We start from the raw sequence: 57,671 nt of genomic DNA on the forward strand, positions 1-57,671 counted from the left end.
GACTTTGATGTCAGGTGAAAATGCAGCACCAGAGATTGGTAATGCACTTCCTCTTCAGAATATTCCTGTTGGTACTGTAATTCATAATATTGAATTACGTCCGGGACAAGGCGCAGCTTTGGTACGTTCAGCAGGTAATTTCGCTCAGTTGACTTCAAGAGAAGGTAGATACTGTGTTATCAAATTGCCTTCAGGTGAAGTGAGACAGATACTTAGCACATGTAAAGCTACTATCGGTAGTGTAGGTAATTCGGATCACGCATTGGAATGCTCAGGTAAAGCTGGTCGTTCTCGTTGGCAGGGTCGTCGTCCTCGTGTTCGTGGTGTTGTTATGAACCCTGTCGATCACCCGATGGGTGGTGGTGAAGGACGTGCTTCCGGAGGTCATCCTAGATCTCGTAAGGGATTGTACGCTAAGGGACTTAAGACAAGAGCTCCTAAGAAGCAATCGTCTAAGTACATTATTGAGAGAAGAAAAAAGTAATCTGATTAATTGAGTAAACTATGAGTCGTTCATTAAAAAAAGGTCCATATATTAACGTAAAGCTTGAGAAGAAAGTTCTTGCCATGAATGAAGTTGGTAAGAAAGTTGTTGTTAAGACTTGGGCCAGAGCTTCAATGATTTCGCCTGATTTTGTAGGCCATACAGTTGCAGTTCACAATGGAAATAAATTTATTCCTGTTTATGTTACCGAAAATATGGTAGGTCACAAGTTGGGTGAGTTCTCACCTACTCGTACTTTCAGAGGACACGGTGGTAATAAGAAAAGATAACAGGATTTATCTGAAATAATAAAGTAATAAATATAATGGGAGCAAGAAAAAAAATATCGGCTGATCAAAGAAAGGAAGCCCTTAAAACCATGTATTTTGCTAAATTGCAAAATGTTCCTACTTCCCCTCGTAAAATGCGTCTTGTGGCAGACATGATTCGCGGGATGGAAGTGAACAGAGCACTTGGCGTTTTGAAGTTTTCTTCAAAAGAGGCTGCTGCAAGAGTGGAAAAGTTATTGCGCTCTGCAATTGCTAACTGGGAACAGAAGAACGAGCGGAAGGCCGAAAGCGGTGAATTGTTTGTAACTAAGATTTTTGTTGATGGTGGTGCTTCACTCAAGAGAATGAGACCGGCTCCACAGGGAAGAGGTTACAGAATTCGCAAACGTTCAAATCACGTGACGCTGTTCGTTGATTCTAAGAGTAATAACGAAGAACAAAATTAAGGTAGATGGGACAAAAAGTTAATCCAATAAGCAACCGTTTAGGAATTATCAGAGGATGGGATTCTAACTGGTATGGTGGAAATGATTACGGTGACTCTTTGCTGGAAGATAGCAAGATCCGTAAATATCTTAATGCAAGACTTGCAAAGGCAAGTGTATCAAGAATAGTAATTGAACGTACATTGAAACTCGTTACTATTACTGTTTGTACTGCACGTCCGGGTATCATTATCGGTAAAGGTGGCCAAGAAGTTGATAAGTTAAAAGAAGAGTTGAAAAAGGTCACTGACAAAGATATTCAAATCAATATCTTTGAAGTGAAGAGACCGGAACTGGATGCAGTTATTGTTGCAAACAACATCGCTCGCCAGGTAGAAGGGAAAATTGCCTATCGCCGCGCCATTAAAATGGCTATCGCAAATACTATGCGTATGGGTGCTGAAGGTATCAAAATTCAGATTTCAGGACGTTTGAATGGAGCAGAAATGGCTCGTTCTGAAATGTATAAGGAAGGAAGAACTCCGTTACATACTTTTAGAGCAGATATCGACTATTGTCATGCAGAAGCATTGACGAAGGTAGGTCTTCTCGGTATTAAAGTTTGGATTTGTAGAGGTGAAGTGTTTGGTAAGAGAGAATTGGCTCCGAACTTTACTCAAAGCAAAGACAGCGGTCGTGGAAACAACAATGGTGGAAACAACGGCGGCGGAAAGAACTTCAAAAGAAAGAAAAATAATCGCTAAACGAATTTGAATTTTAGGAAACTATGTTACAACCGAAAAAGACAAAATTCAGAAGACAACAAAAGGGCCGCATGAAAGGCAATGCCCAGAGAGGCAATCAGCTTGCTTTTGGTTCTTTTGGTATTAAGGCTCTGCAATACAAGTGGATTACGGGTAGACAGATTGAAGCAGCACGTATTGCTGTTACAAGATATATGCAACGTCAAGGACAAATTTGGATCCGCATTTTCCCTGATAAACCTATCACAAAGAAGCCTGCTGAAGTACGTATGGGTAAGGGTAAAGGTAATCCGGAAGGATTTGTTGCCCCAATTACGCCAGGAAGAATTATCATTGAAGTAGAAGGAGTGTCTTACGAAATCGCTAAAGAGGCTTTGCGTTTAGCTGCGCAAAAACTGCCTATCACAACGAAATTTATCGTTAGACGTGACTACGATGTTCAAAATCAAAATGCGTGATGTTTATGAAAATTGCAGAAATAAAAGAGATGTCTACTAATGATTTAGTAGAGAGAGTAGAGGCAGAAGTGGTTAATTACAACCAAATGGTTATCAACCATTCTATTTCTCCTTTGGAAAATCCTGCGTTAATTAAACAATTACGTAGGACTATTGCGCGTATGAGAACAGAATTGCGCCAAAGAGAACTTAACAATAAATGATTAGCTTGATGGAAGCAAGAAATTTAAGAAAAGAGAGAACAGGGGTTGTGCTGAGCAACAAAATGGATAAGACCATTACCGTTGCTGCAAAGTTCAAGGAAAAACACCCTATATATGGTAAGTTCGTTAGTAAAACGAAGAAGTACCATGCTCATGATGAAAAGAATGAGTGCAATATCGGTGATACTGTACACATCATGGAAACTCGTCCTTTGAGCAAAACCAAAAGATGGAGATTAGTAGAAATAATCGAAAGAGCTAAGTAATTATGATACAAGCAGAATCCAGACTTACAGTATGTGACAACAGTGGAGCAAAAGAAGCTCTGTGCATCCGTGTATTGGGTGGTACAGGTCGTCGTTATGCTTCAGTGGGGGATGTTATTGTCGTTTCTGTAAAGAGCGTCATCCCTTCTAGTGATATTAAAAAAGGTGCAGTGTCAAAAGCTTTGATCGTACGTACTAAGAAAGAAATTCGTCGTCCAGACGGTTCTTATATACGTTTTGATGATAACGCTTGCGTTCTGTTGAACGGTGCAGGCGAGATTAGAGGTAGTCGTATTTTCGGTCCCGTAGCAAGAGAACTTCGTGCTACGAACATGAAAGTTGTGTCACTTGCGCCTGAGGTACTTTAATTTTGTAATAGATTTAAGTAATGAGCAAATTACATATTAAAAAAGGCGATACAGTATACGTAAATGCTGGCGAAGACAAAGGTAAAACTGGTCGCGTATTAAAGGTTCTAGTTAAAGATGGTCGTGCAATAGTTGAAGGTATCAATATGGTATCTAAAAGCACAAAACCTAATGCAAAGAACCCACAAGGTGGTATCGTGAAGCAAGAAGCTTCTATCCACTTGTCAAACTTGAATCCGGTTGATCCAAAAACTGGTAAAGCGACGCGTGTTGGAAGAAAAGAAAGTTCTGAAGGAACTTTAGTGCGTTATTCTAAAAAATCAGGAGAGGAGATTTAAGTAATGAGTAATACTGCAAGCCTTAAGAAAGAATATGCAGAGCGCATCGCTCCTGCATTGATGTCACAGTTCCAGTATTCTTCAAAGATGCAAACACCCGTACTTAAGAAGATTGTTATCAATCAAGGTTTAGGTATGGCTGTAGCCGATAAGAAGATTATTGAAGTGGCAATTAACGAAATGACAGCTATTACTGGTCAAAAAGCCGTAGCTACAATTTCCCGTAAAGATATAGCTAACTTTAAGTTGCGTAAAAAAATGCCTATCGGAGTAATGGTTACTCTACGTCGCGAAAGAATGTACGAATTCTTGGAAAAGCTAGTTCGTGTTGCTTTGCCTCGTATCCGTGACTTCAAAGGTATCGAAAGCAAATTTGATGGTAAAGGTAACTATACCCTTGGTATTCAGGAACAAATTATTTTCCCTGAAATTAATATCGATAGTATTACAAGAATTCTCGGAATGAATATTACCTTTGTAACTTCTGCAGAGACAGATGAAGAAGGTTATGCTTTGTTGAAAGAGTTCGGTTTACCTTTTAAAAACGCTAAAAAAGACTGATATGGCAAAGGAATCAATGAAAGCACGCGAAGTTAAGCGTGCTAAATTAGTAGCCAAATATGCAGATAAGAGAGCTCAACTGAAGAAAGACGGTGATTATGAAGGATTACAGGCATTGCCTAAAAATTCATCTCCAGTACGTCTTCACAATCGTTGTAAATTGACTGGTCGTCCGAAAGGATATATCCGTCAGTTTGGCGTGTCAAGAATTCAGTTCCGCGAAATGGCATCTAACGGCTTGATCCCAGGTGTTAAAAAAGCAAGCTGGTAACTATTTATAAATATTGTCAGGGTAGGCCTGATTAATTTAATTATTTTTTATATGACTGATCCAATAGCAGATTATTTGACTAGGTTAAGGAACGCAATTAGTGCTAAGCACAGAGTAGTAGAAGTTCCTGCCTCAAATTTGAAAAAAGAAATCACTAAGATTCTTTTTGAAAAAGGCTACATTCTTAATTATAAGTTTGTAGAAGATGGTCCTCAAGGCACTATTAAAGTTGCCTTGAAATATGATTCGGTTAACAAAGTTAACGCAATCAAAAAACTTGAAAGAATATCTTCACCCGGTATGCGTCAATATACTGGTTACAAAGATATGCCGCGTGTTATTAATGGTTTGGGTATTGCTATAATATCTACTTCCAAGGGTGTAATGACAAACAAAGAAGCTGCTGAACTGAAGATTGGTGGTGAAGTATTGTGTTATGTATATTAATAGGAGGAAATAAGCAATGTCAAGAATAGGAAAATTACCCATTAGTATACCCGCAGGTGTTACTGTAACTTTCAAAGATAATGTAATTACAGTAAAGGGTGCCAAGGGAGAGTTGAATCAGTATGTTAATCCACTGATTAGCGTGGCGATTGAAGATGGACAATTGGTATTGAGCCGTCAGAGTGATGAGAAACAGGAACGTGCATTTCACGGCCTGTATCGTTCTTTGATTCACAACATGGTTGTGGGCGTGTCAGAAGGATATAAGAAGGAACTGGAATTAGTCGGTGTTGGTTACCGTGCTTCTAATCAAGGAAATATCATTGAATTAGCATTGGGATATACACACAATATCTTTATTCAGTTACCTCCCGAAGTGAAAGTAGAAACAAAGTCTGAAAGAAATAAGAATCCTCTTATTATTTTGGAATCTTGTGACAAGCAATTGATCGGTCAAGTTTGCTCTAAAATACGTTCTTTCCGTAAGCCGGAACCATATAAGGGTAAAGGTATTAAGTTTGTTGGCGAGGTAATTCGCAGAAAGTCTGGTAAATCAGCCGGCGCTAAGTAAATTATATAAAATTTATATCATTATGACAACAAAAATAGAAAGACGAATTAAGATCAAATATAGAGTACGCAATAAACTGTCAGGAACTGCTGAACGTCCGCGTATGAGTGTATTTAGAAGTAATAAGCAAATATACGTCCAGATTATCGACGATCTTTCTGGTAAAACTTTGGCTGCTGCCTCTTCACTTAATCTGACTGAGAAGTTGGCTAAGAAAGAACAAGCTACTAAGGTAGGAGAAATGATCGCTAAGAAAGCTCAGGAAGCAGGTATAACAACTGTTGTATTTGACCGTAATGGTTACTTGTATCATGGGAGAGTAAAAGAAGTAGCTGATGCTGCTCGTAACGGTGGACTTAATTTTTAATCATTATGGCAGGAATTAATAACAGAGTTAAGATTTCTAACGATATAGAACTGAAAGATAGATTAGTTGCTATCAATCGTGTTACTAAGGTAACCAAAGGTGGTAGAACTTTTAGTTTCTCTGCAATCGTTGTTGTAGGTAACGAAGAGGGAATCATTGGTTGGGGACTTGGAAAAGCAGGTGAGGTAACCGCAGCTATTGCTAAAGGTGTTGAATCGGCTAAGAAAAATCTAACAAAGGTGCCTGTGTTAAAAGGTACAGTTCCTCACGAGCAAGTAGCAAGATTTGGTGGTGCTGAAGTATTCATCAAACCTGCATCTCATGGTACTGGTGTAGTAGCCGGTGGTGCTATGCGTGCTGTTTTGGAGAGTGTAGGTATTACTGATGTTTTGGCCAAATCGAAAGGTTCTTCGAATCCGCATAACTTAGTTAAAGCTACTATTTTGGCTTTAAGTGAAATGCGTGATGCAAGAATGGTTGCTCAAAACAGAGGAATTAGTGTTGAAAAAGTATTTAGAGGATAAGGAGGAGATATGTCAACTATAAAGATAAAACAAATTAAAAGTAGAATTGGTGCTCCGGCTGATCAAAAGAGAACTCTTGATGCACTAGGACTTCATAAACTGAACCGTGTGGTTGAGCACGAAAGTAATCCTTCAATTCTTGGGATGGTAGATAAGGTTAAACACTTGGTTACCATTGTTAAGTAATTATTTGTTGAATATAAAACGAATTACAATATGAACTTAAGTAATTTAAAACCCGCAGAAGGATCTACTAAGACTAGAAAAAGAATTGGCCGCGGTGCTGGTTCTGGTTTAGGTGGTACTTCTACTAGAGGTCATAAAGGAGCTAAATCAAGATCTGGATACTCTAAGAAAGTTGGTTTTGAAGGCGGTCAGATGCCACTTCAACGCCGTGTACCCAAATTTGGTTTCAAGAATATTAATCGTGTGGAATATAAAGCCATTAACCTTACTACGATCCAACAACTTGCCGAGGCAAAGAGCTTGGTTAAAGTAGGTATTAATGATTTTGTTGCAGCAGGATTTGTTTCATCAAATCAGTTGGTAAAAGTATTAGGTAACGGAACCTTAACAGTTAAGCTAGAAGTAGAAGCACATGGATTCTCTAAGAGTGCAATTGCTGCTATTGAAGCTGCTGGTGGAAATGCAGTAAAACTCTGATTCAATGAGAAAAGCTATTGAAACATTGAAGAATATATGGAAGATTGAGGATCTAAGACAACGGATCCTCATCACCATATTGTTTGTCGCGATTTATCGTTTTGGGTCGTATGTGGTACTCCCTGGAATCAACCCCGGAATGTTATCACAATTACACCAACAAACAAGTGAAGGCCTTTTGGCCTTGTTAAACATGTTCTCGGGAGGAGCATTCTCTAATGCGTCTATTTTCGCATTGGGGATTATGCCTTATATCTCTGCATCTATCGTTATCCAGTTATTGGGAATTGCAGTGCCATATTTCCAGAAGCTACAACGGGAAGGAGAGAGCGGCAGAAGAAAAATGAACCAGTATACTCGTTATTTGACGATTGCTATTCTGCTAGTTCAAGCACCTTCTTATTTGCTCAATCTTAAAATGCAGGCAGGACCTTCTTTAAATGCTTCATTAGATTGGACTCTGTTCATGGTTACTTCTACCGTTATTCTGGCTGCTGGAAGTATGTTTATCTTGTGGCTTGGTGAAAGAATCACAGATAAAGGTATCGGTAATGGTATTTCATTTATCATCTTGATTGGTATTATCGCTCGTCTTCCTCAGTCACTTTTTCAGGAGTTGATTTCCCGTATGACTGATAAAACCGGCGGTTTGATCATGTTCTTATTTGAAATAGTATTCTTGCTATTAGTAATTGCAGCTGCAATTTTGCTAGTTCAAGGTACGCGGAAGATTCCGGTACAATATGCTAAGAAAATTGTAGGGAATAAACAATATGGTGGTGCGAGACAGTATATTCCGCTTAAAGTGAATGCTGCCGGAGTTATGCCTATTATTTTTGCGCAAGCAATTATGTTTATTCCAATTACTTTCATTGGTTTTTCAAACACAAACAATGTGAGTAGTTTTGTTCATGCATTTACTGATCATACAAGTTTCTGGTATAATTTTGTTTTTGCAGTAATGATCATACTTTTTACGTATTTCTATACTGCAATCACAATCAACCCCACTCAGATGGCTGAGGATATGAAGAGAAATAATGGTTTCATTCCTGGTATTAAACCTGGAAAGCATACGGCGGAGTATATCGATGACATTATGTCTCGTATTACTTTACCAGGTTCTTTCTTTCTGGCTTTGATCGCTATAATGCCTGCATTTGCTGGTGTATTTGGAGTGAAAGCTGAATTTGCTCAATTCTTCGGTGGCACATCTTTGTTAATTCTTGTAGGTGTTGTGCTTGATACATTACAGCAAGTAGAGAGTCATTTGTTGATGAGACACTATGATGGCTTGCTTAAGTCTGGTCGTATCAAAGGACGTACCGCAGGTAGCGGTGTAGCTGCATATTAATTCTTTAGTAGAAATGATCTTTCTGAAAACTGAAGATGAAATAGAGTTGCTTCGTCAAAGTAACTTGCTTGTAGGAAAAACGTTGGCAGAAGTTGCCAAATTAGTGAAACCAGGTGTTACCACTCGTGAACTGGACAAGGTCGCAGAAGAATTCATCCGCGATAATGGTGCAGTTCCGACTTTTAAAGGATTTCCAAATCAATATGGAGATCCGTTCCCTAGTTCAATTTGTACCTCTGTCAATGATCAAGTGGTGCATGGAATTCCGAGAGACATAGTCTTGATAGAAGGGGATATCGTTTCTGTAGATTGTGGTACTTATATGAATGGTTTCTGTGGTGACTCTGCTTATACGTTTTGCGTGGGCGAGGTTGACGAAGAAGTCCGTAAATTGTTGAAGGTTACTAAAGAGGCATTATACATTGGTATTCAAAATGCTGTACAGGGTAAAAGGGTTGGTGATATTGGCTATGCTATTCAGCACTATTGCGAATCACAATCTTATGGCGTTGTACGGGAATTTGTAGGGCATGGCATCGGTAAGAAAATGCATGAAGATCCTCAAGTTCCGAATTACGGAAAAAGAGGATATGGTACATTGCTTAAAAAAGGTCTGTGCATTGCAATTGAACCTATGATTACTCAAGGTGACCGACAGGTGATAATGGAAGATGACGGATGGACTGTGAGAACAAGAGATCGAAAATATGCAGCGCACTTTGAGCATACTATTGCAGTGAGAGCGGGCGAAGCCGATATCTTGTCATCATTTGAATTCATTGAAGAAGTTTTAGGAGATAAAGTTATATAATATGGCAAAGCAATCTGCAATAGAACAAGATGGAGTTATAGTTGAAGCATTGTCTAATGCAATGTTTCGCGTAGAATTAGAAAACGGACATGAGATTACCGCACATATTTCTGGTAAAATGAGAATGCATTACATTAAAATTTTGCCGGGAGATAGAGTGAGAGTCGAAATGTCTCCTTACGACTTATCGAAAGGAAGAATTGTATTTAGATATAAATAAAAATAGATATGAAAGTAAGAGCATCATTAAAGAAACGTACGCCAGAATGTAAAATCGTTAGACGTAATGGCCGTTTGTATGTTATTAACAAGAAGAATCCTAAGTTTAAACAACGTCAAGGATAATTTCTTATTTTTGCAAAAAAAATAATTTAGTATATATGGCTATAAGAATAGTTGGTGTCGATTTGCCTCAAAATAAGAGAGGCGAAATTGCGTTGACCTATGTATATGGAATAGGTCGCAGTAGTTCAGCGAAAATTTTGGATAAAGCTGGTGTAGACAAGGATCTGAAAGTAAAAGACTGGACAGATGATCAGGCTGCTAAGATTCGTGAGATTATCGGTGCAGAATTTAAAGTAGAGGGTGACCTCCGTTCTGAAGTACAATTGAACATTAAGCGATTAATGGATATCGGTTGCTATCGTGGTGTACGTCACCGTATTGGTCTGCCTGTGCGCGGTCAGAGCACTAAGAACAATGCACGTACTCGTAAGGGTAGAAAGAAAACCGTTGCTAATAAGAAAAAAGCTACTAAATAATAATTGTTGATATGGCAAAAAAAACAGTCGCAGCTAAGAAGAGAAATGTTAAGGTAGATGCTAATGGACAGTTGCATGTTCATTCATCTTTCAACAATATTATTGTTTCTCTTGCAAACAGTGAAGGGCAGATCATCTCTTGGTCATCTGCAGGAAAGATGGGATTTAGAGGTTCTAAGAAGAATACTCCTTATGCAGCTCAAATGGCTGCCCAAGATTGCGCAAAAATCGCATTTGATCTTGGCCTAAGAAAGGTAAAAGCATACGTAAAGGGTCCAGGTAATGGCCGTGAGTCTGCTATCAGAACTATTCATGGTGCTGGTATTGAAGTTACAGAAATTATCGACGTAACTCCACTTCCACACAACGGATGTCGTCCTCCCAAAAGACGTAGAGTGTAAGATTTACCTTTAATTAAATGAAACTTGATTTTGTTTTTGGATTGCAAAAATTTCTTCTCTGTAATCGCGGCTGCAACAATATTGAGTTCATGAATAAACAATTAAATATTTAAAAAGAAATGGCTAGATATACTGGACCAAAATCAAGAATCGCCCGTAAATTCGGTGAAGGTATCTTTGGAGCTGATAAAGTTTTGTCGAAGAAAAACTATCCTCCCGGACAACACGGTAATTCAAGAAAAAGAAAAACTTCAGAATATGGTATTCAGCTGCGTGAAAAGCAAAAAGCTAAATATACCTATGGAGTATTAGAGAAACAATTCCGTAACTTGTTTGAGAAGGCTGCAACCGCTAAAGGTATTACCGGTGAGGTACTTCTTCAGTTACTTGAAGGTCGTCTTGACAACGTTGTATTCCGTATGGGTATCGCACCAACACGTGCTGCTGCCCGTCAGTTGGTTAGTCACCGACACATCACTGTAGACGGTAAGGTAGTTAATATTCCTTCTTACGCAGTGAAACCTGGTCAGTTGATTGGTGTTCGTGAAAGATCTAAATCATTGGAAGTTGTTGCAAATTCGCTTGCAGGTTTCAACCACAGCAAATATGCATGGTTGGAGTGGGACGAGACTTCAAAAGTGGGCAAAATGTTGCACATCCCTGAAAGAACAGACATTCCTGAGAACATTAAAGAGCATTTGATCGTTGAATTGTATTCTAAATAATAATTAATTTCATGGCGATATTAGCATTTCAAAAACCTGATAAAGTATTAATGTTGGAAGCGGACTCTAAATTCGGCAAATTCGAATTTCGTCCGTTGGAACCCGGTTTTGGTATTACTGTAGGTAATGCATTACGCCGAATTCTCCTTTCCTCATTAGAAGGTTTTGCTATCACCACTATCCGCATAGAAGGTGTTGAGCATGAATTTTCTAGTGTACCTGGGGTAAAAGAGGATGTTACCAACATTATCTTGAATCTGAAACAAGTGAGATTCAAGCAAGTAGTTGAAGAATTCGAGAGCGAAAAGGTGAGCATCACCATCGAGAATTCAAGTGAATTTAAAGCAGGTGACATAGGTAAGTATTTGACTGGATTTGAAGTGTTAAATCCTGAATTAGTTATTTGCCATTTAGATTCAAAAGCAACTATGCAGATTGATATTACAATCAATAAGGGCCGTGGTTATGTTCCCGCTGAGGAGAACCGTGAGTACTGTACTGATGTGAATGTAATTCCAATCGATTCTATTTATACACCGATCCGTAACGTAAAGTACACGGTAGAAAACTTCCGTGTTGAGCAGAAGACTGACTACGAAAAGCTTGTGCTTGAAATTAGTACGGATGGTTCCATTCACCCGAAAGAAGCGCTGAAAGAAGCTGCAAAAATTCTGATTTATCACTTCATGTTGTTCTCTGACGAAAAGATTACTCTTGAGAATACAGATGTTGACGGCAACGAAGAGTTTGATGAAGAAGTATTGCATATGCGTCAGTTATTGAAAACCAAACTTGTTGATATGGACTTGTCGGTTCGTGCACTCAATTGCTTGAAGGCTGCCGATGTTGAAACATTAGGAGATTTGGTACAATTCAATAAAACTGATCTGTTGAAATTCAGAAATTTCGGAAAGAAATCGCTTACCGAGCTTGATGATTTGCTGGAAGGTCTGAATCTGTCGTTTGGAACCGATATTTCTAAATATAAATTAGATAAAGAATAAAAAATGAGACATAATAAGAAATTCAATCATTTAGGTCGTACGGCTTCTCATAGATCGGCTATGTTGTCAAACATGGCATGTTCTTTGATTACGCACAAAAGAATCACTACGACTGTAGCAAAGGCTAAGGCACTGAAGAAATTCGTTGAGCCTTTGATCACAAAGTCGAAAGAGGACACAACTAATTCTCGTCGTGTTGTATTTAGCAACTTGCAAGATAAGATGGCTGTTACAGAGTTGTTCAAAGAAATCTCTGTGAAGATCGCTGATCGTCCAGGTGGTTATACTCGTATCATCAAGACTGGTCACCGTTTGGGTGACAACGCAGAAATGTGTTTTATTGAGCTTGTTGATTACAACGAAAATATGGCTAAAGAGAAAGTTGCAAAGAAAGCTACACGTACCCGTCGTTCAAAAAAGGCTGATGCCGTTGAAACTCCGGTTGTTGAAGCTCCTGCAGCAGAAGAAGCAAAAGCTGAGTAATTTAAGGATTATTCTTGTAGATATAAAAAGGTTGTTCCACGTGAGCAGCCTTTTTTTATGCTTTCTTTTTGATGAAGTATTTAATTTAGGATGAAATAAACACTTTGTCCTAATAATCTGTTATATTTGCAGAGTATTATGGCAAAGCTAGTAAAAATAATTCTGTTATTGTTGTTTACCGTTGTATTATATGACGGTGCAACTGATTCTTCTACTTCTCCAGCGGAAGATCTGAATCATGCCATAATAACTGCTCCTGTCACCCAGCATTGCTTTTTGAAAAGTTCAAATTTGCCTTACTTGCCCGAAGCAGAACTCTTTGGGGGATGTGCACCTGTACATCAACTGACCATGTCTCGTTTGCAGCGTATTCAGGTAGTTGAATACTCCGTGTTTCTGAAGGAGTTTCTACGCAGCATGGCAAACCGTGAAGGAGCTTTATCCCTTCATCAAGAAAAAATATACGATACCACTACTTCCTATTATTGCCATCCCGCTAGCCAATATTATGTCTTTGCGCTGCGGCGGATTATCATTTAGGCGTTTATTTATTAGTTGATCGCGTTTATATTGCTGCGTCTGAATACGTGGGATATTTTCGTTTTATTTATCCATTTTCCATATACTAATAAATTAAACATCATTCTTATGTCAACTCAAACAATCGATGCAATGACTCTTGCATCTGTGCACCCTGATATCGTTAAGCGTACCAGTGTTTCAGGACTTATCCTCTCTTGTCTAATGGTGATACTTGGTGTATTCGCCTTCGTATCCATCTTTCAGTTGGAAGATAGATCTTCATCGCTCAGTATGGCCTTGATGGTTTTTGGAGCGGCTCTTCTGATAACGGGTATCGTTCGCTTATTTTGGAAATCCAAGCAGGTTGTCTATTTGCCTACGGGTAGCATAGCCAAAGAAGAAAGTCTGTTTTTCGACCTCAAAGACCTGAATAAACTGTTGGAGATTGTAAAGTCGGGCTCGTTTACCACCGATACGGTTGTAAAGGGAGATACCAGTGGTAATATTCGTATGGACGTTATTCTTACACAGGATACTAAATTTGCAGCAGTGCAACTGTTTCAGTTTGTCCCTTATACGTATAACCCTGTTACTTCGGTATGCTATTATACCGATAATGAGGCTTCGGAATTAGCAGCTTTCTTGAAAAAATGTAAGGTGCATTAACGTCAGACATTCGTTTTATTCGAGATGGGGATTAGTCGTTGATAACGGTAATCCCCATTTTTTTCATTAAAAAGCAGGCATTCATGTTTTGTGCGACACCCTCTTTCATCTGATAAGAGAAGGTATGCTCGTTGTTTGTTATTTCGGCCTCGAAGCAGTAATTATGAATCTCAGTCGGGAATGATTGAACCAGTGTGCCCAACAGTAGGTCGTGAGTCGCTATAATGCCATTTGCCTGTAACGCCATAAACTGCTTGATGAGCGCGAACGAGCCCTTCTGTTTGTCCATAGAGTTGGTTCCTTTTAGAATTTCATCGAGGATAATGAAAAGTTCTTCACCGGCATTGAGCTTGTCGATGATTAGTTTCAAGCGTTTCAGTTCGGCGAAGAAATAAGATTCGTTATCATTCAGCGAGTCACTAGTGCGCAGGCTCGTTACTAGTCTTGACGGATAGAAAGTCATTTCGTTGGCCCATACCGGAGCACCGATACAGGCCAGTAGGTAGTTGACCCCTACGGTGCGCAAGTAGGTACTTTTGCCCGCCATGTTGGCGCCGGTGATGATGATGAAGAAGGGGCGTTTGTCTATTTCGATACTGTTGCGCACACATTTTGAACGAGGCATAAGTGGATGTCCCAATTGCTGCGCTTGCAAATTGAAAGGGTGTGAGGTTGGCTGTGGGTATACATAGTCGGGGTGGTTGTAAGCAAACGTAGAGAGTGAGCAGTAGGCATCCATTTCGGCAATTGCTTCGAGCCAATACGGAAGCTCGCCGGCATGTTGTTCTTTCCACGCTTCGATACGCATCATCTGCCGCAGTTCCCAGAAGAAGAAACCGTTCAGAATCATCGCCAAAATCACGTTGTTACGTTGATCGAGGGCGTTCATCAAGTTGGTAAGCCGTGCCACTGCTTGCGAAGCTGTTTGCTTATCGCCACCTATCAGCTCTTTGATGTCTCTCAAGGCTTGGCTTTTCAGCGGTTGCTCTTCGATCAGGTGGATGAGGTTGGCATAAGTGCCTAGTACCTGAAGCCTTTTGCCGTAAAGCGTCTGAATCTTGGAGATACCTTTCGAGAACAGAAAGCTCGACAGCGAGAAACCGACGAAAACAGTTCCTGCTAATGTCGATGGACAGAGCCCGGCGATGCTTAGTCCGATCAGAATGACGTTTACGGTGCATACAACGGCAGGTAATATGCGGATGCCCATCCGGGTGCGATAGTAGCTGGGGCTCGCTGCCCAAGCTTTAATTTCATCACCATCGGCCAACTTGCCTTTATAGAGTAGCCCGAATATCCGGAACTGTTGGCGTAGGTGCAGTTCGGGTGTTAGTTCACTGATCGCCTCCTGGCGTTTTTCTATGGCTGCTTTCTGTTCCAGTTGCTGCCCAAACCAGTGGGCGAGTCGTTTCTTACCCAGTTCGGTCGATGTGCGGTTGATGTATTGAAACAACGAGTGCTCGCCAAACACATCCAGATCGTACGAATAGAGGTGGGCAGGATCGATGTATTCGCTTCCTCCGTCGAATGCCGAGGTGTCGTAGTCCATCGCCCGAAGCTCTTGTTGGTTTACTTCAATTTTCTTTTCGAGATACTCCTTGCGATTAAATAGCCGCGAATGGAACTTGATGAGACCTACGAACGGCACAAAGGTGAAGGTGGCAACGAGGGTAAGCGCCCATCCGCTGCCGGACCAGAAATGGATGATACCCACTATACCGGCAATGAAAAGCACCAGCCGTAGTGTGCCTACACGATAAATCTGTCGTTTCACTTTGACCAGATCCCGCTCTGTTTGGTCGATAATGCCTTGATAGGTTTCGATAAGGGTATGTAAAGGACTCATTTTCGTTGAATTAGTTTGTGGTAAAGGTACTGTTTTTTACCATGGACCCATATCGTGCTCATTTTTGTCAAGAGAAAAATTATAAACTATTAACAGAAAAATACGCTATTCCTCTTCTTTGGGCTCATTGGTCGTCAGGGTATCCCTTTTGATCCGAGAAAGTACTTCTTTCGTACCGAGAGAGCACTTCTCTTGGAGCGAGAGCCTATGGTAAATAAAGACAATGAAGCGTTCCCTCGGTTCCAATGGATCATGTGTAGCGCTCTTCTGCACTGTGCACAAAAAAACGAGGGAAGAAGCAATGGCTTCTTCCCTCGTGCATAATTTACCCGTAAACTAGTTTAGAATTACCGATACAAATATGTGACATTCAGAGGCAAAAGTCAAGTGTTTTGCCATTTTTTTTATTATTTTCTTAGCCGAAACGTACCGAAATTAATGAAAAAAGATGTAACTTTCACCATTCATTTGTATCTGTTTAAAGAAGGAGGAAATTATGAGAAAGCTCGGCATCGTATGGTTATTGGTTATTTTGACAACCTTGTGTGTGAATGCGCAGGAAGTTGTTTATTCGAGTTTGAAAGATTTCGTTGCCCAACGTGGCGATACTCTGACTACCATCCACGTGGAGAAGCGTGCAAAGAACCAGATTACACTGACGGGAGGGGCTGACTATAAAATCAGTGTTGACGACAGCGAATCACTCTCTCGCTACCTCAAGAAGCGTTGCTACTTGGTCAGGGCCGATAGTGCGCTCTACGTCAACTGCCGCAAGTTGCGTTATAAGAAGATGCGTTTCGGTGCATGGTATGCTCCGGCTATGTTGTTGAACGGAAATATTTACTTTAGCGCCCTTCCGTTGGGTAGTGTTGCCGCAGGTTCTTCGGCCAATATGTCGGTGATGCTGGGCGGGCAGCTAGGCGACGCCATAGCAGCCTCGGGACAAGTATCCAAGCGCGTGTATTATGAAATAGACATTGTCACCGGCAAGGTCGACTTTGTCGGTAAGGACAAAATGATGCTCTTACTCACCGATCACCCACTATTGAGAGCGGCTTATCTCAAGGAAAACAGTGTGTCAGCCGATGTTACCGGACGCTATCTGAGAGAGTTGGCTGCCTTGAAGAAATAACTTTTTGGCAATAAAATAACTTAAACCTTTGTAGATTCTTTCCTTTTTCTTATCTTGCCACGGTTATCGGGCTGTCGTTGCTGACAGTTTGATATACTTAACACCTTCTAATATGAAAACAACTCTAGGCAAGACCTTGCCTCCTTACCCGGCATTCGCCGAAGGTATCAGGAGGGCACCCGACCGCGGTTACACCTTGAACCCGGCACAGACGGCTACGGCGCTAAAGAACGCGTTGCGCTACATTCCTTGCGAACTTCACGCACAGTTGGCTCCCGAATTTCTCGAAGAATTGCGCACCCGGGGCCGCATCTACGGTTATCGCTTTCGTCCCGAAGGCGATCTCAAACCCTTGCCTATTGACGCCTATCGTGGCAATTGTCTTGAAGGCAAAGCCTTTCAGGTAATGATCGACAATAACCTCTGCTTCGACATTGCCCTCTATCCCTACGAGCTGGTTACGTATGGCGAAACGGGACAAGTGTGCCAAAACTGGATGCAATACCTCCTTATCAAACAATACCTCGAAGAATTGACCGCGGAGCAGACACTTGTGATCGAATCGGGACATCCGTTGGGACTGTTCCGCTCACGTCCCGATGCACCCCGTGTCATTATCACCAATTCGATGATGATCGGTCAGTTCGACAATCAGCACGACTGGCACGTTGCCGCCCAAATGGGTGTGGCTAATTATGGACAGATGACGGCGGGCGGATGGATGTACATCGGGCCGCAAGGTATCGTGCACGGCACCTTTAACACCTTGTTAAATGCCGGGCGGTTGAAGCTGGGCATTCCCGCTAACGAAGATTTGCGCGGACACCTCTTTGTCTCATCCGGATTGGGAGGGATGAGCGGTGCCCAGCCTAAAGCCGCCGATATAGCCGGAGCCGTTTCGATTGTAGCCGAGGTGGATGCATCCCGCATCGAAACCCGTCGGCAACAAGGATGGGTGCAACACGTAACCAACGATATCGCCACCGCCTACCGCATGGCACACGAAGCTGTGCAGCGGTGTGAACCCTGCTCCATTGCCTATCACGGCAATGTGGTCAACCTGCTCGAATATGCCGAACGCAAACAGATTGCCATCGAACTGCTCTCCGACCAGACCTCTTGCCATGCCGTCTACGAAGGCGGTTACTGTCCGGCAGGAGTCACCTTTGAGGAGCGTACCCGCTTGTTGCACAATGCTCCCGAAACTTTTCGCTCGCTGGTTGATGCATCGTTGCGCCGACACTTTGAGGTGATTCGCAAGCTGGTGGCTAGTGGCACGTACTTTTTCGACTACGGAAACTCCTTCATGAAGGCAATTTACGATGCGGGTATTCGCGAGATATCGCGCAACGGAGTTGACGAGAAAGACGGATTCATCTGGCCTAGCTACGTCGAAGACATCATGGGTCCCGAACTGTTCGATTACGGCTATGGCCCCTTCCGTTGGGTGTGCCTGAGTGGCAAGCACGAAGACCTCATCAAAACCGACCGTGCCGCCATGGAGTGTATCGATGTGAATCGCCGGGGGCAAGACCTCGACAACTATAATTGGCTGCGCGATGCCGAGAAGAACCATCTCGTGGTGGGTACTCAGGCGCGTATTCTCTATCAGGATGCCGTGGGGCGGATGACGATTGCCCTGCGCTTCAACGATATGGTGCGCCGGGGTGAAGTAGGACCCATCATGCTCGGTCGCGATCACCACGATGTGAGCGGCACCGATTCGCCCTTCCGCGAAACGGCCAACATCCGCGACGGTAGCAACGTGATGGCCGACATGGCGGTGCAGTGCTTTGCCGGCAACTGTGCCCGTGGCATGAGTCTGGTGGCACTTCACAATGGCGGCGGTGTGGGTATCGGGAAATCGGTCAACGGTGGTTTCGGAATGGTATGCGACGGCAGCGAGCGTGTAGACGAGATACTCCGTTCTGCCATGCTCTGGGATGTGATGGGCGGTGTGGCGCGACGCTCTTGGGCGTGCAACGAACATGCCATGCAAACCAGCGAGACGTTCAATGCATCGCATAAAGACGGTTACCATATCACCATGCCCAATGTGGCGAACGACGAAGAAATACAGAAATTAGTTAACCCTTAATACATACGCTTGTGAACTGGAATAAAATTATCGAATGCGTTCCCAACTTCAGCGAAGGACGCGACCTGGCAAAGATAGATCAACTGGTAGCCCCCTTTCGGGCACGTCCCGGCGTGAAGCTACTCGATTACAGCAACGACGAAGACCACAACCGGCTCGTTGTTACGCTCGTTGGCGAACCCGAAGCACTACGCGATGCCCTTATCGAGGCCATCGGCATAGCGGTTAAGCTCATCGATCTCAACCATCATCAAGGGCAACATCCCCGCATGGGTGCTGTCGATGTAGTTCCCTTCATCCCGATCAAAAACACAACGATGGACGAAGCCATCGCCCTCTCCCGAGAGGTAGCCGAGGCAGTGTCATGCCTCTACGGACTTCCGGTATTTCTCTACGAGAAATCGGCCACCGCACCTCATCGCGAGAACCTGGCTACCGTGCGCAAGGGCGAGTTCGAGGGTATGGCCGCCAAGATCAAGCTGCCCGAGTGGAAGCCCGACTTCGGCCCTGTTGAGCGGCATCCTACCGCGGGAACTGTGGCCATTGGTGCCCGCATGCCGCTGGTCGCTTACAACATCAATTTGAATACCAACGATTTGGAGATAGCCAACAAAATTGCGAAGAACATTCGCCACATCAACGGTGGTTTGCGCTATGTCAAAGCGATGGGAGTAGAGTTGACTGACCGCCACATCACTCAAGTGTCTATCAATATGACCGATTATACGCGCACCGCCCTTTACCGAGCTTTTGAGTTGACGCGTATCGAAGCTCGCCGATACGGTGTAAGCATCGTGGGCAGCGAGATTATTGGTTTGGTTCCGATGGAGGCACTCATCGATACTGCTTCTTATTACCTCGGGCTAGAAAATTTCTCTATGCAACAAGTACTGGAAGCCCGCATCATGGAATAATAAACAATCTCGCAATGAATGAAAATCTAATCATATTCAACGCCACCATTGTCACCCCCGTAGGCTTTTCGGCCCGCAAAGGAGAGGAGATGTCGCAACTGCAAATTATTGAGAACGGAACCGTTGAGGTGACTCGCGGTGTTATCACCTACGTAGGCCGCAACCGCTCCGAGGAGCGCGATGGGTATTACGACCGCTATTGGCACTACAATGCCCGCGGCAGATGTCTCTTGCCGGGCTTTGTTGATTCGCATACCCATTTCGTGTTTGGCGGCGAACGTGCCGAAGAGTTTTCGTGGCGGATGAAGGGCGAAAGCTATATGTCCATCATGCAGCGTGGCGGCGGCATAGCCAGCACCGTTAAGGCCACCCGTGCCCTCTCGTACATCCGCCTGCGTAGCCAAGCCGAAGGATTCCTGAAGAAGATGACCGCCATGGGAGTTACCACCGTCGAAGGCAAGAGCGGCTACGGACTTGATCGCGACACCGAGTTGATGCAATTGCGTGTGATGCGTAGCCTGAACAGCGATGAGAATAAGAAGATCGACATCGTCTCTACTTTTCTGGGTGCACATGCACTGCCCGAGGAGTACCGTGGGCGGAGCGACGAGTACATCGACTTCCTGATCGACACGATGCTGCCCGAAGTGCGCGAAAATGATCTAGCGGAGTGTTGCGATGTGTTCTGCGAGCAAGGTGTATTCTCTGTTGAGCAGTCGCGCCGATTACTGACGGCAGCCAAGGCACAAGGCTTCCGGCTCAAAATGCATGCTGATGAGATCGTACCACTCGGAGGAGCCGAACTGGCTGCCGAACTGGGAGCCAGTTCGGCCGATCACCTGCTTCACGTCTCCGACGAAGGCATTTGTGCCATGGCTCGTACTGGTGTTGTGGCTACGCTATTGCCGCTGACCGCTTTCGCGTTGAAAGAACCCTATGCCCGTGCTCGTGCTTTTATCAACGCCGGATGTGCCGTAGCACTGGCTACCGATCTGAATCCCGGGAGCTGTTTCTCGGGTTCGATTCCCTTGCTCTTTGCATTGGCCTGCATACAGATGGAGATGACGGTCGAGGAGGCCATCACCGCACTGACGCTCAATGGGGCAGCCGCACTCGGCAGAGCCGATATCATCGGTAGTATCGAGGTTGGCAAACAAGGCGACTTTGTAGTGCTCGACTCGTCCGACTATCGCGTGCTACCTTATTATATAGGGATGAATTGCGTCAATACCACGATCAAAGGCGGTGTGCTTTATCCCGTAGTGTAAACCTTGAAAAACAATAATACCATGTTAGTAGATTTAACCGTAAAAGAATTCTTAGGAAAAGTAGCCGGAAGCGACCCCGTTCCCGGAGGTGGAAGCATTGCTGCACTGAACGGCGCCATAGCTTCGTCGCTCGCCGCGATGGTGGCGGGACTGACCATTGGCAAGAAAGGGTACGAAGAGCACGAAGAGCTGATGAGCTATCTGTGCACGGTGGCACAGCAGCAGCAAGCACTTTTCGTGGCCGATGTAGACCGCGATTCGGAAGCTTACAACCAGGTGTTCGACTGTTTTAAACTGCCCAAGAGTACCGACGAAGAGAAGGTAGTCCGCAGTGCCGCCATACAGGAAGCCACCAAACAGGCTGCTCTCATCCCCATGCAGGTAGCCCATCGGGCGTTCGAACTGATGGGCATAATCGCCGATGTAGCTCGTTTGGGCAATCGCAATGCCGTGACCGATGCCTGTGTGGCCATGATGGCTGCTCGCTCTTCGGTACTGGGTGCGTTGATGAATGTGCGTATCAACTTGGGGTCGCTCAAAGATAGAGCTTTTGTGGAACAGATGCAGGCGGAGGCTGATACACTCGAAACGGCTGCTTGTGCCAAGGAGAAAGAGTTACTGGACACTGTTAACCAAGACCTAAGCGTATGAGTAATGTATATTATGTAGGTTCGGGCGAACTCAGCTTTGAGATCATCGAGCGCATCATCAACGAGAACCTCAAGCTCGAACTCTCGGCCGAAGCAAAGCTTCGCATTCAGAAGTGTCGTGATTATTTGGATTGTAAGATAGCCTCTTCTGTCGAACCGCTCTACGGTATCACCACCGGCTTCGGCTCATTGTGCAACAAAACCATCTCGCCCGACGAGCTGGGGATGCTGCAAGAGAACCTTATCAAAAGTCACGCCTGTAGTGTAGGCGACGAAATCCGTCCCGTCATTATCAAACTGATGATGCTTCTCAAGGCACATGCTCTTTCGCTGGGACATAGTGGGGTGCAGGTTATTACGGTGCAGCGTATTCTCGATTTCTTCAATAACGACGTGCTACCCATTGTCTACGACCGCGGTTCGTTGGGGGCATCGGGCGATCTGGCTCCGCTTGCCAACCTCTTCCTGCCGCTTATCGGCGTAGGTGATGTCAATTACAAAGGGCAGAAACGCGAAGCTATCAGTGTACTCGACGAGTTTGGCTGGGAGCCCGTTAAGCTCATGAGCAAAGAGGGCTTAGCGTTGCTCAACGGTACTCAGTTTATGAGTGCCAACGGAGTGTTCGCCTTGCTCAAAGCCTTCCGGCTGTCTAAGAAGGCCGACCTGATTGCCGCCCTTTCACTCGAAGCGTTCGATGGGCGCATCGATCCTTTTATGGATTGCATTCAACAAATACGTCCGCACAGAGGGCAGATCGAAACCGGACACAACATTCGCACCTTGCTCGAAGGTAGCGAACTCATTGCCCGGCCCAAAGCACACGTCCAAGACCCGTACTCCTTCCGGTGTATCCCACAGGTGCATGGCGCTACCAAAGATGCCATCCGTTACGTAGCCTCGGTACTCCTAACAGAGATTAACTCTGTGACAGACAATCCCACAATCTTCCCCGACGATGATCAGATTATCTCCGGCGGCAATTTTCATGGACAACCGCTGGCCATCTCGTACGATTTTCTAGCCATTGCTCTGGCCGAGTTGGGCAACATCTCCGAGCGTAGAGTTGCCCAACTGATTATGGGATTACGCGGTTTGCCCGAATTCCTAGTTGCTAACCCCGGACTGAACTCCGGTTTTATGATTCCGCAATATGCTGCTGCCTCTATGGTGAGCCAGAATAAAATGTATTGCTACGCTGCTTCGAGCGACTCCATCGTATCGTCCAACGGGCAGGAAGACCACGTCAGCATGGGGGCCAATGCTGCCACCAAACTCTACAAAGTGATGGATAATCTGGAGCTGATTCTCTCGATCGAACTCATGAACGCTGCGCAGGGCATCGACTTCAGGCGTCCGGCCAAAACATCGCCCCTACTCGAACGCTTTTTGTGCCAATACCGTAAAGAGGTTCCCTTTGTCAAAGATGACATTGTGATGTACAAAGAAATTCATAAGACGGTGGCTTTCCTGAATCGTTCGAAAATCGATTATTGATCTTATTTTCTGATTTGTCAATCGATCGACAGCCTTCTTACTGCAATGAATCCTTGCAGTAGGGAGGCTGTTTTCGTTCTTCCTTTCTCTGTTATAATGTGCGCATTGCGTTGTTTTTTGTCTTCTGCTTGTTAATAAGTGTGTATTTATCACCGTATAAAGTATAATATTTATCAATCTGCAAATGATTTGACGAAAACTAGAATGGTTTTTAGAGTTTTCATTTTATCTTTGTTAAGTTTTTCTGTCTGAATGAACCAAGGGGCGGATGACAATTTATAATCAAATGACGAATCAAAACATGAATAGGGTGATGGATGATTACGGGAAAGAAGCCTCTCCGAAGATCGAGTTAAGAGATAAGATAGTAGAAAAGGCTGGGGAGTTTTTTATGGCCTACGGTATCAAGAGCATAACAATGGACGAGATTGCCGCTTCACTGGGCATTTCGAAGCGTACTCTTTATGAGGTGTTCGAGGATAAAGAAACGTTGTTGAAAGAGTGTATCTTAAGAAACCATAAAGCGATGAACGACTTTTTGGAAGATGTATTTGCCAAGTCAACCAATGTGCTCGAGGTAATCTTGATGTGCTATAAATACAGCATTGAACGTTTCCACAACACCAATAAACGTTTTTTTGAAGACATAAAGAAATACCCTAAGGTGCACGAAATGATGAAGAACTATCGCGATAGAGACTCTGATAGTACCATTGCTTTCTTTAAGATGGGGGTTGAACAAGGTATTATCCGCGACGATGTAAATTTTGCCATCGTAAACCTATTGGTGCGCGAGCAAATTGACATGTTGATGAATACCGATATCTGCAAAGAATACTCTTTTCTGGAGGTATACGAATCCATCATGTTTACGTATATCCGGGGAATATCTACTGAGAAAGGGGCTAGGGTATTAGAAGATTTTATAGTAGAATACAGACAATCAAAAGGAATTCAGCAACCGGCTGAATCGACTAAAGTAAAGAACCAAGATTAAAATAGAAGATTGATTTTATGAACAACAGGAAACGCTTTACAGGTAAAAAGACCCTACTGGCTGCAATGGCTCTCTTGGCCTTTCACCATGTGCAAGCTCAGGAAGCAAAAGACACTTTAACTTTATCGTTAGACAAGGCAATCGAAATTGCATTGGCCGAGAACCCGACAATGAAAGTAGCGGGACAAGAAATCGAGTTGAAAAAAGAGGTGAAACGCGAAGCGTATGCAGGTTTGCTCCCGGAAGTAGCTCTTTCCGGATCTTATTCGCGAACATTGAAGAAACAAACCATGGCAATGGATTTTGGAGGTGAAACTCAAACCATTCAAGTCGGTTCGGACAACTCATACAGTGGGGGAGTGGTTGTTAATCTGCCGCTCTTTGCACCGGCTCTTTACAAGAGCATCAATCTGACTAAGACCGATGTGGAACTGGCCGTTGAGAAAGCACGTTCTTCAAAGCTGGGCATGATTAATCAGGTAACCAAAGCTTATTACCAGTTACTATTGGCACAAGATAGTTACAGAGTATTGCTACAAGGCTACGAACAAGCTGAGGCTACCGCCAAAATAACCAAGGCCAAGTACGATCAAGGTAGTGTGAGTGAATATGATAAAATCCGTGCCGAGGTGCAGGCACGCAGCCTGAAACCGGGTGTTGTTGCCGCACGCAATGCGATCAACCTCTCGCGGTTGCAGCTACATACTTTGCTTGGTATCAATGCTGATATTCCAATTGCTGTCGATGGAAACTTGAAAGAGTATGAGATGGTGATGTTTCAGCGCCAGCTAAACAACGACCCCATCAATTTGAATAACAACACCAATTTGAAGCAATTAGACTTGAATGCCGATTTGCTGCAAAAGAACCTGTCTCTGCAACGTACTAATTTCATGCCTACGTTGGGTGCTTCGTTCAACTACATGTATACGTCTCTCAATAATGATTTCAAGATGTCGCATTACAGATGGTTCCCTTACTCGACGGTGGGACTTAGCTTAAGCATCCCGTTGTTTAAAGCAAGTAACTTCACGAAAGTGAAGCAGACGAAGATTCAGATGATGCAACTGGCCGAAAACCGCTTGAACACCGAACGTCAATTGAAGCAGCAAGCAACCAGCTACCTGGACAATATGTCGTCGAGTACAGAACAGGTAGTGAGCAACCGGGAGAATATCGTACAAGCCGAGAAGGGGCGTCTCATCGCGTTGAAGCGGTACGAGGTAGGCAAAGGAACCATTCTTGAACTGAACGATTCGGAAGTGGCATTGACGCAGGCCCAATTGGTCTATAACCAATCCATTTACGATTATCTGGTGTCTAAAGCCGACCTGGATCAAGTCTTAGGAAAAGAAGAGGTAACAGAATAAACATAAAAAATATAGAAAACAATATGAGAAAGAGTTTCCAATTAGCAGCCCTATTTGCCATAATACTTTTGGGCTCGTGTACGGGTGGCAACAACAACAATGCAACTCAGAAAGCAGAGGAAAAATCGAGAGTGAAACTGGCAAGCGTAACCGCCCGTCCGGTAGAGCAGATTCAAGAATATACAGCCACAGTAGAAGCAGAGATCAAAAATAATATTGCTCCGGCCACTCCCGTACGTATCGATAAGATATTTGTAGAGGTAGGCGATCAGGTAAAAAAAGGACAGAAGCTGGTACAGATGGATGCTGCCAGCTTGAAACAGCTCAAGCTACAGATCGAGAATCAGAAGATCGAATTCAGACGGGTCGATGAACTTTATAAAGTAGGCGGTGCTTCGAAGGCCGAATGGGATACGGCAAAGATGTCTCTGGAGGTAAACGAAACAGCTTATAAGAACCTGATGGAGAATACTTCGCTGGTAAGTCCTATTAGTGGAGTGATTACTGCTCGTAACTACGACAACGGAGATATGTACACCAGCGCCAATCCGGTGCTTACCGTAGAACAGATAACACCGGTGAAGCTGATGATCAATGTTTCGGAAACCTATTTTACGAAAGTGAAAAAAGGAGCACCTGTTACTATTAAGATCGATGTGTATGGTGATCAGGAGTTTCAAGGCGTTATCAGTCTGGTTTATCCGACCATCGATCCGCAAACACGTACGTTCCCCGTCGAAATTAAGCTACCGAACAAGGATCAGAAAGTACGTCCGGGCATGTTTGCCCGTGCAACCCTCAACTTCGGAACACAGGACAACGTAGTTGTGCCCGATTTGGCTATTGTGAAGCAACCCGGTTCGGGCGATCGCTATGTCTACGTCTACAAAGATGGAAAGGTATACCACAACAAGGTTGAGCTGGGACGTCGTATGGGAGCCGAATACGAATTGAAATCCGGAGTCGATAATAACGCCCAGGTGGTAGTAGCCGGACAGGTGCGTTTGGTCGACGGAATGGAAGTAGAAATTGAGAAATAATAAATCCATATTAAATAATAAGTAGTTATTATGAGTTTATACGAAGGAGCGGTTAAGAAACCGATTATGACCTCACTCTGCTTTTTGGCGGTAGTGATATTTGGTCTCTTCTCTTTGTCCAGGTTGCCTATCGATTTGTATCCCGATATTGATACGAATACGATCATGGTTATGACAGCCTATCCGGGTGCCAGTGCCTCCGATATTGAAAACAATGTTACCCGTCCGCTAGAGAACACACTCAATGCGGTAAGTAACCTGAAACATATCACCTCACGTTCGTCCGAGAATATGTCATTGATTACCTTAGAGTTTGAGTATGGTAATGATATCGACGTACTTACCAATGATGTGCGAGATAAACTCGACATGGTAAGCTCTCAGCTTCCCGACGACGTCGAGAACCCGATCATCTTTAAGTTCAGTACCGATATGATTCCTATCGTACTGCTCTCGGTGCAAGCCAAAGAGAGCCAGTCGGCTCTTTATAAGATTCTGGATGATGGTGTGGTAAACCCGTTGGCACGTATCCCCGGCGTGGGTACGGTGTCTATCAGTGGTGCCCCTCAACGCGAAATTCAGGTATATTGCGACCCGAATAAGTTGGAGGCTTACAAGCTAACCATCGAAACGATCAGCTCCATCATCGGAGCCGAGAATAAGAACATACCCGGTGGTAATTTTGATATCGGCAACGAAACCTATGCCCTGCGTGTAGAGGGTGAGTTTAAGGACTCGCGCCAGTTGGCGGATGTGGTTGTAGGAACCTACAACAACGCCAATGTCTATTTGCGCGATGTGGCACGTATCGTCGATACCGTCGAAGAACGCGCACAGGAAACCTATAACAACGGTGTGCAGGGAGCCATGATTGTGGTTCAGAAGCAGTCGGGTGCCAACTCTGTGAACATCTCCGAAGAGGTACTCAAAGCATTGCCTAAATTGCAAAAGAACCTGCCCAGCGACGTGAAGTTGGGTGTGATCGTCGATACGTCGGACAATATTTTGAATACCATCAATAGCTTGTCCGAGACGGTGCTGTATGCACTGCTCTTCGTGGTGATCGTTGTGTTCCTCTTTTTAGGACGCTGGCGTGCAACGCTTATCATCTGTATCACCATCCCCTTGTCGCTCATTGCCTCGTTTATTTACTTGGCGGTAACCGGCAATACGATCAACATCATCTCCCTTTCCTCTCTCTCCATTGCCATCGGTATGGTGGTCGATGATGCGATTGTGGTACTTGAGAATGTAACGACGCATATCGAGCGCGGTTCCGATCCTAAACAAGCTGCCGTTCACGGCACCAACGAGGTGGCTATCTCGGTAATTGCCTCTACCCTGACCATGATTGCGGTATTCTTTCCGTTGACGATGGTGAGTGGTATGTCGGGAGTGATGTTTAAGCAGTTGGGTTGGATGATGTGTGCCATGATGTTCATCTCTACCGTAGCGGCGTTGTCGCTTACACCGATGTTGTGTTCGCAACTGCTTCGTTTGCAAACCAAGCAATCCAAAACCTTTAAATTGCTTTATGGCCCTATCGAGAACGGGCTAGACGGTTTCGATAACTGGTATGCCCGTATGCTGAATTGGGCTGTCCGCCATCGCATCCTGGTCATCAGCGGATGTATTGTTTTCTTTTTTGCCAGTTTATTCTGCCTCACGGGTATTAGTACCGAGTTCTTCCCGGCACAAGACAATGCCCGTATAGCGGTGAAGCTACAGTTGCCTATTGGTACACGTAAGGAACTGGCGCAAGACATTGCTCAGAGGCTTACCGAGCAGTGGATGAGCAAATACAAGGAGACCATGAAGGTATGTAACTACACCGTAGGACAGGCCGATACCGATAATACCTGGGCGTCTATGCAAGACAACGGATCGCATATAATCGACTTCAATATCAGCCTTGTTGATCCGGGAGATCGTGATATCTCCTTAGAGAAAGTTTGCGACGAGATGCGCGACGACCTCAAAGCATATCCCGAGCTTACGAAAGCACAAGTAATCATGGGTGGTAGCAATACCGGGATGTCAGGACAGGCCAGTGCCGATTTTGAAATTTATGGCTATGATATGGCAGTGACCGATAGCGTAGCGGCTCATCTGAAACGTAACCTGTTAGGCGTGAAGGGAGTATCCGAGGTTAATATCAGCCGTAGCGATTACCAACCAGAATATCAAGTTGATTTCGACCGTGAAAAGTTGGCTTTGCATGGGTTGAATCTGGCTACTGCCGGTACCTATCTGCGCAATCGTGTCAATGGTGCCATTGCTTCCAAATATCGCGAAGATGGAGATGAATACGATATCAAAGTGCGTTATGCTCCCGAACACCGTACCAGTATTGAGAGTTTGGAAAATATCCTGGTCTACAATAGCAAAGGAGAAGCGATACGTGTGAAAGACCTCGGAACGGTAGTTGAGCGTTTTGCCCCTCCTACCATTGAGCGTAAAGACCGTGAACGTATCGTTACTGTTTCGGCTGTAATCTCGGGTGCTGCACTGGGCGATGTGGTTAATTCGGGTAAAACCATTATTGATAAAATGGATATTCCTGCGGGTATTACGATTCAGCCTGCCGGTTCGTACGAAGATCAGCAGGATTCGTTCCGCGATTTAGGTATCTTGGGCTTGCTTATCATCATTCTGGTGTTTATCGTAATGGCAGCCCAGTTTGAGTCGCTCACGTATCCGTTTATCATTATGTTCTCCATTCCGTTTGCATTGAGCGGTATCTTGATGGCACTTTACTTCACCAATAGTACGCTGAGTGTGATGAGCTTGTTGGGAGGTATTATGCTGATTGGTATTGTGGTGAAGAATGGTATCGTGCTGATTGACTACATTACGCTCTGTCGCGAACGTGGCATGGCGGTGTTGAACTCTGTGGTGACTGCCGGTCGTAGCCGTCTTCGTCCGGTAATCATGACTACGGCAACTACCATTCTGGGTATGGTGCCCATGGCTATTGGTGGTGGACAAGGTTCGGAGATGTGGAGTCCCATGGCGATTACCGTTATCGGTGGGTTGGCCGTGTCGACTATTCTGACACTGATTCTTATTCCTACACTCTACTGCGTATTTGCCGGTACAGGTATTAAAAATCAACGCCGAAAGTTGAGAAAGAAACGCGAAATGCAAGCTTATTTTGATGAACATAAAAGTGAGATAATTAAAAAATAACATACGTATGAAGTCAGTATTAATAACATTTGACCAAGCTCACTATGAGCGAATAATGACCTTGCTTGATCGACTGAACTGCCGTGGTTTCAGTTACCTGGAACGATTGCAGGGTCGTGGATCTAAGACAGGCGATCCGCACTTCGGGAGCCATGCATGGCCCAGTATGTGTTCGGCTATTATTACAGTGGTCGACGATGCAAAGGTCGATCCGCTACTTGATGCACTTCACCAGATGGATCTCCAGGCAGATAAGTTGGGGCTGCGTGCTTTTGTAACTAACGTAGAGCGAAGCATCTGACGCTGGTTAAGATAAGATAGTAAGATGAAGGAGAATCGCATAAATAGATGGCGATTCTCCTTTCTTTTTGTGGCTTTTCTCTATCTTTGCAACTTATTTTGTGAAAGAATAATCCGCAAACCGATGAATTATTTAAAACATAGCCTTTGGCTCACTTTGATCGTATTAGCTGCTTTACTAGCAGCGTGGTTCTTGCCCGGCATAACCATAGACGGGCATACGATGAGGCGGGTCGACTTATTGAGTGATGTTCGCTACACCGAACCCGATGAAGAAGTACTTCCCGACAGCCTTTTGCCCAAAGTGGCCAAGCCTCTTTTTGTTGATACCTGTCGTACCGGGATGACTTGTATTGAAGACTACAGTGACTCTACTGCCCGTGGTATGTCTTCGTTTTACGATGCGCTGGAGCAGATCAAGTCCGAGAATCGTTTGGTGCGCATTGCCGTTTTTGGCGATTCCTTTATTGAAGCCGACATCTTTACGTCCGATCTGCGCGAAATGTTGCAGAAGAAGTTTGGTGGATGCGGTGTTGGTTTTGTTACGGTTACCTCTATGACGAGTGGATATCGTCCTACCGTACGCCACTCCTTCGGCGGATGGTCTAGTCATGCAGTTACCGATAGTGTGGGGTATGACAGGCAGAAGTTAGGCGTGTCCGGGCATTATTTCATTCCGCGCGAAGGTGCTTATGTAGAGCTCCGCGGACAAAAAACTTATGCCTCTTTGCTTGATACCTGCCAGCGCGCCTCTATCTTTTTCAGTAACCGTGGCGAGGTGAGTCTTTCCGTTCGAGTGAATAGGGGAGAAGCCCGGACCCGCGAGTTTGCTCCGTCCGAAACTTTGCAGCAGATGCAGGTCGAAGGAAACATCGGCTCGGTACGTTGGGATGTAAACCGTGCCGATTCGACTCTGTTTTATGGGTTGGCAATGGATGGTGATAGAGGGGTGATTGTTGATAACTTCTCGTTGCGCGGAAGTTCGGGGCTTTCGCTACGTACGATTCCGGTCTCTATGATGGAGTCGTTCAATAAGCTTCGTCCCTACGACCTGATTATTCTGCAATACGGGCTCAATGTGGCTACCGAGCGAGGCCGCAATTATGATAAATATCAGAAAGGTTTGCTGACCGCGATAGACCGATTGAAAAAGAGTTTCCCCCGGGCAGGCTTTCTGTTGCTGAGTGTAGGCGATCGCGATTACAAAACCGAAACAGGCGAGCTTCGCACCATGCCGGGAGTTAAAAACCTCATTCGCTATCAGCAAAGTGTTGCATCCGAGAGTGGTATTGCTTTCTGGAACATGTTCGAGGCGATGGGAGGAGACGGTAGCATGGCTACCATGGTTCATGCGAAGCCATCTATGGCCAATTACGACTATACACATATCAACTTCCGCGGCGGAAAGCACCTGGCAGGTCTGCTTTACGAAACATTGCTTTATGGAAAGCAGCAGCACGAAAGGAGGTGCAAGTATGAGAATGAATAAGTACATACCGATTTTGCTGCTTGTCTACCTGGTACATCCATCGATAGGGTGGTCGCAGGATCGTATTCCCCGTCGGTTTACTTCACGCAAGGGAATGAAATCTTTTCGTTCACTCCCCGAACGCCGGGTGGGAGGCGACACCATTGCCGTGGGCACTGTATTGCCGGCTACTTTTAAGGGAGGTACACCGAATCGATTGATCGACTCCCTGCAAGTGCTTACTCCCGTGCTCGAACGGCTGAGGCTTTTGAAAACCGGTGTCTCCGAAGATTCTCTCCGGGTGGTACATATCGGAGATAGCCATGTACGTGGGCATATCTATCCGCAAACAACGGCACAAAAGCTGATCGAAACTTTCGGGCCAATTTCCTATACCGATTTGGGAGTCAATGGGGCTACTTGCCTTACGTTCACCCATCCGCAGCGTATTGCGGCCATTACAGCACTGAAACCCGAACTACTCATCCTCTCTTTCGGCACCAATGAAAGTCACAACCGCAGTTACAACGCCAATACCCATTACCAGCAGATGGATGAGCTGATCGGGCTGTTGCACGATAGTTTGCCCGGTGTGCCGATTCTGCTTACCACACCTCCGGGATCGTATGACAGCTTTCGCCGCCGTCGTCGACGCACGTATGCTATCAATCCTCGTACCCAGACTGCCGCCCGTATGATTCTTAAGTATGCAGCCGATCATGAGTTGGCTGTATGGGATTTGTACAATGTGGTAGGTGGCGGGCAACGCGCTTGTAAGAATTGGGCTGAGGCTCGCTTCATGCGCCCCGATCATGTGCATTATGTGCCCGAAGGCTATGTTCTCCAGGGAGAGTTATTATACGAAGCCATCATAAAAGCTTATAACGATTATGTTTCCGATTAATTTTGATTTCAGCCAGTTTATAGACGTTAGTCGCTTGCGCGAGGTGTTTACCTATAACCCCGACGCCCCTTTGATTTTTAGCAGCGGTCTTTTTCTTTGGCTGTTTGCCGCTTTTATGGTGGTGTATGTCTTGTTGCAACGTAAAAATACGGCACGTATTCTCTTTGTGGCCTTGTTCTCCTACTACTTCTATTATAAGAGTAGCGGTACCTATTTTTACCTGCTGGCGGTGGTTACCCTTTGCGACTTTACCATAGCTTGGCTGATGGATCGAACGCAGAACAGGTATGGGCGTAAGGCATGGGTTGTGTTCAGTGTGCTTATTAACCTTGGCTTGCTGGGCTACTTTAAATATACCAATTTTCTGGGCAACACCATTGCTGCGATTATGGGAGGGCAGTTTACGGCACTCGATATTTTCCTGCCGGTCGGCATCTCTTTCTTTACGTTTCAGTCGTTGAGCTATACGATCGATGTGTATCGACGCGATATAAAACCGCTGACTTCGTTGCTCGATTATGCGTTCTACGTCTCCTTCTTTCCCCAATTGGTGGCAGGGCCTATTGTTCGTGCGCGCGACTTTATTCCTCAAATTCGTAAACCGCTGTTTGTCTCGCAAGAGATGTTCGGTCGGGGCATCTTCCTCATCGTAGTGGGGCTCTTTAAGAAAGCGGTGATATCCGACTATATCAGTATCAACTTTGTTGAGCGCATCTTCGATAACCCTACACTGTATTCGGGCGTAGAGAATCTGATGGGCGTTTATGGCTACGCATTGCAGATTTATTGCGATTTCTCGGGATATAGCGACATGGCTATCGGTATCGCTCTACTGCTTGGCTTTCATTTCAATCTTAACTTCAACTCACCTTATAAGTCGGCTTCTATCACCGAGTTCTGGCGTCGTTGGCATATCTCGCTGTCGTCGTGGCTGCGCGATTATCTCTATATCTCGTTGGGTGGCAATCGTCACGGTAAGTTCCGTCAGTACCTCAACCTCTTTTTAACGATGCTTCTAGGCGGACTGTGGCACGGTGCTTCGTGGAACTTTCTTCTCTGGGGAGCCTTTCATGGCGTCGCCCTGGCCCTTCATAAAGCTTGGATGAGCCTGATTGGTAAGAAAAAAGGAGAGGAGCGTCACGGTTTGCGTCGGGTGTTGGGTGTCATCGTGACCTTTCATTTCGTCTGCTTTTGCTGGATATTCTTTCGCAATGCCGACTTCGGCAACTCCATGGATATGCTCCGGCAGATCTTTACCGCTTTCCGTCCCCAGTTATTTGTTCAGTTGGTCGAAGGTTACTGGCGTGTTTTTGCACTGATGGGCGTAGGCTACTTGCTCCACTTTGCACCCGATAGTTGGGAGAATGCGTTTTCGGGCACTATTATTCGTCTTCCTTTTTTAGGGAAGGCGATCTTGATGATCGGACTAATTTATCTGGTTATTCAGATGAAAAGTAGCGAAATCCAGCCGTTTATCTATTTCCAGTTTTAATGCAGTGCGTATTTCTGACTTTGCGAAGTGTCTCTGTTGATGAGAAAAGAGATTGATAAACAGAAATAGTCGAAGCCGGAAGAGTTGAAGTTGATAAATACATAAGTATCACTTATCGGGAGGAACTGACAATCGAGTAGGATGAAGAATGAATCAAATGAAGCAGGGATGCATATCCCTGAAATTTAATTAGTTGAATTTCAGGGATATGCATCTTCCTTTTTTAATCCGCTCACAGATGCTTTCTTTCGTTTTCAAAAGATGTATTTTAAGGATTGGTTAATAACGTACTCTTGGTAGCAAAGAGTACGTTATCATTCACCCATAGAGTACGTACTCTTGTCTGAAAGGGAAAAGTGTAATGTGAACAGTGTTAAAACCGGGATAAGCACTTCTTTTTTCAGTTATTTACCGGATGTCTTTCGCGCGCGCGTATATATTATAATGTGTCCCCTCTTTGCTTTCCTTTTCCCCTCTTCCTGACTTATGTTTTATAACACATCTCTCATTCAGTGTATTACAACTTAATTTCATATTTATTCAAAATAAAAGGTGTTTAAGTTTGGCTTGTATGGGTAAAAAGCCTACTTTTGCATCCGCTTAGCAAGAGAAGCTAAGCCTTGAAAGATTGACATTCTGTTTAAAAGCTCGCAGAGGCTTTTCTTCCTTTCGCAAGAGAGACGACAAGAGAAGCGCACGAGACGAAAAAGAAAAACAAAAAAACTTCTCAAAAGTTTTGGTGTTTTAAAAATAAAGTCTTACCTTTGCATCCGCTTTTAAAACGAAGCATACTTAAAGAAGCGTTCTTTGAAAGATTTACATAAACAATACAAGTAGTACAAGAGCGAGAGACTTGTCTTTTTAGATAGGAATCTCGGGTAAAATTTTAAAACCGTCAATGATTTGATTCATTACAAATGAAACAGGGATTTGAATAAACGTCAATAAATTTACAACATCCTAACAGAGCAAGAATTCGATTACTGAGTGTAAATTTGGTAATCAATCAAAATACTTTTACAATGAAGAGTTTCTGTACAATCAAGGGGAGATTGAAGTAGACGCGGCAAAGGCTGTGATACTAAACAAGTACATCCGAAAGGATTTTAAGGCATTTATCACAGAAGCGGTTTGCCCCATGCTAGACAATATTATTAACTCTAAAAAATAACATCATGTTAGTAGAAACATCAAGAACCACAGAGGTAAGAGGAGAAGTAATCACAGATGGCTATCGCTACGAGGTAACTTATTCATTGAATGGCAAGGAGCTTACACGGATTCACTGTAATGTGAATAAGAAGGTATCGGAAGAGGTCGAGACACCGGAAGGAAAGCAGACCGTTGAAAGTCAACTGTATGTCGGTATCATGTTCAAAGAATCGGGTAACAAGCAGATCAGCCTGCAAGAGGGTGAAGAGATTGCACCGCACGTCGTGGTGTTTGAGCAGATTCTTTCAGAGGTAGCAGCGTTGTTGGCTCCTGCTCCAGTTAAAGCAACCAAGTAAAAGAAAAACCGCCCGACCTTCAACAGGCTGGGCGGGTTGACAAAAAACTATTTAATAACCTTACAGTTATGCACATCTGCAAAAGTAACCATATTTTTTATAAAAGCAAAAAATGTTGTAATCGTGATGTAAGGTTGTAAAAGAAAAACCGCCAGATCTATCACAGGCTGGGCGGATCTTCGTTTTGAATATTAAAACACAAAACACACATTTCGTTTTGTGTTAACAATGTTAAAAACAATACAAAACGATTTGCAGGTAGCTTACAAGTCGTTTTGACGTTTATACACGCCCCGCTGCCCGTGAATACCCATCTGAGCTATTTCGTAGTCAGGATGTTGCGCTTTCAAGATAGGTGCCCTGCTCAAAGCATGTGTATAATCGGCAAAATTAGCCTCATCGTAATAGGCTTCCATATTTTCGACGGTAAAGCCTTTGTCCCACGGAAGTGTAAGATATTTCTCATCGCCTTTAAAGTAATACTCTACATGACATTGAGCACAAACCAACGAACGCATTTCCTGCGGAGTAGCCTGATCGATGTTTTTACCCTGCCGGGCAAAGGCTTCGCGCAAGGCCGGACGACTAATGTGCAATTGCATGGTTTCGGGTTCGTGGCAATCAGCGCAACCAATCGGATTCACTATTTCACTACCTAAAGCTCCCCATTTATTATGGTAAAATGAGTCTACGCCTATGGCCTCCATCATACGGGGAACATCGGGACTCTTACACGTCCAGCAGGTGGCCGGTTGAGGCCCGCTATGATCATCCATTGGAGCACCTGTACGCAAAGTTCTCGTTATATCTTCTACTGCATGCATATGTCCTCGTGGTGTGCTATAGTCTTTTGAGAATGCGTACCCTGCCCAAAGTATAACCATATCAGGCCGTTGTGCGAGTACATCGACTGCATCACTACTATTAAACTCACTGACAAAATCGGTCTCGGCCGTCTGCTTCCACGTGGCGTATTGACGTGGATAATTCTCACCGAAAATCTCATTACGCGGTTCGATATTCTTTATATCGACCCTTTTATTGTTAAATACACTAATAACTTCGGCTCGCCGCTCCATCAATGACGAAACCATCAACCCTAAAACAAATACGATAACCATCGTTGTAGCAAACAATAGCCACCCTTGCCATGACTTTACTCTTTTTTTCATAATAGTGTTCTTTTATTTTATTCTTTATTGATCATGTTGCGTAGCCATTCCGGTGTAGGAGTATCCGGATATGGAACAAGTGCATTCGGGGTCGTAGAGAGGCTGTTCTGTCCGTGTGCTACCTCTCGATGACAATCCCAACAAGCTTTTCCTTCGCCTACTTGCGACATCATGAAGTCGATCCGCCCCGCACTAACAAACTCAGTGTTCAACTGCGTATGACAACGAATGCAATTATTCATAATAACCTGCGCACTCTGATCATTGGCTTTGAGAACCTGCGCTTCGCCCCGTGTTAAAAAGACGGCTACATGGCGCATGCCGTCCCTCCCTTTGAAAGCCCATTTTCTGATCGGATTTTCATGAGGCACGTGACAATCATTGCACGTAGCATCTCGGGCATGAGAGCTATGAAACCACGTAGCATAATAAGGAGCCATGATATGACAGTTAACGCAGGCGGCCGGATCGTCCGTTAAATAGGTATGCGCACGGAGCATATAAAGGAAGAGCACACCACCTCCAGCCAGAATTCCTAACAGAATAAACACAATTGCTTTCTTGACTTTCATAGATACGAATGACTGATTTATGCAAAAATGCGTTTATTTTATGGAACAAAGTGTAATATGGATTACAGTTCGCGTGTTTTTTCATTTTTGCTTTCAAATAATGCTTATTCACAAATCAAGTCAAGCCACTATCAAAATATAAATCTATTTTTAAAATAGCAAGATAGCTCTGATTCAAAAAACGTAGAAAGGTGAGGGAGGGCTAGGGAGGTTATATAACTTTATTTCTCTGAATTATATTTTCTTTTTATTTTCTTTTTTTTAAAATACAAAGCTTAATATTCTCCCTCACCCTCCCTCACACTTGGGTGGAAAGTGCTTCACAGCATACTGTAGTATAGACAAGATAAATAGCACGTAGTAAGACACTTGCTTGCTGTTTAAATAAAAGTTGGCGGCGTTTTAATAAAACGCCGCCAACTTTTATATTTTTCCCACCGCCTTTTTCGAAAAGACGACGAGCTATTGCAACAAGTCTTGCACCCGTTCCATCTCTCCGTCGGTTTGTGCCGGTATAATGCCCAGCAGTTGTGCCAATAGCGGATAAATATCGACATTGACAAACCCCTTCGATTTATAGCCCTTTTTAAAGTCGGGACCACAGGCTCGAAACATAACCTGCATATCCGGGCTCTGCGGAAAGTAGCCATGGGCACCTTTCAGGCGTCGGGGCTCATCTGTAAACTGCCAACCTAGTTCGGGTGCTACTACGATGTCTCCAACAAACTCACTCGTGCCGTAATTCAGCTCGGCAGGAATCTCTTCCTTCTTCCACACCTTAATATGAGCTACCGACTTTAGGGTATTATAAACAGAGTCGCGAAAGGCGGGTTTGGTAAATATCGACGTGGGTGTACGTCCATCAATCATTTCGCACCATTCGGGCTTTAGGTATTGATTCATATTCACCACTCGTTCGGTGCTGATCTCGGTCATACCATGATCGGCCGTCACAATCAGGTTCACATCTTTGGCAAAGGGTAAAGAGGCAATGCCCTTGCGCAACATTCCCACAAGGCTGTCCATACGAAATACGATTCGCCCCGCTTCGGGGCTACGCGGCCCATGGTGATGCGTCACGCCATCGGGCTCCTCGAAATAAAGCATCACCAAGCGCGGACGCTCCTCTTCGGGCTTATTGAGTAGTGCCAAGGTGGCATCGACCCGCTGCTCGAACGTCAACCGAGGCTTCTCGGCATATACCCGGTAGTATGTGGGATAGGTGTTTTGAATAGCGATGTCCGACCCAACCCAGTAGATATTACCCGTCTTTACGCCTTGCTTCTGCGCAGTAACCCAGATGGGTTCGCCTCGATAATAGTACGGATTGTTGCGGGTAGAGGGGTTGCCCATCGAGAATTGTCGTTGATTCTTCGCATCCCAAAAAGAGTTATTAATGATTCCGTTATGATCGGGCACCAATCCCGTAGCCAAGGTATAGTGATTGGGATAGGTAGAGGCCGGATATGAAGGCAACATGGTCGCACTCACTCCTTCTTCTGCCATCTGGTCGAGGTAAGGGGTATGGTACATTTGCGGATAATCCCAACGGAATGCATCTAATGAAACGATGACCGTATAGTGAGTGTCCTTGTGTTGCGCAACCGCATTGGATAGCACAAAGAATAGGTAGATACAAAGGGAAAGGATTGATTTATACATAATAGATCGAATTAAATAATGGTGGCAAGGTATTGAAAAAAGATTAGACGGCAATAGGGATTGCCAAAAGAAATAATATATTTGTATCATAATATTTGGAATATGCATAAAATAATTATTCTATATTCTTTTTTTGTTGGAAGCATCATTTGGACATCATGCTCTCCCTATCAAACAAATGCAAAAGTACTGACACGGGCTGATTCGTTAATGGAAACCCAACCTGATAGTGCATTAAACCTATTGAAAAGAATAAAGCAATCAGAGAGCTTCAACAAATCTGACTATGCCTTATATGCTTTGCTATTTACACAAGCATTAGATAAAAACTATATTGAACACACCAGTGATTCTCTAATTAGTATCGCAGTAAACTACTATCAACATGGTACCGATAAAAATAAACAAGCAAAAGCTTTCTTCTATTTAGGCCGTGTATATCAAGACACCGGCAATTTTCTTGGAGCCATTGAAGCATACCTAAAATCAATTGACGCGACACCTAGTAGCGAAGATCTATTGACATTAATCTATGATAATCTAGCCACATGTTATAAAAGCCAAAGACTCTATAATAAAGCAAAGCAAATGTTTTGGAAATCACATCAACTAAATAATAAACGTCCCAAAGAGAAGCTATATGCGATCCGGGGGATTGCCAGTATATACGCGCTTCAAGATAGTACACAAATGGCATTAAATTATTATCTGAAAGCACTATCAATGCTACGCAACACAAATGACTCTACCTGGATGTCGGCTATACTTTGCGACATTGCTCGAACTTATGAAACCATAGGAATGCATAAAGAAGCCGAAGGGTATATAAACCAATCAATCGAATATACACCTAAAAATGAAAATGCTTCTGCTATCTATTTTTGGAAAGGAGAGATTCTATATGGGCTACTTGCTTATGACTCTGCAAGCTATTATCTAAAGAAAGCAACAGAAAGTTCAGACCTATACACACAAGCATCTATTTACCGAACACTCTATCAATTACACACAGAAAAAGGAAATTATCAGCAAGCTATCCAATATAATGACACCGCACTATTATTATCTGATTCTTTACAAAACCTTTTACACCACTCTCAATTAGAAGATATATTAAAAGAACATTCAATAGAAATATACAAACAAGAGCTTACAAATAAACACCAGAAAAGAATAGCTACACTTATCATAGGAACCTTAGCTGTACTATTACTCATTACATCACTGACCGTTTATTTCTGTGTGGTAAATAAGAAAACCAAACTTCAGTTAAAGTTGCAAATAATAAAACATCAAACAGAAAGTACATTATTCAAAAACAAATTGAGACACTTAATACGAGTACATCAAAATGACGAAGTTGAAAAAGAAAATATGCATAATAAGCATATTCAACTATGGGCACAAATGATTGATGTATCTGCTAAGCTTTTTGAAACAACAATATCTCATCAAAAACTGTCAGCTTTGGAAACGATTAAATTTAAACAAGAGAAGAAACTGACTATTGAAGAGATTAACCTAATTATACTAGACTTGAACAAAGCATTCAATACACCTTCTAGCATACTATCCGATATGTGCCCACGATTAACATCTGACGATTTACTTTATTGTATGCTTAGTTATCTAAAAACACCTACCAACACAATATGCCTTTGCATGCGAATTGGAAGCACACAAGCACTCACTCAAAGAAAACACCGAATAAAGAAGCAACTGGATTCAGCTGTTTTTAGTTACATCTTCGAGGCCAAGGCTACTTAAGCACAAGAAAAGGTTATGTTACAAGAAAGGTGTATCTTGTTATAAATAAAACATATATATCTGATTATCAAACATATTAAAATCCATCTTTGTTATATTGTGTTATTGCTTCAAGCTTTTGCAAATCCTATCTTTGCTAAAACTAATTATTAAAAAAACACGATTATGGCAAAGAAATTATTGATGTTATTTAGTTGTATGCTTGTGGCAATGTATACGTTTGCAATGCCTTTTTACACCAGAAAAGAGATTAAATTACATGTAGAAAAGAAAATCGAGCACCGTTCTGCAACCCTATCTTATCCATTACAGACATTTGTCAATGGCTCACAATTAGAAATTAAAGTAAACTCTCCGATCAAAGATTTAACTGTATCAATCACTAACGCAATTAATGGCGAAGTTACCCATTACCAAATAGATAGCCATATCCAAACCGCCATGATTGATTTATACAACTCAGAGCCAAACGCTCAGTATATAATAGCATTCTACGCAGCAAATAGTCTCATATATACAGGAGAGTTCACCTTAAACTAAAGTGTATGAAACAAATTAGTATATTAAAAGTGGCAATTACAATTGCCGCTTTAGCTTATTCCTTTTGCGCTTGCAATGAGCATAAAAAAGCAATAATAATTGCTGAGATTGACGGGCAAGCAATATCGGAGAATGAACTAAACACACTCATAAAACAAGAGTTATTTGATGAGTTAACACGAATATATGAGATTAAGAAAAAAGCTCTTGAGCAATTGATAAATGTGAAACTGATTCAAGCAATAGCCAATGAAAAACAGATGTCATATCAGCAGTTCATAGATTATTATACAGAGAATAAAATGAAGAACTGTGGTATAGATTCGCTATTGAAACAATATAAGATGTCTACTATCTTGCAACTTCGAGATACAAATATGTATACGGTTCCCACTCACTCCCCAACAGCAGAATTTCCGCGATATTATCAATTGAAAGGAGCTATTATGAGCGAGCTCTTGGACTCCTTAAAAAGAGGAAAGGATATAAAACAATATTTATACCCCCCGAAAAGCCCTTCTATTGACTTAAGCAAGTTACATACTTACTATCGTGGAAATCAGAAGTCGGACGTTACATTTATCACTATTTCTGATTTTGACTGCGAATCATGTATTCATTCGCACCGTTTATATGATTCTATATACAATAAGTATAAAGATAGGGTGAAGTTTGGGTATATACATTATTCAGCAATGCCTACTTTAGGACAAATAGCTAGCGATGCAGCCGATAGTCAGGGGAAATTCTGGAGTTTTCATGATTCACTATATGTGCACAAAGGCTATATTGATTCATCGGCAATTTTTAATATAGCAAAAAGTATTGGGCTCAACATAGATCAATTCAAAAAAGATATTAAACGGCAAGATCGAAAGAGCAAAATAGAAAGCACAATCAACCAATTGGTACTTAATGGTGTATATGCAACGCCAACAATCATGATTAACGGGCGATTGATTGTGGACTCAAATTCTAAAAAAGAAATTTGTCATCTGATTGATGAGGAATTAGCTAAATAGTAACTCAATTATTTATTCACTTAAAAAAAAGACTTATGAAAAAAATTTTATTTCTTTGTTTGTGTGGCTTATTTTTCTCTTGTTCAGAAAATGATGAGCTACAAGAAACTATCAGCAGTGAAGATGCTGCCCTTCTTAATGAATTTAGAGATGTAGCCAATGGCTATGAATTAATGATTAAGGGATATACTCTTGACGAAGTGGAACAAGAAAAAGACGAAACACCACAAGAAAAAGAAAAAGCAACCTATGCTGAACCTTGGATGATTAAAGCAATACAGGATTACTCGAGTAAAACAGCTATGACGCCTATCAGTAAAACTAGAACTGATGCACAAGCTTATGGTGGCAGTGCCGATAGAGTGGGAATCTTTAAATACGGAAGTTGTGGAAACTATCGTGAGTTTGTCTATTTCATGGACTGCCAAGATGGTGGTGTTACTCGCTCATCTGGAAATGTGGGATCAACGACAGTTGATGGTAATGTTACTTTTCGATTCTGTTTAGTAGAACCAGGAAATTATGGGGGGGGAACTCTTCTTTTATATAATTATAAGTGGACCCCTTCAGATGGAAGTGTGGACATTGTTAGAAGATACCATGACAATGAGGATCGAAGAAATAGCAATGAGATAAAAGATGATGGTGGATTAACATCTACCGGGCCAAGTTCTTTTAGCCATAACACGGCCTTTGTTTGGAGATTTAGTGAAAGACCAGCAAGAAAAATGCCTTTTAGTTATGGTGTTTTAAGAAATAGTATTGCCCTAGCCCCAATCATGCCCATTTCGATAGTCATTGATGATGAAAATAGTAAAAATGGAAATGAAGCCATTATTTGGTCTCATATAGCACTTAATCCAGTTGCAGGGTCAACATCAACCAGAGTGATGAACAACGGAGAAACTTTTAGAGGCATAACAGCTACATCTGATGGAGATACCAGCTATGCATTGAGTATATATTATTAAAACTGCTAAGAACCACTCATGACCTCAAAACATAGCAAGAATGCATATAAAAGCGTCATAAATAAAATAATCACCCTCACCATTGATTGTGAGGGTGATTTCGTAGAAGTAGAAGCTTCGCGCTACAATTTACTTAAAGTAATCTTCTAGTATATCAAGTAACTGCATATCAAAGATCAATACAGAATAACCAGGTATAGATTTTGCCCCTGCTTCTCCATACGCCATTTGCCAAGGCAAATAAACAGTCCAACGCTCGCCAACTCTCATTTGCTGCAAAGTTTCAATCCAACCGGTTATAGGAATCGCTACAGGAGGGTTAGTCATACTAATAGGATTAACCCAAAAATTGTTTGGTTTATCAAATGGACTAGGATTCTCTTCGGTAAAATTTTGATCAAACTTCTCACCTGTATAATATGTTCCACGATAAAAAACAGAAACAACATCTGGAATAACAGGACGCGCACCCGATGTATTCTCAGTTGTTACTTTATAATAAATCCTCATGTTCACATCAGTGAAAGGGACAAAATATTTCAAACCGCCATGGTCGGGCTTGGTATCGTATACATTCTGCAACGAATCAAGAAAGGCCTGATTGCGTGGCTGCCAATTATCATACTTACCTGCCTCCTTTGTCTCTTCGCAAGAAGTAGTAAACAAAGCAACCAGCAATAGCAAAGGTAATAAATAGATTTTCTTATTCATGCGTTAATCGTTTATTGGAGTGTTTTCAACAGAGAGGTAATGCTCACTCTGTCGGCAATAATATTATTCAGTTCGGAGATAGCTACACGTTCTTGCTGCATGGTATCGCGGTTACGCAACGTTACGCAGTTGTCTTCGAGTGTCTGATGATCGACTGTTACACAGAACGGAGTACCGATGGCATCTTGACGGCGGTAACGCTTTCCGATACTGTCTTTCTCGTCGTACTGACAGTGGAAGTGGAACTTGAGGCTGTCGATAATTTCGCGTGCCTTCTCGGGCAATCCGTCTTTTTTCACCAACGGCATCACAGCCAACTTCACCGGAGCCAAGGCAGCAGGCAGCTTCAGTACCACACGGCTCTCGCCATTCTCTAACTGCTCTTCGCAATAAGAGGCACTCATGATGCTCAGGAACATACGGTCTACACCGATAGAGGTTTCGATCACGTAAGGCACGTATGATTCGTTCAGCTCGGGGTCGAAATATTTGATGCTCTTGCCCGAGAACTTCTCGTGCTGGGAAAGGTCGAAATTGGTACGCGAGTGAATACCCTCCACCTCTTTGAAACCAAAAGGCATAAGGAACTCAATATCGGTAGCGGCATTGGCATAGTGAGCCAATTTATCGTGATCGTGGAAGCGATAGTGATCGTCGCCAAAACCGAGGGCTTTGTGCCATTTCAAACGAGCTTCTTTCCACTTCGGGAACCATTCGAGTTCGGTGCCGGGCTTTACGAAAAACTGCATCTCCATCTGTTCGAACTCACGCATACGGAAGATAAACTGACGGGCTACGATCTCGTTGCGGAAAGCTTTACCGATTTGAGCAATACCGAAAGGAATCTTCATGCGACCGGTTTTCTGAACGTTGAGGTAGTTCACAAAAATTCCTTGAGCCGTTTCGGGGCGAAGGTATATCTTGGTAGCACCATCGGCAGCAGCACCCATATCGGTAGAAAACATCAGGTTGAACTGACGCACCTCTGTCCAGTTTTTAGTACCGGAGATAGGGCAAACGATCTCTTCGTCGATGATGATCTGGCGAAGTTCTTCGAAATCACTATCGTTCAATGCTTTGGCAAAGCGGGCGTGGAGTGCATCGCGCTTGGCTTGGTTATCAAGTACACGACCGTTGGTAGCGCGGAATTGAGCTTCGTCAAACGACTCGCCGAACTTTTTGGCAGCCTTGGTTACCTCTTTGTTCATCTTATCGTCGTACTTAGCCAACTGATCCTCGATCAACACATCGGCACGGTAGCGTTTTTTAGAGTCTTTGTTGTCAATCAACGGATCGCTGAAAGCATCAACGTGCCCGGAAGCTTTCCAAATAGTAGGGTGCATAAAAATGGCCGAGTCGATGCCGACAATGTTCTCGTGCAACAACACCATGCTGTCCCACCAGTATTTCTTAATGTTGTTCTTTAGTTCAACACCCATTTGACCGTAGTCATAGACTGCTCCGAGTCCGTCGTAAATATCACTTGAAGGGAATACAAAACCATATTCTTTGCAGTGCGATACTAATTTCTTAAAAACATCTTCTTGTGCCATTTTATATACTATGTTTTACTTTTTAAATTATCCGAATTCAATAAAAACGCCACAAAGATAAAGATTTATATCCAATTCCGGGTAAACGGGCTACTTAATTTATCTTATTAATAGGCTTATCATAAAAAGATTAAATAGTTGATGTATCTTTGCACGCAATGCGCAAAAGACCGTCAATAAAATGAGATATTCGAAAATAAATAACTAAATAGTGCATAATTAGCTTTTTAATTTTGCTGATAGTCTCTATTATTTTTGTATTTTTGCCTGCACATCATCTTCACAATGATGCGAAAATGATAATTTGTTGTTAAAGAAAGAGGAACAATTGACACTATGAGTGACGAGATCAACGAGCTAACCGAAGGACATTCTGACTATAAACCAGCAGACTCACACGATGAAAATGTAAAACATCAGCTTACAGGTATGTACCAGACGTGGTTTCTGGACTATGCCTCGTATGTGATTCTGGAACGTGCTGTGCCTCATCTCAATGATGGGCTCAAGCCTGTACAACGGCGTATTCTGCATTCAATGAAGCGACTGGACGACGGACGCTATAACAAAGTGGCCAATATTGTAGGACACACCATGCAGTTTCACCCGCATGGCGATGCTTCGATTGGCGATGCTTTGGTGCAATTGGGACAAAAGGATTTGCTGGTCGACTGTCAGGGAAACTGGGGTAATATACTGACCGGAGACGGTGCAGCAGCCCCTCGTTATATCGAGGCGCGACTCTCGAAATTTGCCATCGATGTAGTGTTCAATCCGAAAACAACCGAATGGAAGCTTTCTTACGACGGGCGAAACAAAGAACCCATCACCCTCCCCGTAAAATTCCCCCTGCTACTGGCACAAGGGGTCGAGGGTATTGCCGTAGGACTCTCCTCTAAAATATTACCACATAACTACAACGAGCTTTGCGACGCTTGTATCAAGTATTTGAAAGGCGAGCCATTCAAACTCTATCCCGACTTTCAGACCGGTGGATCGATTGATGTCTCGAAATACAACGATGGCGAGCGTGGCGGTTCTGTGAAGGTACGGGCAAAAATAAATAAGATAGATAACAAAACACTATCTATCAATGAGATTCCCTACGGAAAAACAACCTCCTCGATTATTGAATCGATCTTGAAAGCGGTAGATAAAGGTAAAATAAAGATACGCAAGGTAGATGACAATACGGCAGCCAATGTAGAGATTCTGGTACATCTGGCTCCGGGAGTTTCATCGGACAAAACCATCGATGCGCTCTATGCCTTTACCGATTGTGAAGTAAGTATCTCTCCCAACTGTTGCGTGATCGACGATCAAAAGCCACATTTCCTTACAGTTAGCTACGTGCTGCGCAAGTCGGCCGATAATACCCTCGGTTTACTTCGACAAGAATTGGAGATACGCAAAGCGGAGTTGCAGGAAAACCTTCACTTTGCCTCGCTCGAAAAGATATTTATCGAGCAACGCATCTATAAAGACAAAGAGTTTGAGCAGGCCAAAGACATGGATGCTGCTTGCGAACATATTGACAGCAGACTGGAGCCGTTCTATCCCCTCTTCATCCGCGAAGTAACCAAAGAAGATATCTTACGACTGATGGAGATCAAGATGGGACGCATCCTGAAGTTCAACAGCGACAAGGCCGAAGAGCTCATTGCCCGCACCAAGGAAGATATTGCAGAGATCAACCACCACCTCGAAAACATCGTCACCTATACCATCAACTGGTATCAGATGTTGAAGGACAAATACGGAAAAAATTTCCCGCGCCGCACTGAGTTACGTAATTTCGATACCATCGAGGCAGCCAAAGTGGTAGAGGCGAACGAAAAGCTCTACATCAACCGTGAAGAGGGATTCGTAGGCACCTCGCTGAAGAAAGACGAGTTCGTGGCTTGTTGTTCGGATATAGACGATATGATTATCTTCTTCCGCGATGGCAAATACCTCATTACGCCGGTAGCCGACAAGAAGTTTGTCGGGAAAAACGTGCAGCACGTCGATATCTTCAAGAAAAACGATAAACGAACCATCTACAACGTTGCCTATCGCGACGGAAAAGAGGGTACGACATACATCAAACGCTTTGCCGTAACGTCAATCGTTCGCGACCGCGAATATGACCTCACACTGGGCACTCCCGACTCGCGTATTACCTATTTCAGTGCCAACCCCAACGGAGAGGCCGAAATAATCAAAGTAACACTAAAGCCCAACCCGCGCGTACGTCGCATTATTTTTGAACGCGACTTCAGCGAAATTGGCATTAAGAGCCGACAAGCACAAGGAGTCATCCTAACCCGACTACCGGTGCATAAGATTGCATTGAAACAAAAAGGGGGATCGACCTTGGGAGGACGCAAGGTTTGGTTCGACCGCGACGTGCTACGTCTTAATTATGATGGCAGAGGCGAGTTCCTTGGCGAGTTTCAGAGCGACGACAGCATCTTGGTTGTGTTGAACAATGGCGATTACTACACCAGCAATTTCGACATAAGCAATCACTACGAAGACAATGTAAGCATTATCGAGAAGTATGATCCCAATAAAATATGGACTGCCGCGCTGTATGATGCCGATCAGCAGAACTACCCTTACCTGAAGCGTTTCTGCTTTGAGGGAAGTGCACGAAAGCAGAACTATATGGGCGAAAACAAAAAGAATCAATTGATTCTGCTCACAGACGAATACTACCCACGGTTGGAAGTCGTTTTTGGTGAGCATGACAGTTTCCGCGACCCACTCCTGATTGATGCCGATGAGTTTATTGCCGTAAAGGGATTTAAGGCCAAAGGGAAACGCATCACCACATTTACTGTGGCAACGATCAATGAGTTAGAGCCGATCCGCTTCCCGGAACCACCGGCCGAAAAAGCGGAAGAGCCGGAAGAAGAGGCAGAAAACCTGGATCCGGATAGCGATAAAAGTGAAGGAGATATTATAGATGAAATTACCGGGCAGATGAAACTTTTTTGAATATAATTGTACCATACGCCGATGTACGAATGAAGAAAAACATACGCTTTATCATCTACCTGAGTGGGATACTACTGCTTTATTGCAGCAACACAATTGCTCAGCCTTTTTCTGATTCGCTATCGGCCAATCGGTATATCACACGAGCCACCTTATTCGGGATGGGATATACAAATGTCTTCGACACCTATCTCTCGCCTCAGGAATACAAAGGTGTTGATTTCCGCATCTTAAATGAAACAATGCGGATGACAAACCTTTGCGGTGGAAGGGTATCGATACAAAGCCTCTTCCAAGCCGATATCGGATACACACATAACCGCACCAATAACAATAATACTTTTTCCGGCTTGGTAAACTGGAACTATGGTCTTCACTATCAATTCCGGCTGACCAACAACTTTAAACTATTGGCCGGGGCACTAGGCGACATCAATGCAGGGTTTGTTTACAACCTTCGCAACACGAACAATCCGGCATCGGCACGCGGATACATCAATCTGGATGCTTCGGTTATGGCCATCTGGCATCTGAGAATTAAACGATACCCAATCGTACTCCGCTATCAGGCCAATCTGCCTGTAATGGGAGTCATGTTTTCGCCAGAGAAAGGACAATCGTATTATGAGATATTTACACTGGGCAATAGCAGTAAGGTTATTCAATTCACTTCACTACATAACCAGCCCTCTTTACGGCAGATGCTTTCGGTAGACCTGCCTATCCGCTATGCTAAGATGAGAGTTAGCTATGTGGCAGACCTACAACAATCGCACGTTAATGACATAAAGACGCATACGTACTCCCACGTATTTATGATGGGATTTGTCAAAGACATGTACTTGGTACGCAATAAAAAAGGTACACCACTGCCTGCAGCAGTAAGAGCCTACTGAGTAAACAGAATGTAAACATTGAGCATGAGGAGATGAAAGGAAAATGGATACAATGGATCTTTTCAATTTGCTTTCTAATACAACTATCGGGATGTATTGGCGAGGAAAAATATGCCGATGATCCCGAAGGAAACTTCAGGCAGTTATGGAAGATAATTGATGAACAATACTGTTTCTTTGAATATAAAAACATTGATTGGAAAGCTATCGGTGACAAAACCGCCAAAAAGATCAAGCCACAGATGGACGAACAGCAACTATTTGCCGTGCTGAGTGAAATGCTCAACTACTTACAAGACGGGCATGTCAACTTATTATCCTCCTTTGATCAGTCGGGCTACGATGTCACAACCAACTCAGTACGCAATTTTGATGAAAACATCCTTGTGGATAATCGCTACCTGGGCCGTAGTTACCGCACTCTTTCTGGAATAAAGTATAAGATTCTGAATGATAACATTGGATATATCTATTATGAGAGTTTCCAAAACACGTTGGATGAAACCGACCTAAATAATATACTTTCTTACTTCTCTGCATGCGACGGCCTCATCATTGATATACGTCAAAACGGTGGAGGCAATGCTACCAACTCGGCGCGTATAGCCTCAAGATTCGTTGAGAAGAAAACATTAACCGGATACATCCAGCACAAAACCGGATCGGGACATAATGACTTCTCGACACCATATCCCATCTATCTGATACCAGCCGGAGGGGTGCGATGGACAAAACCGGTAGCCGTTCTAACCAATCGCCACTCATATAGTGCCGCCAATGACTTTGTAAACCACATGAAAGGATTGCCCAACGTAACTATCATAGGCGACACAACAGGTGGCGGCGGCGGAATGCCCTTCACCTCCGAACTTCCTAATGGATGGACGATTCGATTTTCGGCCAGTCCACACTTTGATGATAAAATGAACCATATAGAATGGGGAATTGAGCCCGATCATAAAGTAAACATGGACAGTAAAGACGCCAATAAAAACATCGATACAATTATTGAAGCAGCGCGTAAAAGGCTCCAATTGGAAAGATAATACAATAGAAAATGAAACTTTATCGCTTTTTCGCTTGCCAGATAAGAAAATATCACTATCTTTGCACCGCTAACGAAAATAGCAGCGATAATTAATTTGCGGGTGTGGCGTAATTGGTAGCCGCGCCAGACTTAGGATCTGGTGTTTCGCGACGTGTAGGTTCGAGTCCTATCACCCGCACAAATTAACAGCGTCTTTGGAAACAATTGTTTCCAAAGACGCTGTTTGCTTTTAAAACCTCTCAACGGTTAGATTTACATTCTGCTTCTTCAACGAAACCTTTTCTTCTCTATTTTGTTTCAAAGTGTACTTCGCTGACCACTAATTTAGTGACCGGACAGCTTAAGTATACTCAATTTATAATATCTATATAGTAAAATTAAACCAAATGAGACCTAAACCCTTACAACCAATCCTCCTACGGGAGAGAATTTCGTGGCTCAGAAATATTCTGACCCTTACCTGCTTGTTGTTAACCGCTTCACCCCTACTTGCACAGGTAAAAACGGTTACAGGTACCGTAACCGATATACAGAACGAACCACTGATCGGCGTGTCGGTAGTAGTACAAGGCACTGCTACCGGAACTGTGACCGGGTTGGATGGCGGCTACTCTATTTCTGTGGTACCCGAAAATGTACTTGAATTTTCCTATGTGGGAATGAAGCCACAAAACATCACCGTCGGATTGCAGAACGTAATTAATGTGGTTCTGAAAGACGACTCACAGATGCTGGCCGAAACCGTAGTTATTGGATATGGTAGTGCCAAGAAACGTGATTTGACCGGTTCGATAACCAATATCAAAGGAGATGAGATTGCTAATAAACCAGCAACAAATCCACTATCTTCGTTGCAAGGAAAAATTGCCGGTGTACAAATTGTGAACTCAGGACGTGCAGGTGCCGATCCGGAAATCCGCGTACGAGGCACCAACTCTATCAACGGATACAAGCCTTTATACATCGTCGATGGATTATTCAATGACAACATCAACTTCCTGAATCCGGAAGACATCGAATCCATGGAGATTTTAAAAGATCCCTCATCACTCGCTATCTTCGGTGTACGGGGTGCCAATGGTGTCATTATCATCACAACCAAAAAAGCCAAAGAAGGACAGACATTGGTGAACATCAACACCTCTTTCGGTTGGAAATCGGTAGTTGATAAAATCGGCCTTACCAACGCGTCACAGTTTAAAGAGCTATACAATGAACAACTGACAAACGAAGGTGCCACCCCATTCAATTTCAATAATTGGAATGCCAATACCAACTGGCAGGATGCCATCTTTCAAACAGCTTTCTTAACCAACAACAACATCAGTATTACAGGTGCCTCTCCTAAACATAGTTTTTACCTCGGCGTAGGATATGCTTACGAACAAGGTAACATCCGACATGAAAAGTTTAGCAAGGTAACGATCAATGCCAGCAATGAGTATAAAATTACCGATAACTTAAAAGTAGGATTCCAGTTCAACGGGGCACGTATGTTGCCAACAGATGCAAAAGAGGTATTGGATGCTATTCGAGCCACTCCTGTTGCACCGATATTCAATGATGAATATGGACTCTATACCGCCTTACCCGAGTTCCAAAAGGCGCAGATCAATAACCCAATGGTTAAAGTAGACCTGCAAGCCAACACCAATAAAGCGGAGAATTATCGTGCCTCGGGCAGCATTTATGGCGAGCTTAACTTTCTTAAGTATTTTACTGCCCGGGCTACCTTTTCCATGGATTATGCTTCGGACAACGGACGGCTTTACATGCCTATTCTTAAAGTGTACGACCCTACGGTATCTGGCAATATAGCCACGCTAGGCACCGGAAAGACTGAGGTGAGCCAGTTTAAGCAGAACGAAACAAAAGTACAAAGCGACTATGTACTAACTTACCAGAACAGCTTCAAAGAAGGCACCCACAACCTAACGGCTACTGTCGGTTTTACCACCTATTATAATTCGCTCAGCCGTCTCGATGCAGCCCGCAAACAAGGTGTCGGATTGGTCATTCCTTACGACCCTGATAAATGGTTCGTCAGCATTGGTGATGCTGCCACCGCCACCAACGGAAGCACTCAGTGGGAACGAAGCACTGTTTCTATGTTGGGTCGTGTGATCTATAATTACAAAGGCAAGTATCTATTTAACGGATCCTTCCGCCGTGATGGCTCTTCGGCATTCTCCTACACAGGTAATGAATGGCAAAACTTTTATTCTGTGGGTGCCGGTTGGTTGATGAGCGAAGAAGAGTTCATGAAGGGAATAAAATGGCTCGACATGCTGAAGATCAAAGGCTCTTGGGGTACATTAGGAAACCAGAATCTTGATACTGCTTATCCGGCCGAACCTCTATTAAAGAATGCTTATTCGGCAGTATTTGGCAACCCATCTATTATCTATCCGGGCTATCAGTTAGCCTACCTGCCCAACCCCGACCTGCGTTGGGAAAAGGTAGAAGCTTGGGAAGCCGGTTTCGAAGCCAATATGCTACGCAACCGACTCCATTTCGAAGGTGTATATTACAAAAAGAATACCAAAGACCTGCTGGCCAGCATACCGGGCATTTCGGGAACCATACCCGGTATCGGCAACCTTGGCGAAATTCAGAATAGTGGTGTTGAACTGGCTGCCACCTGGCGCGATCAGATTGGCAACTGGGGATACTCAGTGAGTGCCAACCTGACTACAATCAATAATAAGGTAAAGAGCTTGGTACAGGAAGGATATTCGATCATTGCAGGCGATAAGAGTCAAAGCTATACAGAAGCAGGATATCCGATCGGCTTCTTCTATGGTTACAAAGTAGATGGTATTTATCAGAATCAGGCCGAGATCAGTGCATCGCCTACCAACACATTGGCAACGGTAACACCCGGTGATTTGAAGTTTGCCGATGTGAATGGAGACGGTAAGATTACTCCCGCAGACCGTACCAAGATTGGCGACCCGACACCTGACGTCACCTATGGTATGTCTTTAGGTTTGTCTTATAAAAATTGGGATCTGGCTGTCGATATGATGGGCCAAGGCGGAAATCAGATATTCCGCACGTGGGATAATTACAACTTTGCCCAATTCAACTACCTGGATCAACGCCTCGACCGTTGGCACGGCGAGGGTACCTCTAACTCGCAACCACTGTTGAATACCAAGCATTCTATCAACTCGTTCAACTCTGAGTATTTTATAGAAAGCGGTAGCTTCTTCCGTATTCGCAATGTGCAACTAGCTTATTCGTTTGACAAAACATTGCTTGCCAAAATCCGCTTGCAAGCACTCAAACTCTACGTAAATGCACAGAACCTGAAAACATGGAAGCACAATACCGGCTTCACACCCGAACTGGGTGGCTCGGCTATTGCCTTCGGAGTAGACAACGGTAGTTATCCGGTTCCGGCCATCTATACATTTGGTATTAACCTAACGTTCTAAATGCTTCGTGCACTCACAAAGTGCGATAAGCGATTATTCACCAATTAAACTCATACATAATGAAACGATATAAATTCATTTTGCTGGTAGCCATTGCGGCACTGACAAGCAGTTGTAACGATTTTCTCGACCGCAGCCCCCAAGGGCAGTTCACCGAAGACGATAACCCCAATGCGTTGGTAGACGGTAAGATATACAATGTATACACCATGATGCGAGACTATAACATCACCGCCGGTGCTCCGGCTTTTGCCATCCATTGTTTCCGCAGCGAAGACAGTGAAAAAGGAAGTATTATCAGCGACGGATCCGACGTGGCACAGATGTATGACGACTTTGTATACACCCCTACCAATGGTTTGTTAGGTGCCTACTGGAGTCAGAACTACGCGGTCATCTTCCAATGCAATGATATTCTACAAACCATTGCCGATACCGAAGCCGCCGGTAAACTGACCGACAACGACCGTCGTAATCGTGGCGAAGCAATGTTCTTCCGCGCCTATTGTTATTTCAACCTTGTCCGTGCTTTCGGCGAAGTGCCTCTCGTAACCATCCGGGTCAATCAAGCATCGGATGCCAATGTGCCCAAGACGGCAGTTGCCAATCTGTATAAGCAGATAGATAGCGACCTGAGTACAGCAGAGTCTTTACTACCCGAACAATGGAGTCCCGAGTTCTTGGGTCGTCTCACATGGGGAGCTGCACGTTCGCTTCATGCTCGTACGTTCATGATGCGCAACAATTGGGACAGCCTCTATGTAGCTGCCAACGATGTGATGCAGAGTGGACTTTACAACTTAAATACACCTTATGATGAAATATTTACCGACCGTGGCGAAAACTCCGGCGGATCTATCTTCGAACTACAATGCACAGCCACCGCTGCCATGCCTGCAAGTACACAGATCGGCAGCCAATTTGCCGAAGTGCAAGGTGTACGTGGTGCCAATCAATGGGATTTAGGTTGGGGATGGCATATGGCCACTCCGCTCATGTATAATGCTTTCGAGGCCGGAGATCCCCGACGTGACGCTACGTTACTCTATTTCCGCAAGGAAGATACCGACCCGGTCACTCCGGAAAACACCAATACCCCTTACAAGGAATCGCCTGTATCGCAAGCCATGGGTTTTGCCTTTAACAAGAAGGTTTATACCGACCCTGCCCTGCGCCGTGAGTTTACCAACAAAGGTTTTTGGGTAAACATTCGTCTTATCCGCTATTCCGACGTGGTATTGATGGCAGCCGAAAGTGCCAATGAGCTGGGCAAAACTGCCGAAGCCAATGCCGATTTGGAGTTAGTGCGTGCTGCCGCCCGTGGCAATAACGCCAATGTGTTACCCAAAATCACCTCCCTGTCGCAAAGCGTTCTTCGCGATGCCATTCGCCACGAGCGCAGAGTTGAGTTGGGTATGGAATTCGACCGTTTCTACGACCTTGTACGCTGGGGCATTGCTTCCGATGTGTTACATGCAGCAGGTAAGGTGAACTATCAACCTAAAAATGCACTGTTACCCTTGCCTCAAACCGAGATAGATAAGTCGAAGGGTGTCTTGATACAGAACCCGAATTATTAATTTCAAGGAGACATCGGGGTAAATAAACACCGGTATAAAAATAAATATATGAAAAAGCGAAACTATATATTCACATTCGTCCTGCTGGCGATGGCGCTGACTGCACAAGCTCAGAAGTCGCCGCAGGACATGAATCGATTCATCGATGCGCTCATGAGCCGCATGACCACCGAAGAGAAAATCGGTCAACTTAACTTGCCCGCAGCAGGCGATATAACGACCGGGCAGGCCAAAAGTGCCAATATCGCTCAGAAGATACAAGCCGGACAAGTAGGCGGATTATTTAATCTGAAAGGAGTAGAGAAAATACGAGATGTACAAAAGTTAGCCGTAGAGCAATCCCGACTGGGTATTCCTTTGCTTTTCGGCATGGATGTTATTCACGGTTACGAAACGATCTTTCCTATTCCTTTGGGATTATCCTGTACATGGGATTTGGGGGCTATCGAACAATCGGCACGCATTGCAGCAGTCGAAGCTTCGGCCGATGGTATCTCATGGACCTTCTCACCCATGGTCGATGTAAGTCGTGATCCTCGCTGGGGACGCGTCTCCGAAGGATCGGGCGAAGATCCCTATCTGGGGGCACTCATAGCCAAAGCGATGGTTCAAGGGTATCAGGGCGAAGCCATGAAGCGCAATGATGAGATCATGGCGTGCGTTAAGCACTTTGCTCTTTATGGAGCTGCCGAAGGAGGGCGTGATTACAATACGGTAGACATGAGCCGCCAACGCATGTTCAATGAGTATATGCTACCCTACCAGGCTGCCGTAGAAGCAGGTGTAGGTAGTGTGATGGCCTCGTTCAACGAAGTAGACGGTGTGCCCGCTACCGGCAATAGGTGGCTGATGACCGATGTGCTACGCAATATGTGGGGCTTTGGTGGATTCGTAGTAACAGACTACACCGGCATCAATGAAATGATCGACCATGGCGTAGGCAATCAGCAAACAGTCGCTGCACAAGCATTGAATGCAGGGATCGACATGGATATGGTAAGCGATGCCTTCGTAGGAACCATCGCACAATCCATAAAAGAGGGCAAGGTTTCGATGGCGACATTGAATAACGCTTGCCGCCTCATTCTGGAGGCAAAGTATAAGCTGGGGCTGTTCGATAATCCTTATAAGTACTGCGACCCGGCACGTCCGGCACGCGACATCTTTACAGCCGCTCATCGGCGCGCCGCCCGTGGCATTGCTGCCGAGAGTTTCGTATTGCTTAAAAACGAGAACCAAACCCTGCCTTTGCGTGCCAACGGTACCATTGCCGTTATTGGTCCATTGGCCGACACACGCACCAATATGCCGGGCACCTGGAGTGTAGCTGCAGTGCTCGACCGCTCTCCTTCGCTCATTGAAGGATTGCGCCAGATGGTGGGGCAGATGGATATGATGCCTTTAAACCAACCCAGTGAACCGTGGTATATACCGACGATAGAGAATGGTGCAAACATCACCTTGCTTTACGCCAAAGGTAGCAACCTGATAGCCGACTCAGCTTACGAGGAACGCGCCACCATGTTTGGCCGCTCCTTGAATCGGGATTCGCGAACCAACGAACAACTCTTGCAAGAGGCATTGGCAACGGCCAATAAGGCAGATGTCATTGTGGCTGCACTGGGCGAATCGTCCGAGATGAGCGGCGAAAGCAGCAGCCGCACCGACCTGTCCTTGCCCGATGTGCAACAAACCTTACTCAAAGCCCTTGTTGCCACAGGCAAACCGGTTGTATTGGTGCTATTCACCGGACGTCCTCTGGTACTCAACTGGGAGCAAGCCAATGTACCTGCCATACTGAATGTATGGTTCGGCGGATCGGAAGCGGCTTATGCCATTGGCGATGTCTTGTTCGGACGTGTTAACCCGAGCGGAAAGCTGACCATGAGTTTCCCACAGAATGTAGGGCAAATTCCGTTGTACTACGCACACAAAAACACCGGTCGACCACTCAAAGCCGGCAGCGGATTTGAGAAGTTCCGTTCAAACTACCTCGACGTAAGTAACGATCCGCTGTATCCGTTTGGTTTCGGGCTATCCTATACAACGTTTACTTACAGTAATCTGACGGTAAACAATCCATCGATGACTATGAATGGCTCCCTCACCGCTTCGGTAACGGTAACCAACACCGGACAGTTTGCCGGCAGCGAAGTCGTTCAACTCTACATACGCGACCTTGTAGGAAGTACTACACGTCCCGTGAAGGAGCTGAAAGGATTTGAGAAGATTTACCTGCAACCGGGGCAATCACGCGTGGTCAACTTTACCATCACACCCGATATGCTCAAGTTCTACAATTACGACTTGAAGTTTGTTGCCGAACCGGGAGACTTTGAAGTCATGATTGGAAGCAAC

The 57,671-nt window shown here is 44.0% G+C and carries 58 protein-coding genes, 1 tRNA gene and 1 pseudogene (2 of these 60 cut by a window edge); 54 read left to right on the forward strand and 6 right to left on the reverse strand.

All coding sequences use genetic code 11. The features are described from left to right. The 28 genes from rplB to TY03_RS02070 all read left to right on the forward strand — a co-directional run. A protein-coding gene (rplB, locus tag TY03_RS01940) for a 50S ribosomal protein L2 (RefSeq protein WP_042366854.1) crosses the window boundary here: on the forward strand, positions 1 to 484 show its 3' portion. Its footprint begins 341 nt before the window's first position; only the last 484 of its 825 coding nucleotides appear in the window; its start codon lies off the left edge, out of view; the stop codon is at positions 482 to 484. Between the two features lie 20 nt (positions 485 to 504). Beyond that, a complete protein-coding gene (gene rpsS / locus TY03_RS01945; RefSeq protein WP_042366856.1) occupies positions 505 to 774 on the forward strand; it encodes a 30S ribosomal protein S19 in 270 nt (89 codons plus the stop codon). Between the two features lie 35 nt (positions 775 to 809). Beyond that, positions 810 to 1,220 (forward strand): 50S ribosomal protein L22, encoded by a 411-nt coding sequence (gene rplV / locus TY03_RS01950; RefSeq protein WP_042366858.1) that lies wholly within the window; start codon positions 810 to 812, stop codon positions 1,218 to 1,220. Positions 1,221 to 1,225: 5 nt separating this feature from the next. Beyond that, the gene (gene rpsC, locus TY03_RS01955; protein ID WP_042366860.1) at positions 1,226 to 1,963 is read left to right on the forward strand and encodes a 30S ribosomal protein S3; all 738 of its coding nucleotides are present in this window, start codon (positions 1,226 to 1,228) and stop codon (positions 1,961 to 1,963) included. A 23-nt stretch (positions 1,964 to 1,986) separates the two neighbouring features. Next, positions 1,987 to 2,421 (forward strand): 50S ribosomal protein L16, encoded by a 435-nt coding sequence (rplP, locus tag TY03_RS01960; RefSeq protein WP_042366862.1) that lies wholly within the window; start codon positions 1,987 to 1,989, stop codon positions 2,419 to 2,421. A gap of 5 nt (positions 2,422 to 2,426) precedes the next feature. Next, positions 2,427 to 2,624: a 50S ribosomal protein L29 gene (gene rpmC / locus TY03_RS01965; protein ID WP_042367285.1), complete on the forward strand. Its 198-nt coding sequence runs from the start codon at positions 2,427 to 2,429 to the stop codon at positions 2,622 to 2,624. Continuing rightward, a complete protein-coding gene (rpsQ, locus tag TY03_RS01970; RefSeq protein WP_148335550.1) occupies positions 2,621 to 2,890 on the forward strand; it encodes a 30S ribosomal protein S17 in 270 nt (89 codons plus the stop codon). Before rpmC ends, rpsQ begins: the two co-directional genes overlap by 4 nt. Before the next feature lie 2 nt (positions 2,891 to 2,892). Beyond that, positions 2,893 to 3,258 (forward strand): 50S ribosomal protein L14, encoded by a 366-nt coding sequence (rplN, locus tag TY03_RS01975; protein WP_042366864.1) that lies wholly within the window; start codon positions 2,893 to 2,895, stop codon positions 3,256 to 3,258. 20 nt (positions 3,259 to 3,278) lie between these two features. Next, the gene (rplX, locus tag TY03_RS01980; RefSeq protein ID WP_042366866.1) at positions 3,279 to 3,596 is read left to right on the forward strand and encodes a 50S ribosomal protein L24; all 318 of its coding nucleotides are present in this window, start codon (positions 3,279 to 3,281) and stop codon (positions 3,594 to 3,596) included. A gap of 3 nt (positions 3,597 to 3,599) precedes the next feature. Then, positions 3,600 to 4,157, forward strand: a complete 558-nt coding sequence (gene rplE, locus TY03_RS01985) for a 50S ribosomal protein L5 (protein WP_042366868.1) — start codon at positions 3,600 to 3,602, stop codon at positions 4,155 to 4,157. Position 4,158: 1 nt separating this feature from the next. Next, a complete protein-coding gene (gene rpsN, locus TY03_RS01990; RefSeq protein WP_042366870.1) occupies positions 4,159 to 4,428 on the forward strand; it encodes a 30S ribosomal protein S14 in 270 nt (89 codons plus the stop codon). Positions 4,429 to 4,479: 51 nt separating this feature from the next. Beyond that, the gene (gene rpsH, locus TY03_RS01995; protein ID WP_042366872.1) at positions 4,480 to 4,875 is read left to right on the forward strand and encodes a 30S ribosomal protein S8; all 396 of its coding nucleotides are present in this window, start codon (positions 4,480 to 4,482) and stop codon (positions 4,873 to 4,875) included. Positions 4,876 to 4,891: 16 nt separating this feature from the next. Next, entirely contained in the window at positions 4,892 to 5,446 is a 555-nt protein-coding gene (gene rplF, locus TY03_RS02000) for a 50S ribosomal protein L6 (RefSeq protein WP_042366874.1), read from the forward strand. Positions 5,447 to 5,468: 22 nt separating this feature from the next. Next, complete coding sequence (rplR, locus tag TY03_RS02005) at positions 5,469 to 5,813, forward strand: 50S ribosomal protein L18 (protein WP_042366876.1); 345 nt, start codon at positions 5,469 to 5,471, stop codon at positions 5,811 to 5,813. 5 nt (positions 5,814 to 5,818) lie between these two features. Beyond that, positions 5,819 to 6,337 carry a 30S ribosomal protein S5 gene (rpsE, locus tag TY03_RS02010; RefSeq protein ID WP_042366878.1) on the forward strand — a complete coding sequence of 173 codons (519 nt, stop codon included), beginning with the start codon at positions 5,819 to 5,821 and terminating at the stop codon, positions 6,335 to 6,337. 9 nt (positions 6,338 to 6,346) lie between these two features. Then, entirely contained in the window at positions 6,347 to 6,523 is a 177-nt protein-coding gene (gene rpmD, locus TY03_RS02015; RefSeq protein ID WP_042366880.1) for a 50S ribosomal protein L30, read from the forward strand. Between the two features lie 30 nt (positions 6,524 to 6,553). Beyond that, a complete protein-coding gene (gene rplO, locus TY03_RS02020) occupies positions 6,554 to 7,000 on the forward strand; it encodes a 50S ribosomal protein L15 (protein ID WP_042366881.1) in 447 nt (148 codons plus the stop codon). 4 nt (positions 7,001 to 7,004) lie between these two features. Then, positions 7,005 to 8,354: a preprotein translocase subunit SecY gene (gene secY / locus TY03_RS02025; RefSeq protein WP_042366883.1), complete on the forward strand. Its 1,350-nt coding sequence runs from the start codon at positions 7,005 to 7,007 to the stop codon at positions 8,352 to 8,354. Between the two features lie 13 nt (positions 8,355 to 8,367). Then, positions 8,368 to 9,165, forward strand: coding sequence for a type I methionyl aminopeptidase (gene map, locus TY03_RS02030; protein WP_042366885.1), 798 nt, complete (start codon positions 8,368 to 8,370; stop codon positions 9,163 to 9,165). 1 nt (position 9,166) lies between these two features. Continuing rightward, a complete protein-coding gene (gene infA / locus TY03_RS02035; protein WP_042366887.1) occupies positions 9,167 to 9,385 on the forward strand; it encodes a translation initiation factor IF-1 in 219 nt (72 codons plus the stop codon). An 8-nt stretch (positions 9,386 to 9,393) separates the two neighbouring features. Next, a complete protein-coding gene (gene ykgO / locus TY03_RS21695; RefSeq protein ID WP_074434119.1) occupies positions 9,394 to 9,510 on the forward strand; it encodes a type B 50S ribosomal protein L36 in 117 nt (38 codons plus the stop codon). A gap of 35 nt (positions 9,511 to 9,545) precedes the next feature. Continuing rightward, the gene (rpsM, locus tag TY03_RS02040; RefSeq protein WP_042366889.1) at positions 9,546 to 9,926 is read left to right on the forward strand and encodes a 30S ribosomal protein S13; all 381 of its coding nucleotides are present in this window, start codon (positions 9,546 to 9,548) and stop codon (positions 9,924 to 9,926) included. Positions 9,927 to 9,937: 11 nt separating this feature from the next. Then, on the forward strand, positions 9,938 to 10,327 hold the full coding sequence (gene rpsK / locus TY03_RS02045) for a 30S ribosomal protein S11 (RefSeq protein ID WP_004296327.1): 390 nt from the start codon (positions 9,938 to 9,940) through the stop codon (positions 10,325 to 10,327). Positions 10,328 to 10,446: 119 nt separating this feature from the next. Then, positions 10,447 to 11,052, forward strand: a complete 606-nt coding sequence (gene rpsD, locus TY03_RS02050; RefSeq protein ID WP_042366893.1) for a 30S ribosomal protein S4 — start codon at positions 10,447 to 10,449, stop codon at positions 11,050 to 11,052. 11 nt (positions 11,053 to 11,063) lie between these two features. Then, the gene (locus tag TY03_RS02055; RefSeq protein ID WP_042366894.1) at positions 11,064 to 12,056 is read left to right on the forward strand and encodes a DNA-directed RNA polymerase subunit alpha; all 993 of its coding nucleotides are present in this window, start codon (positions 11,064 to 11,066) and stop codon (positions 12,054 to 12,056) included. A gap of 3 nt (positions 12,057 to 12,059) precedes the next feature. After that, complete coding sequence (gene rplQ / locus TY03_RS02060) at positions 12,060 to 12,539, forward strand: 50S ribosomal protein L17 (RefSeq protein ID WP_042366895.1); 480 nt, start codon at positions 12,060 to 12,062, stop codon at positions 12,537 to 12,539. A 138-nt stretch (positions 12,540 to 12,677) separates the two neighbouring features. Next, entirely contained in the window at positions 12,678 to 13,079 is a 402-nt protein-coding gene (locus TY03_RS02065; protein ID WP_042366896.1) for a hypothetical protein, read from the forward strand. 108 nt (positions 13,080 to 13,187) lie between these two features. After that, positions 13,188 to 13,727, forward strand: coding sequence for a hypothetical protein (locus TY03_RS02070; RefSeq protein ID WP_042366897.1), 540 nt, complete (start codon positions 13,188 to 13,190; stop codon positions 13,725 to 13,727). Between the two features lie 31 nt (positions 13,728 to 13,758). Here the strand turns inward: TY03_RS02070 and TY03_RS02075 are convergent, their stop codons facing one another. Then, a complete protein-coding gene (locus tag TY03_RS02075) occupies positions 13,759 to 15,573 on the reverse strand; it encodes a MutS family DNA mismatch repair protein (RefSeq protein WP_042366898.1) in 1,815 nt (604 codons plus the stop codon). A 496-nt stretch (positions 15,574 to 16,069) separates the two neighbouring features. On the opposite strand from TY03_RS02075, the gene TY03_RS02080 reads away from it, so the two are divergent. The 15 genes from TY03_RS02080 (at position 16,070) to TY03_RS02150 (ending at position 35,397) form a co-directional block, all read left to right on the forward strand. After that, positions 16,070 to 16,705 (forward strand): DUF6563 family protein, encoded by a 636-nt coding sequence (locus TY03_RS02080; protein ID WP_042366899.1) that lies wholly within the window; start codon positions 16,070 to 16,072, stop codon positions 16,703 to 16,705. Between the two features lie 112 nt (positions 16,706 to 16,817). Beyond that, positions 16,818 to 18,803, forward strand: coding sequence for a urocanate hydratase (locus TY03_RS02085; protein ID WP_042366900.1), 1,986 nt, complete (start codon positions 16,818 to 16,820; stop codon positions 18,801 to 18,803). A gap of 11 nt (positions 18,804 to 18,814) precedes the next feature. After that, positions 18,815 to 19,717, forward strand: coding sequence for a glutamate formimidoyltransferase (ftcD, locus tag TY03_RS02090; RefSeq protein WP_042366901.1), 903 nt, complete (start codon positions 18,815 to 18,817; stop codon positions 19,715 to 19,717). Between the two features lie 14 nt (positions 19,718 to 19,731). Beyond that, positions 19,732 to 20,985 carry an imidazolonepropionase gene (gene hutI, locus TY03_RS02095; RefSeq protein WP_042366902.1) on the forward strand — a complete coding sequence of 418 codons (1,254 nt, stop codon included), beginning with the start codon at positions 19,732 to 19,734 and terminating at the stop codon, positions 20,983 to 20,985. A gap of 21 nt (positions 20,986 to 21,006) precedes the next feature. Then, positions 21,007 to 21,636 carry a cyclodeaminase/cyclohydrolase family protein gene (locus TY03_RS02100; RefSeq protein WP_042366903.1) on the forward strand — a complete coding sequence of 210 codons (630 nt, stop codon included), beginning with the start codon at positions 21,007 to 21,009 and terminating at the stop codon, positions 21,634 to 21,636. Continuing rightward, positions 21,633 to 23,129, forward strand: coding sequence for a histidine ammonia-lyase (gene hutH / locus TY03_RS02105; protein ID WP_042366904.1), 1,497 nt, complete (start codon positions 21,633 to 21,635; stop codon positions 23,127 to 23,129). Before TY03_RS02100 ends, hutH begins: the two co-directional genes overlap by 4 nt. Before the next feature lie 313 nt (positions 23,130 to 23,442). Next, on the forward strand, positions 23,443 to 24,126 hold the full coding sequence (locus TY03_RS02110; protein WP_042367288.1) for a TetR/AcrR family transcriptional regulator: 684 nt from the start codon (positions 23,443 to 23,445) through the stop codon (positions 24,124 to 24,126). A 17-nt stretch (positions 24,127 to 24,143) separates the two neighbouring features. Then, positions 24,144 to 25,496, forward strand: coding sequence for a TolC family protein (locus tag TY03_RS02115; RefSeq protein ID WP_042366907.1), 1,353 nt, complete (start codon positions 24,144 to 24,146; stop codon positions 25,494 to 25,496). Positions 25,497 to 25,519: 23 nt separating this feature from the next. Next, positions 25,520 to 26,536: an efflux RND transporter periplasmic adaptor subunit gene (locus tag TY03_RS02120; protein ID WP_042366909.1), complete on the forward strand. Its 1,017-nt coding sequence runs from the start codon at positions 25,520 to 25,522 to the stop codon at positions 26,534 to 26,536. A 30-nt stretch (positions 26,537 to 26,566) separates the two neighbouring features. After that, the gene (locus TY03_RS02125; protein WP_042366911.1) at positions 26,567 to 29,725 is read left to right on the forward strand and encodes an efflux RND transporter permease subunit; all 3,159 of its coding nucleotides are present in this window, start codon (positions 26,567 to 26,569) and stop codon (positions 29,723 to 29,725) included. Positions 29,726 to 29,732: 7 nt separating this feature from the next. Further along, entirely contained in the window at positions 29,733 to 30,026 is a 294-nt protein-coding gene (locus TY03_RS02130) for a PG0541 family transporter-associated protein (RefSeq protein WP_042366913.1), read from the forward strand. Positions 30,027 to 30,149: 123 nt separating this feature from the next. Beyond that, positions 30,150 to 31,514, forward strand: a complete 1,365-nt coding sequence (locus TY03_RS02135) for an SGNH/GDSL hydrolase family protein (RefSeq protein ID WP_042366915.1) — start codon at positions 30,150 to 30,152, stop codon at positions 31,512 to 31,514. Continuing rightward, complete coding sequence (locus tag TY03_RS02140) at positions 31,501 to 32,397, forward strand: SGNH/GDSL hydrolase family protein (RefSeq protein ID WP_042366917.1); 897 nt, start codon at positions 31,501 to 31,503, stop codon at positions 32,395 to 32,397. Before TY03_RS02135 ends, TY03_RS02140 begins: the two co-directional genes overlap by 14 nt. Further along, entirely contained in the window at positions 32,384 to 33,889 is a 1,506-nt protein-coding gene (locus tag TY03_RS02145) for an MBOAT family O-acyltransferase (protein ID WP_042366919.1), read from the forward strand. The genes TY03_RS02140 and TY03_RS02145 overlap by 14 nt, the downstream gene beginning before the upstream one ends. 1,175 nt (positions 33,890 to 35,064) lie before the next feature. Then, positions 35,065 to 35,397, forward strand: coding sequence for a hypothetical protein (locus TY03_RS02150; protein WP_042366922.1), 333 nt, complete (start codon positions 35,065 to 35,067; stop codon positions 35,395 to 35,397). Between the two features lie 287 nt (positions 35,398 to 35,684). Here the strand turns inward: TY03_RS02150 and TY03_RS02155 are convergent. From TY03_RS02155 to TY03_RS02165, 3 genes and pseudogenes are all read right to left on the reverse strand, one after another. Then, positions 35,685 to 36,569, reverse strand: a pseudogene (locus tag TY03_RS02155) (ammonia-forming cytochrome c nitrite reductase subunit c552); the annotation flags it as partial. A gap of 17 nt (positions 36,570 to 36,586) precedes the next feature. Beyond that, positions 36,587 to 37,141: a cytochrome c nitrite reductase small subunit gene (gene nrfH / locus TY03_RS02160; protein ID WP_042366924.1), complete on the reverse strand. Its 555-nt coding sequence runs from the start codon at positions 37,139 to 37,141 to the stop codon at positions 36,587 to 36,589. A 462-nt stretch (positions 37,142 to 37,603) separates the two neighbouring features. Further along, positions 37,604 to 38,803 (reverse strand): alkaline phosphatase family protein, encoded by a 1,200-nt coding sequence (locus TY03_RS02165; protein WP_042366926.1) that lies wholly within the window; start codon positions 38,801 to 38,803, stop codon positions 37,604 to 37,606. A gap of 102 nt (positions 38,804 to 38,905) precedes the next feature. Here TY03_RS02165 and TY03_RS02170 point away from each other — a divergent pair, with 102 nt between their 5' ends. The 4 genes from TY03_RS02170 (at position 38,906) to TY03_RS02185 (ending at position 43,103) form a co-directional block, all read left to right on the forward strand. Then, positions 38,906 to 40,570, forward strand: coding sequence for a tetratricopeptide repeat protein (locus TY03_RS02170; RefSeq protein ID WP_042366928.1), 1,665 nt, complete (start codon positions 38,906 to 38,908; stop codon positions 40,568 to 40,570). 165 nt (positions 40,571 to 40,735) lie between these two features. Further along, positions 40,736 to 41,110: a DUF3244 domain-containing protein gene (locus TY03_RS02175; RefSeq protein ID WP_042366931.1), complete on the forward strand. Its 375-nt coding sequence runs from the start codon at positions 40,736 to 40,738 to the stop codon at positions 41,108 to 41,110. Positions 41,111 to 41,115: 5 nt separating this feature from the next. Next, positions 41,116 to 42,132 (forward strand): DsbA family protein, encoded by a 1,017-nt coding sequence (locus TY03_RS02180; RefSeq protein ID WP_042366933.1) that lies wholly within the window; start codon positions 41,116 to 41,118, stop codon positions 42,130 to 42,132. A gap of 35 nt (positions 42,133 to 42,167) precedes the next feature. Further along, positions 42,168 to 43,103 carry a hypothetical protein gene (locus TY03_RS02185; protein WP_042366934.1) on the forward strand — a complete coding sequence of 312 codons (936 nt, stop codon included), beginning with the start codon at positions 42,168 to 42,170 and terminating at the stop codon, positions 43,101 to 43,103. Positions 43,104 to 43,232: 129 nt separating this feature from the next. Here TY03_RS02185 and TY03_RS02190 read toward each other — a convergent pair whose 3' ends face one another. Beyond that, positions 43,233 to 43,814: an FKBP-type peptidyl-prolyl cis-trans isomerase gene (locus TY03_RS02190; protein WP_042366936.1), complete on the reverse strand. Its 582-nt coding sequence runs from the start codon at positions 43,812 to 43,814 to the stop codon at positions 43,233 to 43,235. Positions 43,815 to 43,825: 11 nt separating this feature from the next. Continuing rightward, positions 43,826 to 45,367 (reverse strand): glycine--tRNA ligase, encoded by a 1,542-nt coding sequence (locus tag TY03_RS02195; protein ID WP_042366938.1) that lies wholly within the window; start codon positions 45,365 to 45,367, stop codon positions 43,826 to 43,828. 336 nt (positions 45,368 to 45,703) lie between these two features. Between TY03_RS02195 and TY03_RS02200 the strand changes: the two genes are divergently transcribed. From TY03_RS02200 to TY03_RS02230, 7 genes are all read left to right on the forward strand, one after another. Further along, positions 45,704 to 48,349 (forward strand): DNA gyrase/topoisomerase IV subunit A, encoded by a 2,646-nt coding sequence (locus TY03_RS02200; RefSeq protein ID WP_042366940.1) that lies wholly within the window; start codon positions 45,704 to 45,706, stop codon positions 48,347 to 48,349. Between the two features lie 29 nt (positions 48,350 to 48,378). After that, positions 48,379 to 49,245 carry a DUF3316 domain-containing protein gene (locus tag TY03_RS02205; RefSeq protein ID WP_042366942.1) on the forward strand — a complete coding sequence of 289 codons (867 nt, stop codon included), beginning with the start codon at positions 48,379 to 48,381 and terminating at the stop codon, positions 49,243 to 49,245. Positions 49,246 to 49,277: 32 nt separating this feature from the next. Next, complete coding sequence (locus TY03_RS02210; protein ID WP_042366944.1) at positions 49,278 to 50,291, forward strand: S41 family peptidase; 1,014 nt, start codon at positions 49,278 to 49,280, stop codon at positions 50,289 to 50,291. A 98-nt stretch (positions 50,292 to 50,389) separates the two neighbouring features. Beyond that, positions 50,390 to 50,471, forward strand: a tRNA-Leu gene (locus TY03_RS02215). 208 nt (positions 50,472 to 50,679) lie between these two features. Then, entirely contained in the window at positions 50,680 to 53,733 is a 3,054-nt protein-coding gene (locus tag TY03_RS02220; protein ID WP_042366946.1) for a SusC/RagA family TonB-linked outer membrane protein, read from the forward strand. A gap of 59 nt (positions 53,734 to 53,792) precedes the next feature. Further along, the gene (locus tag TY03_RS02225) at positions 53,793 to 55,313 is read left to right on the forward strand and encodes a RagB/SusD family nutrient uptake outer membrane protein (protein ID WP_042366947.1); all 1,521 of its coding nucleotides are present in this window, start codon (positions 53,793 to 53,795) and stop codon (positions 55,311 to 55,313) included. A 48-nt stretch (positions 55,314 to 55,361) separates the two neighbouring features. After that, a protein-coding gene (locus TY03_RS02230) for a glycoside hydrolase family 3 N-terminal domain-containing protein (protein ID WP_042366949.1) crosses the window boundary here: on the forward strand, positions 55,362 to 57,671 show its 5' portion. Its footprint extends 39 nt past the window's final position; 2,310 of the gene's 2,349 nt are visible here — the first part of the coding sequence; its start codon is at positions 55,362 to 55,364; its stop codon lies beyond the right edge, outside the window.

It is taken from the genome of Bacteroides neonati (assembly GCF_000499785.1).
GTDB lineage: Bacteria > Bacteroidota > Bacteroidia > Bacteroidales > Bacteroidaceae > Bacteroides > Bacteroides neonati.

Coding starts and splice junctions, on each gene's coding strand:
- TY03_RS02085 (WP_042366900.1), top strand. CDS start 16,818: ATGAAAACAACTCTAGGCAAGACCTTGCCTCCTTACCCGGCATTCGCC.
- rpsQ (WP_148335550.1), top strand. CDS start 2,621: ATGATTAGCTTGATGGAAGCAAGAAATTTAAGAAAAGAGAGAACAGGG.
- TY03_RS02205 (WP_042366942.1), top strand. CDS start 48,379: ATGAAGAAAAACATACGCTTTATCATCTACCTGAGTGGGATACTACTG.
- rplX (WP_042366866.1), top strand. CDS start 3,279: ATGAGCAAATTACATATTAAAAAAGGCGATACAGTATACGTAAATGCT.
- TY03_RS02200 (WP_042366940.1), top strand. CDS start 45,704: ATGAGTGACGAGATCAACGAGCTAACCGAAGGACATTCTGACTATAAA.
- map (WP_042366885.1), top strand. CDS start 8,368: ATGATCTTTCTGAAAACTGAAGATGAAATAGAGTTGCTTCGTCAAAGT.
- rpsH (WP_042366872.1), top strand. CDS start 4,480: ATGACTGATCCAATAGCAGATTATTTGACTAGGTTAAGGAACGCAATT.
- rplE (WP_042366868.1), top strand. CDS start 3,600: ATGAGTAATACTGCAAGCCTTAAGAAAGAATATGCAGAGCGCATCGCT.
- rplV (WP_042366858.1), top strand. CDS start 810: ATGGGAGCAAGAAAAAAAATATCGGCTGATCAAAGAAAGGAAGCCCTT.
- TY03_RS02210 (WP_042366944.1), top strand. CDS start 49,278: ATGAAAGGAAAATGGATACAATGGATCTTTTCAATTTGCTTTCTAATA.
- ykgO (WP_074434119.1), top strand. CDS start 9,394: ATGAAAGTAAGAGCATCATTAAAGAAACGTACGCCAGAATGTAAAATC.
- rpsM (WP_042366889.1), top strand. CDS start 9,546: ATGGCTATAAGAATAGTTGGTGTCGATTTGCCTCAAAATAAGAGAGGC.
- TY03_RS02150 (WP_042366922.1), top strand. CDS start 35,065: ATGTTAGTAGAAACATCAAGAACCACAGAGGTAAGAGGAGAAGTAATC.
- TY03_RS02100 (WP_042366903.1), top strand. CDS start 21,007: ATGTTAGTAGATTTAACCGTAAAAGAATTCTTAGGAAAAGTAGCCGGA.
- TY03_RS02140 (WP_042366917.1), top strand. CDS start 31,501: ATGAGAATGAATAAGTACATACCGATTTTGCTGCTTGTCTACCTGGTA.
- nrfH (WP_042366924.1), bottom strand. CDS start 37,141: ATGAAAGTCAAGAAAGCAATTGTGTTTATTCTGTTAGGAATTCTGGCT.
- TY03_RS02080 (WP_042366899.1), top strand. CDS start 16,070: ATGAGAAAGCTCGGCATCGTATGGTTATTGGTTATTTTGACAACCTTG.
- rplO (WP_042366881.1), top strand. CDS start 6,554: ATGAACTTAAGTAATTTAAAACCCGCAGAAGGATCTACTAAGACTAGA.
- rpmC (WP_042367285.1), top strand. CDS start 2,427: ATGAAAATTGCAGAAATAAAAGAGATGTCTACTAATGATTTAGTAGAG.
- hutH (WP_042366904.1), top strand. CDS start 21,633: ATGAGTAATGTATATTATGTAGGTTCGGGCGAACTCAGCTTTGAGATC.
- TY03_RS02125 (WP_042366911.1), top strand. CDS start 26,567: ATGAGTTTATACGAAGGAGCGGTTAAGAAACCGATTATGACCTCACTC.
- TY03_RS02185 (WP_042366934.1), top strand. CDS start 42,168: ATGAAAAAAATTTTATTTCTTTGTTTGTGTGGCTTATTTTTCTCTTGT.
- rpmD (WP_042366880.1), top strand. CDS start 6,347: ATGTCAACTATAAAGATAAAACAAATTAAAAGTAGAATTGGTGCTCCG.
- TY03_RS02195 (WP_042366938.1), bottom strand. CDS start 45,367: ATGGCACAAGAAGATGTTTTTAAGAAATTAGTATCGCACTGCAAAGAA.
- TY03_RS02065 (WP_042366896.1), top strand. CDS start 12,678: ATGGCAAAGCTAGTAAAAATAATTCTGTTATTGTTGTTTACCGTTGTA.
- TY03_RS02130 (WP_042366913.1), top strand. CDS start 29,733: ATGAAGTCAGTATTAATAACATTTGACCAAGCTCACTATGAGCGAATA.
- rpsS (WP_042366856.1), top strand. CDS start 505: ATGAGTCGTTCATTAAAAAAAGGTCCATATATTAACGTAAAGCTTGAG.
- TY03_RS02165 (WP_042366926.1), bottom strand. CDS start 38,803: ATGTATAAATCAATCCTTTCCCTTTGTATCTACCTATTCTTTGTGCTA.
- rplR (WP_042366876.1), top strand. CDS start 5,469: ATGACAACAAAAATAGAAAGACGAATTAAGATCAAATATAGAGTACGC.
- TY03_RS02175 (WP_042366931.1), top strand. CDS start 40,736: ATGGCAAAGAAATTATTGATGTTATTTAGTTGTATGCTTGTGGCAATG.
- TY03_RS02075 (WP_042366898.1), bottom strand. CDS start 15,573: ATGAGTCCTTTACATACCCTTATCGAAACCTATCAAGGCATTATCGAC.
- TY03_RS02115 (WP_042366907.1), top strand. CDS start 24,144: ATGAACAACAGGAAACGCTTTACAGGTAAAAAGACCCTACTGGCTGCA.
- secY (WP_042366883.1), top strand. CDS start 7,005: ATGAGAAAAGCTATTGAAACATTGAAGAATATATGGAAGATTGAGGAT.
- rpsK (WP_004296327.1), top strand. CDS start 9,938: ATGGCAAAAAAAACAGTCGCAGCTAAGAAGAGAAATGTTAAGGTAGAT.
- TY03_RS02170 (WP_042366928.1), top strand. CDS start 38,906: ATGCATAAAATAATTATTCTATATTCTTTTTTTGTTGGAAGCATCATT.
- TY03_RS02070 (WP_042366897.1), top strand. CDS start 13,188: ATGTCAACTCAAACAATCGATGCAATGACTCTTGCATCTGTGCACCCT.
- TY03_RS02120 (WP_042366909.1), top strand. CDS start 25,520: ATGAGAAAGAGTTTCCAATTAGCAGCCCTATTTGCCATAATACTTTTG.
- rplQ (WP_042366895.1), top strand. CDS start 12,060: ATGAGACATAATAAGAAATTCAATCATTTAGGTCGTACGGCTTCTCAT.
- rplF (WP_042366874.1), top strand. CDS start 4,892: ATGTCAAGAATAGGAAAATTACCCATTAGTATACCCGCAGGTGTTACT.
- rplN (WP_042366864.1), top strand. CDS start 2,893: ATGATACAAGCAGAATCCAGACTTACAGTATGTGACAACAGTGGAGCA.
- TY03_RS02110 (WP_042367288.1), top strand. CDS start 23,443: ATGGATGATTACGGGAAAGAAGCCTCTCCGAAGATCGAGTTAAGAGAT.
- TY03_RS02190 (WP_042366936.1), bottom strand. CDS start 43,814: ATGAATAAGAAAATCTATTTATTACCTTTGCTATTGCTGGTTGCTTTG.
- TY03_RS02135 (WP_042366915.1), top strand. CDS start 30,150: ATGAATTATTTAAAACATAGCCTTTGGCTCACTTTGATCGTATTAGCT.
- TY03_RS02220 (WP_042366946.1), top strand. CDS start 50,680: ATGAGACCTAAACCCTTACAACCAATCCTCCTACGGGAGAGAATTTCG.
- rpsN (WP_042366870.1), top strand. CDS start 4,159: ATGGCAAAGGAATCAATGAAAGCACGCGAAGTTAAGCGTGCTAAATTA.
- rpsC (WP_042366860.1), top strand. CDS start 1,226: ATGGGACAAAAAGTTAATCCAATAAGCAACCGTTTAGGAATTATCAGA.
- rpsE (WP_042366878.1), top strand. CDS start 5,819: ATGGCAGGAATTAATAACAGAGTTAAGATTTCTAACGATATAGAACTG.
- hutI (WP_042366902.1), top strand. CDS start 19,732: ATGAATGAAAATCTAATCATATTCAACGCCACCATTGTCACCCCCGTA.
- TY03_RS02055 (WP_042366894.1), top strand. CDS start 11,064: ATGGCGATATTAGCATTTCAAAAACCTGATAAAGTATTAATGTTGGAA.
- TY03_RS02180 (WP_042366933.1), top strand. CDS start 41,116: ATGAAACAAATTAGTATATTAAAAGTGGCAATTACAATTGCCGCTTTA.
- TY03_RS02145 (WP_042366919.1), top strand. CDS start 32,384: ATGTTTCCGATTAATTTTGATTTCAGCCAGTTTATAGACGTTAGTCGC.
- rplP (WP_042366862.1), top strand. CDS start 1,987: ATGTTACAACCGAAAAAGACAAAATTCAGAAGACAACAAAAGGGCCGC.
- TY03_RS02225 (WP_042366947.1), top strand. CDS start 53,793: ATGAAACGATATAAATTCATTTTGCTGGTAGCCATTGCGGCACTGACA.
- infA (WP_042366887.1), top strand. CDS start 9,167: ATGGCAAAGCAATCTGCAATAGAACAAGATGGAGTTATAGTTGAAGCA.
- rpsD (WP_042366893.1), top strand. CDS start 10,447: ATGGCTAGATATACTGGACCAAAATCAAGAATCGCCCGTAAATTCGGT.